This is a genomic window from Blautia sp. MSK.18.38 (genome assembly GCF_024460535.1).
GTDB lineage: Bacteria > Bacillota > Clostridia > Lachnospirales > Lachnospiraceae > Blautia_A > Blautia_A fusiformis.
In genome coordinates this window covers 57,672-115,342 of record NZ_JANFYP010000009.1, presented here as the reverse complement: position 1 = coordinate 115,342, position 57,671 = coordinate 57,672, and the positions used below count along the sequence as shown (strand labels likewise).

The following is a 57,671-nucleotide window of genomic DNA, read 5'->3' as shown; positions in this document are numbered from 1 at the left end:
ATCGCTTTAGCTTCTTTCTGCCGTTCTTCGGTAGCATTACAAATAGTGTTTAAAATATTTAAAATATTTAAAACATTATTATCATAACTCTTTTTGCGGAGAATTTCAACTAATTCTTGAAATTTGTTGTAATTAAATGTCGTCTGGGACACTACACATACTTCTTTTTCCGGAGAAATATTGAATTTCTCAGCATCCTCAGCATTTCTGATCACTGTATATGGTCCCTGACACCATCCGCAGATCCCCTGTACTTCCGGATGGCCCGGATCACCGATGATCACAATATGGGCACCTCTGGAGCTTTCTCTCTCAACGATCTTGTGGATCTTCAGCACAAAAGGACAGGTAACATCTACATATCCGAGACCATATTTTTTGATCGTGTTATAAACTCTGCGGCCTACTCCATGGGAACGGATCACAACAGTGCCGCCCTTCAGGCTGCCAAGATCCTTCTCACAGATCACAGCCACACCTTTTTTTTCGAGATCTGAGACAACCTCCTCATTATGGATGATCGGGCCCAGTGTGTAGATCGGTGCTGCATCGGAACCGATCAGCTCATAAACACGGTCAACTGCTCTTTGTACGCCGAAACAGAAGCCGGCAGTTTCTGCAACTTTTACGTTCATCCATTCACCCTTTTTCTGTATACGGAAAGGATACTCGCAACCACTTCGTCAATTCCCATCTCAGATGAATCAACAAGAACAGCATCCTCTGCTTTTTTAAGCGGAGAAACCGCGCGGTTCATATCTCTCTCATCTCTGTCAACAATATCTTTCAGGATCTCATCCATATCGCAGGCTTCACCCTTCTCTGTAAGCTCCAGGTATCGTCTGCTGGCACGGGTCTTTGCACTTGCAGTCAGAAAGATCTTCACTTCCGCATTGGGAAGAATGGTGGTTCCGATATCTCTTCCGTCCATAACTACATTATTCTCGGCTGCAAGATTGCGCTGCAGCTTCAGAAGATGTGCACGCACCTCCGGATTTGCAGAGCTTACAGATGCCATATTTCCTACCTCTTCCTTACGGAGGAACGCAGTTACATTCTTTCCGTTCAGGATCACCTGCTGCTCACCGTTCTCATAACGGATAGAGATATCCGCATCGTGACAGGCTTCAGAGATTTTTTCGTCACCGCTGATCCCTTTTTCCAGAAGATAAAGTGCCATAGCACGATACATTGCCCCTGTATCTACATAAATAAAGGACAGCTCCTTTGCCACTTTTTTTGCAATTGTGCTTTTTCCTGCACCTGCCGGTCCGTCAATTGCAATATTAATACCCATAATCGTTGCTCCTTCCTCTTTTCTGTTATTCTATCGCCTGAGCTGCCGCATACGCTGTAGACCATGCGATCTGAAGATTATAGCCACCGGTCACTGCATCCAGATCCAGTACTTCACCTGTAAAATACAGATTTTTTATTTTTTTGGATTCCATTGTGGATGGCTGTATCTCTTTTACTGACACACCGCCTCTTGTGATGATTGCTTCCTTAAACTCTCCCATTCCCGTGATCGTAAACGGAAAAGCCTTGATCAGACGGCCAAAAGCCTGACGCTCTTCCCTGGAGATCTCATGTACCGGTTTTTCCCCGGGGATACCGCCAATTTCGATCATGATCGGAGTCAGAGAAGACGGAAAAAGAACACCGATCACATTTTTAAACTGCTTGTTATGATTTGCATCAAATTCACGCAGGATTCGGGCGTCAAGCTGTTCTGCATCAAGCGCCGGCTTCAGATCCAGGAAAGCCTCCAAAGGCTCCTTTTCCAGCTTTTTGCCGATCTGGGCACTGGCGGAAAGGATCAGCGGTCCTGTCACTCCGAAATGAGTAAACATCATCTCGCCGAAATCTTTATAGAGAACTTTTTTGCCGGATTTTACTGTAAGCTCCACATTCCGAAGGGAAAGGCCCTGAAGTTTGGAAACATAATCTTCTTTTGCCACCAGTGGTACCAGTGATGGTGACTGGGAAACAACTTTATGTCCCGTTTCAGCAGCAAAACGATATCCATCTCCTGTGGAACCTGTGGACGGGTAGGAAAGCCCTCCTGTGGCAACTACCACAGTATCCGCTTCAAAAAAGGTACCGTCCGAAAGTAATGCACCGGTAACTTTTTCATCCTGTGTACAAACTTCCTTTACCTCTGTATGAAGATGGATCTGCGCTCCGGCTTTTTTCAGTTCCCGCTCAAGCGCACGGATAATATCTGATGAATGATCCGATACCGGAAAAACCCGGTTTCCACGCTCTGTTTTCAGCGGCACTCCTGCCTCCTCAAAAAATTCCATCACATCTCTGCTTCCATAGGTGTAGAAAGCACTGTAAAGAAATTTGCGGTTTGACATCACTGCCGGAAAAAGTTCTTCGGTATCGGAATCATTGGTGACGTTGCACCGTCCCTTTCCGGTGATGAAAAGCTTTTTTCCGAGTTTCTCATTTTTTTCCAGTATGTGAACCTGGTGTCCTCTGCGCGCAGCATATACACCGCAGAGCATTCCGGCGGCACCGCCGCCTATGATCGCAACTTTGGACATTACCTGTTATCCTGCCTTTTTTATCTTTTTTATGCACAAAGGAGCCTGCATACAGCAAGCTCCTTTTCCTGTTTTGAAATGCATCTGCATTTCTATGTGTGCTTTATACCGGGTATGCGCCGTTCTTGGTATCTGCTACAGTCTCATCAACTTTTGTCTTCTGAGCCTGGCGATATTTAAAGAAGTCCATGGCAACCTGCGGGAACAGTGCATATGTGAGAACATCCTCATCCTGCTCCTTGTACTGTGCCATCTCGCTCTCAAGCTTATCAAGCTCATCCTCCAGAAGATCTGCCGGACGGCATGTGATCGGTTCAATATCTCCGATACATTTTTTCTGTACTTCCGGATTGAACGGTCTGGCTGTTGCGCCATACTTACCACTTAACACGTCTTTTGTCTCTTTTGTGACAACCTTGTAACGCTCGCCCATGATCACGTTAAATACAGCCTGTGTACCAACGATCTGAGAGGACGGTGTAACAAGCGGTGGCTCACCAAGGTCTTTACGTACACGCGGAACTTCCTCAAGTACTTCGTAGAATTTATCCTCGGCATGCTGCTCTTTCAGCTGTGATGTCAGGTTGGAAAGCATTCCGCCTGGTACCTGATACAGAAGAGTCTTGATGTTTACACCAAGGTTCTTCGGATTGAGAAGACCTGTATCAAGAGCCTCATCACGCATCGGGCGGAAGTAGTCAGCGATCTCAGCGAGAAGCTGCTGATCAAATCCTGTATCATATGGTGTTCCCTTGAAGGTCTCAACCATAACCTCTGTTGCCGGCTGGGATGTTCCAAGAGCAAACGGAGACATTGCTGTGTCGATGATATCAACACCTGCCTCTACTGCCTTCATATATGTCATGGAAGCAACACCGGATGTATAGTGAGAATGAAGATCGATCGGGATCTTAACAGTCTCTTTGAGAGCCTGAACAAGCTCTGTAGCTTTGTACGGAACAAGAAGTCCTGCCATATCTTTGATACAGATGGAATCTGCACCCATATCCTCGATACGTTTTGCAAGATCTGTCCAGTAATCAAGTGTGTAAGCATCACCAAGTGTGTAAGCCATTGCAACCTGTGCATGTGCTTTCTCCTTGTTTGCTGCTTTTACAGCTGTCTGAAGGTTACGAAGGTCATTCATACAGTCAAAGATACGGATGATATCGATACCGTTAGCTGCGGATTTCTGTACAAAATACTCTACTACATCATCTGCATATGGACGATATCCAAGGATGTTCTGTCCACGGAACAGCATCTGAAGCTTTGTGTTTTTGAAACCGTCACGAAGTTTACGAAGTCTTTCCCACGGATCCTCTTTCAGGAAACGTAAGGAAGCATCGAAAGTAGCACCGCCCCAGCACTCTACTGCATAGTAGCCGACTTTGTCAAGCTTCTCAATGATCGGAAGCATCTGCTCTGTGCTCATACGTGTAGCGATCAGGGACTGATGAGCGTCACGCAGGATCGTTTCCACAACTTTCACAGGTTTTTTCTCTATTTCTGCCATAATTATTCTCCTTACAAATTTTTATAAGACAATGGGTTAGACACCAAAGATCGCCATGAATGTACCGGCAGCAACCGCTGTACCGATAACACCAGCAACGTTCGGTCCCATCGCATGCATCAGCAGGAAGTTTGTAGGATCTGCCTCAGCACCAACCTTCTGGGATACACGGGCTGCCATAGGAACGGCAGAAACACCGGCTGATCCGATCAGAGGATTGATCTTTCCGTGAGTAACCTTGCAGAGAAGCTTACCAAGCATAACACCACCAAAAGTACCGCAGGCAAAGGCAACAAGACCAAGAACTACGATCTTCAGTGTATCTACGTTCAGGAACGCCTCAGCACTTGTGGAAGCACCTACAGATGTTCCGAGAAGGATTACTACGATGTACATAAGAGCGTTGGAAGCTGTTTCAGAAAGCTGTTTAACAACTCCGGACTCACGGAACAGGTTTCCGAGCATCAGCATACCAACAAGGGGAGCTGTTGTCGGAAGGATCAGGCAAACAACGATTGTGATAACGATCGGGAAAAGGATCTTCTCAAGTTTTGTAACAGGACGGAGCTGCGCCATTTTGATCTTACGCTCTTTCTCTGTTGTGAATGCCTTCATGATCGGAGGCTGGATGATCGGTACCAGGGACATATAGGAATATGCTGCCACTGCGATCGGTCCCATAAGAGAAGACTGTCCAAGCTTACCTGCAAGGAAAATGGAAGTCGGGCCGTCAGCACCACCAATGATAGAGATCGCTGCTGCTGCTTTACCATTAAATCCAAGGAAAATTGCAAGGAAGTATGCAAGGTAAATACCAAGCTGTGCAGCTGCTCCCATCAGGAAGCTGATCGGGTTTGCGATCAGCGGACCGAAGTCTGTCATCGCACCGACACCCAGGAAGATCAGTGAAGGAAGAATACTCCACTCATCCATTAAGTAAAAATAATGAAGAAGTCCGCCAACGCCATTGGATGAATCCTCAATGCTCAGCATAATGTCCGGATAAATATTTACCAGAAGCATACCAAAAGCGATCGGAACCAACAGCAGCGGCTCAAAACCATGTTTAATGGCAAGATATAAGAACACACATGCCACTGCGATCATCAGGTAGTTTCCCCAGGTAAGGTTGAAAAATGCTGTCTGATGGATCAGGTTTGACAGGGTATTTGTTACATAAGACATTTGTCTACCTCCTGTTTAGTTCATTGTTGCAAGAGTATCTCCATTTTCAACGGCAGCACCCTCTGCAACATCGATGCTGGCGATTGTTCCGTCCTGAGGAGCAACAACCGGGATCTCCATCTTCATGGACTCAACGATCACTACGCTGTCACCAGCTTTTACGCTCTGTCCAACAGATGCAACGATTTTTACAACTTTTCCAGGAACGGCTGCGGAAACTTTAACAGAACCTGCGCCTGCTGCCGGAGCTGCTGCCTTAGGAGCTGCTGCCGGAGCTGCCTTAGGAGCCGGAGCTGCTGCTTTTGGTGCTGCTGCAACTGGAGCTGCTGCGTTTCCGTTCTCTTCTACAGTAACTTCATATGCTGTTCCGTTAACAGTAATTGTATAACTCTTCATTTTAAAATCCTCCTAAATAATGATTATCTTTTTCTGCGGTTGACTTTGCGGATGGAACGTACTACGAATCCGTCTGTGCTTGTTTTGCCTTCAGAAGCAGCGATAGCTGCAGCGATCACGGCAATAAGCTCACCATCATCTGTCACATTCTCAACAGCAGGCTCAGCAACTGGTGCTGCAACCGGAGCCGGTGCTGCGGCTGCCGGAGCCGGTTTGCTCTCTTTTTTCTTTCCTTCCACAAGTCCGGGAATATATTTGAAAAGAGAGATCACGAAGATCAGGAATACCAGGATCACAAATACTGTTCCGAGACCCATCACTGTATTCATCGCTGCCTTCTCCATGTTCTGTGCCAGTGTATAATTCACATCAACTGTAAGAGAAGTCGGGGTTCCTGATTTATCAAATACATAAGTGAAATTCGCTTTGTTTTTCTCGAAGGATACCGGAACAACAACGGTATACTGATCATCGGAATACTCCACTGTGATATCTTTCTCATCAATATCACCTTTTTTCTCACCAAGCTCTTCTCTGGAGCCGTCCCATGCACTTGCAGCACTCTGTGTGAAAGCATCCTCTGATTCCAGATATCCCTGGATATCATCCTCGGACATTGCGATGATCGCATCCGTCAGGCCCTTGGTTGTTGTGACAAGCTGACTCTTTACAGAATCGTCAATCTCATCAGCAGCCCATGCAGTAGCTGTGCATCCGATCAGAAGTGCAGCTACGCAAAGAAGTGCCATGCAGACAGAAGAGATCTTTTTATAAAACTGTCTCATACGCTCACCTCACTTAGACTGTTCCATGCTTTTTGGATGGACGGTCTTCCCTTTTTGTGAACAGCATCTCAAAAGCACCGATTACATATTTTCTTGTATCTTCTGCTTTGATCACAGTATCCACATATCCTCTTGCTGCTGCAGATGCGATACCGTTCTGGAGTTCTTTGTACTCAGTTGCCTTCTCATTCAGTGTAGAAGCGTCAGCTCCCTCATACATGATCTTTGCTGCAAGGGAAGCATCCATCATACCGATCTCAGCTGTATCCCATGCATAAACCATATCTGCTCCGACAGATTTGCTGTTCATGGCAACGTATGCAGTTCCGTATGCTTTACCAATTACAACATTTACCTTCGGTACAGTCGCAGATGCAAAAGCATGTACCATCTCACCTACAGATTTAGCCATCATCTTCTCATTGCAGAGTGTAGCTTTAAATCCTGTTACATTAGTAAGAGTAAGTACCGGAATCTCAAAAGCATCACAGAATTTTACGAAGTCTGCTGCTTTTCTTGCACCTCTTGCAGAAAGAGTTCCGTCGGAAATCTCTGTCTTATTGCCATCAGCATCGTAAGATTCGCTTCTGTTTGCAACAGCGCCAACGGTAGCTCCGTTCAGACGAAGGAAGCCTGTTACGACATCCTGGCCGTAAGCTGCCTTTGTTTCAAAAAACTCACCATTATCAGCGATTCTTGAAAGCGCAATAGCTGTGTCGCCTGTGCAGCCTGCAATATCATCACATACTCTGTTCAGGTCATCTGTGCATTCCTTGAAGCTGTCATTATCTTCATTATTCTCCGGAAGCATGCTGACCAGTGTACGGATCTGTCCAAGAATCTCCTCTTCTGTTCCGATGCCGTCAACAAGTCCTGTCTCCTCACTCTGGAACTGTGCGGAAGCTGAATCGCATTTTTCCACTCTGTTTCCTTCCAGTGCATTTGGAGTGTTTACAAACAGTCTGCCCTTCTTCTCCTCTACAAATGTAAAGTCTGTAAGAGCCGGTACAACTGCCATTCCACCGCCGCATGTTCCGAAAACAGCAGTGATCTGTGGAATAACACCGGATGCCAGTGTCTGTTTCAGATAGATCTCACCAAATGCCTCAAGTGCATCGGTAGCCTCCTGAAGACGAAGTCCCGCACAGTCTACAAGACCGATAACAGGTGCTCCAACTTTCAGAGCGAGATCATAAATTTTGGCGATCTTTTTGGCATGCATCTCACCAACTGTTCCGTTCAGTACAGATGCATCCTGGCTGTATACATACACCAGACTGCCGTCAATCACACCATATCCGGTGATCACACCGTCTGAAGGTGCTTTTTTTTCAGTCATGTTGAAATCTGTAGCTCTGGCTGTGACAGCCTGTCCGATCTCAACAAAACTGTTGGCGTCAAGCAGGGAATCGATCCTTGCAGCCGCTACGCTTTGTGTCGCATTACTCATTATACTATGCCCTCCATTTTTTTATTAATATAACCAAAAATTCAGCCGAGTATAATTGTACCTTTTTTTTGCAGAAAATTCAATACTTTTCGTCACGAACGTTAAAAAATTAACCCCTGACATATGCCAGGGGTCGCTAAATTAATGGAAATAATCCTTAAATACTTTATCCACATACCATTTATAGGTAATTCTGTCGATTTTGTCATCGGCGGTTGCAAGGCAGGAAAGGAGTTCTTTTCCGTTGAGCTTTGCATGGAGTGTACCGATCTTCTGGTTTTTCTGTATTGGTGCCGGTAGCTTATCCGGAAGCTCCGTTTCCCATGTGATCGTTTCTGTTTTTTTCAGAAGATATCTTTTCTCACGATCTTTTTCAGAAAGTACTGCGTGTATTTTCAGCATAACCTGTTTGGGAGGATATCCGGAACGATCGGACTTTTGCGGATATGGATCTTCTTTTCCCGGTGCTGCTTCTGTTACCGGGATCTCAGGCAGCTGCGGAAGCTCCGGCAGCATCACATACTGATAATTTTCCCTGCCATAGGAAAGGAGCTTCTTAGTATCGCTCCATTTATAATTTTTATTTCCGGGCCATCCGCATCCCAGAAGAGCCACGATAAATAATCGCTCGTCCTGTCGGACTGCGCAGACATAACAATATCCGGCATTTCCTGTAAATCCTGTTTTTCCGGAGATCACTCCTGTTTCCATATCCAGGAAAGCATTGGTATTATGTACCGAATAATGCTTTTTTCCTGAGATATCCGTGAAAGTATAATCTCTAGTCTGGGTAATATGGACAAATGTTGCATTTTTTATTGCATACGCCATGATCAAGGCAAGATCCCGGGCTGTTGTATGATGGATACCGCCTTCATCTTCTCCATCCAGACCATTGGGTGTAACAAAATGTGTGTCCTTACATCCCAGCTCTTTTGCTTTTTCATTCATCTTCTCTGCAAAACCTTCTACGGAGCCACCGATATGTTCCGCGATGGCCACTGCGGAATCATTATGGCTTTTCAGCATCAGTGAATAGAGAAGATCCTCCAGATAAAACTGCTGGCCTTCCCGCATGCCAAGACGTGTCTGTGGCTGAGATGCCGCATTCCCGGAAACCTGTACGTAATCATCTCCCTTTGCCAGCTCCAGAGCAAGAATACAGGTCATTACCTTTGTGGTGCTGGCATTCGGCCGTCCTTTGTATGCTTCTTTTCCGTACAGCACACGGCCGTTCTCCCCATCCATAAGAACTGCAGAAAGTGCATATAGATTTTCGTCATCTGCCGCCTTTACCGGAAAGATCTGACAAATAATAAGGACCGCTGTCATCAGCACGACAGCGGCCGTACACCGTTTGCTCATAATGCATCACCCCGTACACGGTTCATATAACTGTTTACAGTAACTGTTATATTTAATTTTATGCGGGGATAGCATCCGGATATCACTTGTATCTGTTGTCTGCCGGGATCGATCATCCGTTAAAGGTCAGGTCCCATCTGTCAGAAAGATGCCCTGGCCTGACTGCCAGTGCAGCAAGCTCTTCCAGCATATCCGGTGCCTTGGCAAGTGCCTCTTCCATCAGACTGTCCAGCTTAAGAAGCTCCTCCTTACAGTCGATCTCCGGCTCCGGGCTCATAAAAAATTCGGTAATAAACGCAGATATCTTTTTTCCTGCGGGGGAAAGGGCATGTTCCGAAAGGCGTCTCTTCCTTCCTCCATCATCACATACCAAAATACAGGTGAATATCTTCATCATTTTCAATGACAGATAAATGTTCCAGGTACGGATCGCCGGCAATACCTGGTGGATCGTCCATGCACTGAGAAAACTGGCACGGATCCCATGAGACGGATAAAAACGCAATGGATCTTTGCCGGTTTCATACATCAGCATACGATCAAATTCCTTCTCAAAGAGCGTATGTGAGACTTTCCCCTCGGCAGCTACCTGATTGACGTAAGGATGACAGGTAGAATCCAGGATATAATGACATCCGAACCCCAGCAGATAAGCCATCAGTGCAGGATTTTTTTCCTCCCGGACCTTCGCCATGCCCTTTTCAAAGAATTCTCTTGCTTTCCTTCCATGCATCTGCACTCCGTACTGTGTCACCGGATTTTTGGATATAAAATAATAAAACAGGATATCCGGACCATGCTGTCCGATCCGGTACAGATTTCCGTTGCTTCGGATCAGATGCTGTAATTTTGCGGAAAGTTTCCGGTAAACCCTTTTTCCAAAAAGATCATGTGCGTATGTTGTGGGCATTTTCGTCACTCCTCTTCTGTTTTCTGATCTGTCCGGCAGGTCCCGTAAACCGGCATCTGTCCGTGTTATTTGTTATACGTCCAGCTTCAGCTGGATCTCTTCCTCTGCTTCCGCCTTGAAATCCTCCAGCTGGACCGGATCCATTTCCGGAAGGTCTTCCAGCCCCTGGACACCAAAGCAGCGCAGAAATTCTTCAGTGGTTCCCAGGAGGATCGGGCGACCCGGAGCATCCAGACGTCCAAGTTCTCTCACCAGATCATAATCCATCAGCTTATTGATGGCATGATCACATTTTACCCCTCGGATCTTTTCGATCTCTGCTTTTGTAACGGGCTGTTTGTAGGCAATGATCGAAAGGGTTTCAAGCATAACGTCTGTCAGCGTGGGTTTCTTTGGCTGCGCTGCGATCCGGATAAGAGAATCATAGTATTCTTTTTTTGTACAAAGCTGAAAGGAGTTTTCGAGCTCTATGATCTGGATCCCCCGCTCTTCTTCCTGATAACGGATCATCATATTTCGGATGATATTTTCCGTTGTTGTCGGATCCTGACGGATCGCTCTGGCAATACGGGGTAATTCCACTGCTTCTCCCATTGCAAACAGGATGGCTTCGATTTCTCCTTCAATTCGTTTGATTTCCACTTATTGTCCTCATTCCTACTATATTATTCATCTGCGAACTCTGTCAGATTCTTCCATGTGTCCGGATCCGTGATAACTTCCACATGAATATCATCAAAAAGATCTTCCTGTTCTGCATGAACATGTCCCATTTTCATCAATTCCAGAATTGCCAGAAATGTCACGATCAGCTGTATTTTGGAATGCTGGTTTTCCATCAGCCTGCGAAAGCTGAATTTTCGGTGAGTTTTTGCATATTCCTTCATTTCCAGCAATTTATCGGAAAGTGATATTTCCTCTTTTTCGATCCTTCCGAATTTACTTCGGATTGGGTCGATCTTATTTTCCTGTCTGCGGATCAAAGCCTGATAGATCGCACTCATCCGCTCCAGTGTCAGACCCCGGAGAAGTTCCTGGGGATCAGACGGTGGAGTATACTGCAGCACTTCTTCCGGAAGATCCTGTTTTCGGTAATAAACCCCTGCCGCATCTCCAAGCCTGTCCCGTAATTCATAGGACATATATTTGTACATTTTATATTCCAGCAGCTTCTGCACAAGCTCTGCTCTGGGGTCCTCCTCTTCTCCTTCCTCATTCACTTCTTTCGGAAGAAGCATTTTACATTTGATATCCAGAAGAGTGGCTGCCATGACAAGAAATTCACTCATGATCCCCAGATCTTCTTTTTCCATGGAATGCAGATATTCCATATACTGATCTGTGATCTCCACAATAGGAATATCATAGATATCGATCTTGTTTTTGTCGATCAGGTGAAGCAGAAGATCCAGAGGGCCTTCAAATACATTCAGCTTAACAGATAATGCCATAGGGTTTCCTCATTTCATTTTTTCGGAAGGTTTTATATCGATCACCAGCAGTTCCCTTGGATTATGGATCCGAAGGGGGATGGTATGTTCTCCAAGTCCAGCACTGACGATCATATGCTGATCCCCTTTGTGAAAGTCTCCACAGCAAAACGGTGGAAGGAACAGATATTGAGGAGATGAAAGGCCGTAATGTTCACTGAGGCGGACAACGCCTCCGTGATAGTGTCCGGACAGGATCAGATCCGCGCCCCATTCAAAATAGGTTTTTCCGTATTTTGGATTATGTGCCAGCAGGATCTGCATCCCTTTATCTTCAGGTTTTCCGATCAGTTCTTCCATCACTTCTTTTTTCAGCTTCGGTGATCTCGGCTTGTGATAATATTCGATGGGAAGCTCCAGGCCCCAGAAACAGAAACGCTCTCCCTTCAGGACCATAGCTTCATGTCCGTTCCTTAAAATATGCACACCAGCTTTTTTCAGTGCCTTTTCATATTTCGCATAATATGGCCGATATTCTTCGGAAAGGAACATTTTATATTCATGATTACCAAGTGCATAATACACGGGAAAATCCCCTGCAAGCTCTGTCAGCAGCTTACATGCAGTTACCAGAGTATCCGTTTCTGTACGTACAGCCATGTCGCCGGCAGAAAGTATCACGTCCGGAGCAAGCTTTCGGATCGTCTCTGTCAGCCGTATATTGTCTTTTCCGTAGGATATTCCGTGAAGATCCGCAAGAAGGATCATCCGCACGCCCTGTGGAGCATGGATCTTGTCCATATGGATCTCATATTGTTTGATTCTGAATTTTTTCATATTATTTTCCAAATCCGCAGTTTGGGAAAGTACAAACCGGACAGTTCAGACAAAGTCCGCCCTCTCCCAGCCTGGCGATCTCCTCTGCCTTGATCTCATCATCCGCCATTACTCTGGGCAGGATCAGATCAAATACCGTTCTTTTTGCGTACATGACGCAGCCCGGAAGTCCAAGTACCGGTATGGATCTTCCGTTCCTCTCAAGATATGCCACAAGCAGCATAGCTCCCGGAAGTACAGGTGCTCCATAGGTTACGATCTTTGCTCCGGTATTCCGGATCCCGCCCGGAGTACGATCATCGGGATCCACACTCATTCCGCCGGTACAGATGATCAGATCTGCTCCTGCATCTGCGAAAGAAAGAATTGCCTTTGTGATCTCTTCCTTATCATCTCCCGGCATCACCTGGCCTGTCACTTCTGTCGGAAACCCGGAAAGCTTTTCCCGGAGTACCGGTGTGAAGGTATCCTGGATCAGTCCTTTTTTGATCTCACTTCCGGTTGTGACGATCCCTACTTTTTTCTGCTGGTAAGGGAGAATGTCAAAGATCGGAAGATTTCCTGCTGCCTTCTCTGCTGCATCCATTTTCTCTTTCTCGATCACAAGCGGAATGATCCTGGTTCCTGCAACCTTATCACCTTTTTTTATCGGAAAATCGCCATGTCTGGAAGCAATCATCATTTCTCCCAGAGAATTCACAGCCACAAGTGCATCACGACGTATTTTCAGAATACCATCGATCTTTGATACCACCTCGATCTTACCTTCTTTGATCTCAGTTCCATGTACTTTGGAAGAATTTCCAGCACAGATTTTGTAAAGGATCTCTGCAGCTTCATTTTCGTGAAGAATCCCCGTTTTTTTCTCCCACACAAAAAGGTGTTCTTTTCCTACAGAGAGCAACAGTGGTATATCCTCTTCTTTCACTACATGCCCCTTTTTGAAAAGAACGCCTTTTTTCTCATCTTTTATGATCTGCGTGATATCATGGCACAGAATGTGTCCCACTGCATCTTCTGTTCTGATCTCTTTCATCCAAAATCCCTTCCCTGTTCTGCTATTTCTTCAATCCGTTGTATTATACATCCAGTCTGCCCTTTTTGTCAAAATATGTTGCAGGCATCACAAAAGAAATGCCTGACAGGTTCTTTCCAGCCAGTCATGGTATCCGGCCTTTTTTATTGTTTCCCCGTACAGGATATCCAGACTACCGATCTTTTTCCCATCCTGATAGTATTCCTGTGCCCCTGCTTTCTGCCCTTTTTTCACCGGCGCACTTTGTTCTTTGGGGAGGATCAACTTTTTCTTAACATTGTCAGGTTTCGTTCCATCTGTGCTGATATATCGGAATTTCCCTCTATATACAAGCGGAACCTGCTCTTTGACTCCTTTGCGGAGCTTCATAGGTTTCAGTGGCTCCAGAGCATCATCCAGATACAATGTGCATTTAGAAAAGCCGTAATTTAAAAGAGCTGCTGCATCCCGGAATCTTGTTTTCGGGTCCGGTGCGGCCATCACTGAGGCGATCAGTGTGATCCCGTTTCGTTCTGCCACAGCACTGAGACAGTATTTTGCAATACTGGTGCTGCCCGTTTTAAGTCCCATACACCCCTCATAGCTGCGCAGCAGTTTATTTGTGTTGGTCAGTGTAAATTTCGAGGATCCTTTTCTGGTAACGTGTGTGATATCCTCCATCCAGACAGATGAATATGTAAGAACTTCCGGATATCTGCTGATGAGCTCCCTGCTCATAAGTGCAATGTCATAGGGAGTTGTATAATGCTCCTGTGATTCCGTCAGCCCGCAGCAATCCACAAAATGGGTATTTTTCATTCCAAGATCCTTCGCCCTCTCGTTCATCCTCTCCACAAAGGCTTGTTCTGTTCCCGCAACATGCTCCGCCATAGCTACGCTGGCATCATTTCCGGAAGCGATCACAATACATTTGATCATGGTTTCTGCAGTCTGCTTTTCTCCTTCTTCCAGAAATACCTGAGACCCTCCCATGGATCTGGCATAAGCACTGGTGGTAATGCTATCCTCCAGATGCAGGGTTCCCTCACGGATAGCATCAAAGATCAGGATCAATGTCATGATCTTTGTAATACTGGCCGGGCTTCTTCGAGTGTCAGGATCCCTGGAATAGATCACGGTACCGGTTTCTTTTTCCATAAGGACTGCACCCGGCGCTTCGATCAGCTGCTGTGCTTTTCCACTATCTTCCGTTTCTCCCCTGACACTAATGGGTGTCAGAGCCAGGCATAAGACTAAAATACAGATCAAAAGACTTTCCGGAACACTTCTGTTCATAAGCTCACTCCTGCCGCAAACATCTCTGTTCTATTGTAAAAGCTTTCCTGAAAGATTATTCCTGAAATTCTGAAAAAGCATAGATTCCGGTCCGTATTCCTATATCTTTCACTCTGCATCGCTTTGCTTTTTCAGTTCTTCGTCATACAGCTTAACACCTGTTTCACAATTTCCAGCAGCATATTTTCTTGCATAATTCGCTGCATCGATCGCCTCAGATGCATTGTTACATTCTCTGGTGATCAGATAGATCCCAGTGCGGACACAGAGCTCCATATCCGGATATTTCTCTTTCATCTGCCGTAAGAACTCCTGATTGGTCTTTAAAACAGATGTTTCCGGATCAACATCCATATCACATGGAGTGAAAAGGATAAAATGATCAGAGATCGCCCTGGTAAAATATACATCCATATCTGTTTTTAGAACGCTTATCACATACTCGGAAAACTGCCGCAGGATCTGATCTCCCACACGATATCCGTATTTTGCATTAATACGTTTAAATTTTTCAAAATCGGTATATATCACTGCATGTCCCGGCCCGTAACCTCCGATCAGCATTTTCTCCACATTTTCGCGAAATCTTGAAAAAGAAGACAATCCGGTAAGCTGATCCCGTCCGGATTCTGCAGCAATGCTACGATAAGCACTGTTAAATGCTTGGTTCTTGGCATAATGCGCAGAAATGATCTTGGTCACTTCTCCCAATAGCTTACGATCTTCTCTGGACCAGAGCCTTTTTTCCTGGCAGGTCACGTATGCAATGGCCCCTGTATAGCTTCCCTCACAGTACATGGCAGCACAGACTACGGTTTTTGCTCCGCACTGTAACACATTCTTTCTTCTCTGTTCCGAATATTCAGCCAGATCATTCTCCTGAATCACCACAGTACCATATTCATCATTGTGGCGAAACAATGTGATAAAATCACTTTTTGAAAAATGTATCTCATCTATCAAAAGCCTGTATTCTTCTTCCGAAACCCATTGAAAAACCCTGTTTATTTTCTGCTCTGCCACCTTGGTATGCAGGACTGTGATCCGGTTAAGCCGGAATTTCAGACCGATCACTTTCATCAGAAGTTCAATCGCTGCCTGAAAGCTGCTCATTTTTTCAAATATTTCAAATGCAGTAGAAACAATATCATTATGAAGATATCTGGCATCTATCTCAACACCCTCGTATAATTCCTGCTTTTCCTCTGTCTTATCCTCAAAACGTCTCAGATTATCACAGAAAGCATAGCGGTTTTTTCCATTTTTCTTTGCCTGGTAAAGTGCCCAGTCTGCATTTTCAAAGAGCTGCTGATATGTATATCCGGAAACATTTTCCGGAAGAAAGCAGATCCCCACACTGCAGGTTGCCAGATACGTGGTTCCCGGAAATTTAAGTTTCTGCACTTCCCGTATCAGTTTTCCTGCCTTTTTCATGATCGCTGCATGGCTGATATCCTTCAAAAGGATCACAAATTCATCGCCACCCAGACGCATGATCACATCATTAATGTCGAACAAAGCCACAAACAGCTCCGCAAAACGTTTCAGGACTTCATCACCGAACATATGTCCGTAAGTATCATTTACATTTTTAAAATAATCTACATCAAGCACCATCATCCCACATCCTGCATAGGGATTTCTGGATGCAAGGTATTCATCGATCAGTTCTTTTCCGAAAAAGCGGTTATACACTCCGGTCAGAGGATCTTTCTGGGCACGTTCCTCAAGAAATTCTTCCTGCAGCTTCTCCCTGGTGATATCTCTGGAGCTTCCTATGAAATAATGATATCCGGTATTTTTATCCTGTGCTATAAATCCCCGTACTGTCAGAAGACTCGCATTACCGTCTTTATTGATACACCGCACTTCTATCGTCCCGCCTTCCCGGGATATCAGAAAATCCGTCAGGTACTTCCAGTCGTCTTTATAAACATTGCTGTATTTCTGTCCACTGGTCTTAAAATCCGTAATATTTTTTACAGGTCTCAGGTATTCATCCAAACGTTCATATATGTCCGTTTCCTGACAGTACTGAAAAAGCTTCAGTGTAGTATTTCGATAAATGCAAGCGTATTTTTCCAATGTATCCCGAATATCAAAAACGGGATTTTTTTCGTCTGTTTTCATCATCGACCTCCCAGAGAGTTCTTGAGTTCACAGTATTTGTAAAAAAGTATACCATATCTTTGGATATATATGTAGTTTTTTTATTTCTTTTTACAGTTTGTTTTTTACTATATAAAATACGCTGCGGAGGGCAGGATTACTCCTGCCCTCCTGTCTTTTTTTCAGGAAAATGATACGGGTATGGTATTTTTTATGCTGTCATTATGGGAATATCGATCATATCTGGATTTCTCATTTACAAAAGTCAGCGATGCATTTTTGTTTTGCATTGTCAGAGCAGCCGTACCGGAAGCAATCTTCCGGGGATCTGTACCATATGCAGGTGCAGCGCCTTTTATGATGCGGACATTCTCTGTATTTGCCCGTACATCTTTCAGATAGTAGCGTAGTACCGGTTTTTCCCAGACCGTATACTGCCCCAGCGGGATATTCCTGAGAGTGACCGATAATGTTGCATAGCCATTTTTATCGGTTTCATAGCTTCCTCTGGTAAAGGTCACATAATCCTCATATCTGTGAGGATTTCCGGATAGATCCGTACCTTCTGCCACAAAGGAAAAGGTTGGATTTCCATGAGCCCAGGTAATATCCTCCTCTTTGATCTTTTTTATGATGGTGATATTTCCAAGCGGAAGTGTTACCGGAGTATTCTCTGCTTTCAGATCCACAGTATCCGTATCTGTATTTTCTTTTTTCTGGAAGATTACCTCCTTTTCGTATTTGCCAGTATAGTTTTCCGGATTTTTTGTTTCCACTACTTTGAACCTTCCCTGATTGTCATCTGTGAGCACCAGCTCTTCCGTAGAGTACCATCCGTTTTCTATGTCAAACTTCAGGATGCTCTGCCCGCCCAGGTTATTCTGGTAAGTCTGCTTCCCTCTATTCCACTGAAGCACGGTAAATTCCGCATCTTCCAGAACTTCCCCGGTATAGATATCTGTTTTTCTCAGACGGATCACCCCTTTATATTCCTTTTCCTTTTCATTGACAACTTCAAAGGAAAGGCGTGCATCCTTGTCTGTGATATTCACCTCTTCTTCCCAGCTTCCTGTATATCCGGGCGGAGTCTTTGTTTCCGCGATCTTATATTTTCCCTCATTATCCGAAGTCTTCAAAAGTTCACCACTTACATAAAGTTCACTGGAGATGTCATAATCCAGAAGAGTTCCTTTTTCTTTATAGGCTTTTTTGGCTGCACTGTATTCATAAAGTGTAAATTCCGCACCTTTCAGGATCTCACCGGTTTTCGCATCGATCTTACGAACTTCAATCCTTCGTTTTTCAGTCTGGTAGTTCACTGCTTCAAACAGAAATTCCTGCTTTTCTCCCGGCTTATCCAGCGTAAAATTCTTCTGCCAGTTTCCGGTGTAATTGGGAGGAGATTTTGTCTCACGCACACGGAATTTTCCCTGATTGTCTTCGGTATAATTAAATTTCCCGGAGTTATAGGTACGCTTCTGTCCATCATAAGTCAGTTTTTTTAAGGTTACGTAGGCTTTGCTTTTTTTACTCCACTGATACAGGGTGAATTCAGCTCCTGCCAGTGGATCGCCGGTATTTCCGTCTTTCTTTCTGATGGATACTGTTCCGCTGATATCCATGATATCCGTTACGCTGACGGTTGTCGTCTTTCCGCCGGTTACTGTAACATTTTTGATAGCGGTGTTCAGTTTATAGCCTGCAGCGGCTTTCGTTTCTTTCACATAGTATTTTCCCGGAACCAGTTTTGAAAAAAGGATCTCTCCACTGGCGTTTGTTGTTCCGGTTGAAACCTTCTGATCCTTACTGTACATAGTCCGGTATCCGGAGGTCAGAGCTTCTGCTGCAAACAGTCCGTACTGCGCTCCCTGGATCAGTTTTCCCGTGTTGGGTTCCTTCTTGACCAGCTTTGCATTGCCGTAAACCGAAGGCTTTACTGAAAACGAAAGGCTTCCTCTTGTTCCCTGGTATACGTAAGCACCAAAATCCTGTACTCCATCTTTTCCTGCCTGGGCACTTCCGTCAACCAGGATATAGGAAACCGGCTGAAGCAGCATTTTACAGGAAAACTTCTTTGTCGCAGATGCATTTAACGGAAAGATCAGAAAAAAATATGCCCCATCCTTAAGGCTCAGGCTTGTCCCCGACATCATTTTGGGATTGGTTTTCTGTGAATTATAATCCGCTGCGCTCGTCCAGTAGGCCAGCTGCCATTTTTCTGCGGCTCCTCTTGTTATGGTGATCCCGTTCCCTGCTTTTGCTCCATCTGTTACTTTCATAAGAGTACTCATCTGAAATCCGTCCTTCATACTATCCGGAACAAAGGGAAAACCTGCAGGTCTGCTTCGAAATACACTTAACGGGATCGTCTTTCCGGATGCTGCTGCCCAGGAACCGTCTTCGGAAACATAAACGGCAGCTTTGTTTCTTGCAGGGATCGTCAATGTCTGGATCTTATCGATCAGGCGGTTTATCCCTGTATGTTCTACTTCTGCTGCTGTGGCATATCCACAGTCATTAAAATATACCTTTGACAGCGCAATATGCGTAAATACATAACGGTTCTGCCATTTTGACCAGTCTATGTGACTGCAGGAGGGGTCGTATCCGGTTCCCAGATCCCCCGGTCCTCCGTAACCAAAGTACAAAAGCTTCTGAATCACAGAATTAGTCAGTGCTTTTACTGCCTCATTCTTCAGCGTCATACTGTCCAGTCCATCCTGAGTTGCTTTCAGGCAATAGAGAGGCGAAACCTTTTCCTCTCCTGTATCATCAATATAATGTACAGAACGATACGTACATCCCATACGGGTTTTATTTCCGGAACCAAGAAAATCATTGGCAGCTGTCCAGATCTCATCGCAGTAAACCCTGGTCCAGCTGTCCAGATAATACTGGGACGGGGAAAGTGCTGTAGCTGCGATAGCATCCTCTCCTTCTGAGATTACTTCCGCACTGCCAGTTTCCCGGAACTCCCCGGGAAGTGCTGCAGAAAGAGCAATGATCTCTCCGTTTTCGATATCCTGGATCAGTTCCTGATCCTCTTCACTTTCTCCTGTAAGGATTTCCGCGTTTTCTTCCGTGAATACAGTAAATCCCGGATCCTCTGTCTGCTCCGGTATCTCTGTCAGAGCTATATTTTCTCCTTCTTTTGAAGCAGCTTCTGGTTCTTCTTCCGGTTCGATCAGCTCATCACTATCCGTATTTTCAGTATTATCTTTACTTTCTTCAAAAGCTTCCTCCACCGTTTCCGGTTCAGGCAAGGCTGTCGGAACCGGCATCTCAGCCTCCCCAGGCTGATCTGTTACCGGAATATCCGGGGCCTCCTCTTCTTCCTCCGGTTCTGTCTGTTCCTGCTGCGGATCTGCTGATACCGAACTCATATCTGCTGCAGGACTGGCCGAAACCACAAGAGAAGAAGCTGTGATCATCAATGCCAGCCATGCACCGATCATTCTTCTTTTCAATTTTTTCGTCCTCCTTTCCATAGCGTCAGACTGCAGGTAAGCAGCGCCATACCAGCCATCAGTGCAAACAGGATCACAGGAGATTCATCTCCTGTCTTCACTGGTGTTGTCCTTACCGAAGAACTGTTATTTCCGGAAGCTCTTTCTGTGCTTTCTTTCCTGCCATTCCGGCGTGGAACAGGGCTAGTATCCACCGTCTCCTGATCCTCCTCCACAGAAAAGATCCATTTCACATCTGCTGCCCGCAAAGCATATAGATTATCCAGCTCTGCCGGAACCGTAACCTCAAATCTCATGTTTCCTTTTTCTCCGCTGGAAAATTCCCCCAGGGACACGGCTTTATTGAGAGACGCAGCCAGAAGATCCCCGGAATACAGCCTTTTATCATTCATGGTGATCACCAGCTTCAGATTTTTCAGAAATTCCTGATCCTTTACCGATTTACATTCCGGTGATGTGCGGAAGAATATCTCTGCAGCATGCTCCGTTGTGTTACGGATCTCTACAGAATCATGAAAAACATCTCCCGGCATTGCCGTGGAAAATCCGGAAAAAAAGTCTTCCGGAGCCGCGATCAGTTTGTGCGCATTTCCTTCAAACTCCACCTTCAGATCCACCGGACTTTTTTTCTGAACCACAAGACCATCGGTATCGTGGATACATCTTAAGATCTTCTGATTTCCCCAGGGTGACATGGCACGGAAATCCGGTGCAAAATTTGCCGCCTGGACAGCATCCGCCACGATGGTGATCCCCAGCTTCTTATCCTGGTAGGATTCATCCCATTGAGATGGTACAGTCACACCGGTAAAAATATCCACGCTATCTCCCTGTTCCAGCTTCCTGGTATAATAAAAATACTCTCCCTTCCGGATCCATCTCGGTGACATTCCTGTAAGATTCCTGTCATCCAGACCATCCAAACCTTCCAGATCATCTGTATAAGAGATCTTCACCCTTACCCAGCAGGGCTCTGAGCGATTGGTGATCCTTGGGATCTTGGATATTTCATCTCCCGGAAGAACGATCCGGCGATCTTGATATTTCATTTCTCGGCCGTCCTTTTTTTCCAGTTCTTGAAGAGAAATATTGATATCTCCCACTGATATGTGATTGGTCACTGTCACGGAATCTGAAAATCTGGCATAAGCAGCCGTGCACGCCAGGATACTGCCTGCCACAGCAGCACCTGCCAGCAGGGCTTTAAGGTGTTTTTTCAAGCATTCCCCCTCCTTTCTGCCTGAGCAGAAACCGGATCTGAAAAATACCTCCACGCACTTTCATAATCTGAAAATCCTTCTGCCTGTACAGCTTCCTCATAAACATTGATCTCAAAATCCTTAATGCTGTCCCTGTAAGTATCATCGATCTTTTGGGGATCGATCTGAAATCCGGTACACAGAGGAGCTGTTTTTTCACCCTCGGATATTTTTTTCCGGTAGTAATAATAGCCGTCCTGACTGTTATACACCCAGTTTGCCGTATCCAGACCTGTTAATTTCACGCCTCTGCCGATATCGTCATTGGAGTAGGAAAGGGACATCCTCACATAGCAGTCTGCCTGGAACCCTTTCACACTGCCGGAAAAATTTCCGATCCGGATCTCTTTTCTGTAGGATGGACCATTCTCCATAGGCGTAGGTGTAGGATCCGGAAAATCTTCCTCGATCTCCGTTGTCACATACCCTACTGCAGCAGAATTTATCTTTTTTTCGAAGTCTGAAAAATACGCCGCAGTCCCTGTTGCGCACAGGAGCCCTGTTATCAGGAGAAGGAAAAAGGGTCTTTTTAATTTATTCATTTCGTGACACCACCGGCCTGTCCTTTATTCTGATTTACATATTTCTGGTAAGCAGCAGTTGCCTGCTCCAGAACCGTAGTCTTGTCATCCCCGGTATTGGTAGCCTGGATCGCATAAGCCCGTACCGGCATATCGATCTGCTGTGTATCTAGCTGACCTTCGATGATATTGGCAAAGGTTACTGTATCAAAAAGAGTTGTTGTCTTTGTTCCCGGCTTCAGGATGTGGTTATATGCATAGGTGTAAACCATATTCTGCCCCACTTCGGTCCGCTCCAGCTGTGTCCAGTCCTTGTTTTTGGTGAAGCTGAACAGCTCTGTTTTTGCAAGTGCATTTCTGGTGCCATCCTTGGCTACCGTGATCACATTTCGAACCGGAACAGAAACTTCCAGATAGACAAATGCTTCATTTACTCCTTTATTTGCTACATAGGGATCCTTCCGGATCACCTGAGTAGGAACCAGATCTGTATTGTCCTCCGGTTTCCAGTTAGGCTCATCCAGGTCGATATCCACTTTTCCTACGGTAAAGCTGTTGGTTGCCGTTTCAAAATCCGTAAGATATGCAGCTGTTCCTCCGGCTGCCAGTGCAGTGATCACAGCAGCAAGTGCAATTCCTTTTACCAGTTTTCTGTTTTTCATCATGATTAAATTCCTCCCTGTATTTTTTTCTTTTTTGGGGTATATGCCAGATCAAAGAGTACTGACAGACATGCCGCTATGCAAACTGCGGCAAAAGGGATCCGGGCTTTCAGAAAATGGATCACGTAGCCCAGATAAGGCAGGTGAAAGACTACCCGCCCGATGATCTGTGACGCCTCTGCGGGAACAGGATCTTCTGTCTTGTTGGCGTCACCTTTTGTGATAAAGATATCCTTTTCTTTTTTAACCACTCTGTGGGTGACAACGGTATCTCCGTTATGAAAAGTAATGATATCTCCCTTTTTCGGAGAAAACTCTCCTTCCTTTGTAAAAACCACAGCTCCGGTTGGGATCTCAGGTTCCATGGATCCGGAATAGACCACATAGGGCCGGATCCCGAAAAGTCCGGGAATAAGAAGCACCAATGCCATCACCAGCATCAGTCCCAGAACTGTGTTGCCGATACATCGAAAAAATATTTTCATTCCTGTATTCTGTTCTACATACGATATTTGATGATCACTTCCCTCTGCAGGGAAAGAAACAGTGTTCGGATATCAGGAAAATTCCGGCGGAGACCTGCCCCACATAAATTGAGCCATAAAAAAGTCCTCCCTGTATAGCAGTTAATATGGCAATTCGCAACATGCTCCCATCACTTAAACTCACAGATTTTGAAGTGAGGACAAGCATGATCAAAATAATAATACAGCAAAAATACTGAATGGAAATTATTCGAGCAGATATGCTCAGATGTGCAGTTCCTCTCATTACTTACAGAGGTGAAAGATTCCTGCGACATTTGTTAAAAAAGATTTGTTTCAGATGATATTATTATAGGGTCCACAGATCCGGAAGTCAATCAAATTCGTCCGACAGGATTCGACACTGGTTTCTCAGCGGGTATGTCTGTCACCCTATTTTTCATAAGCTGACAGACCCTGCATCCGTGCAACGCCAGATTTTTTTACAGCTGTACCAGAGAGTAAATATATTCCAATGGAAGCAGCATCAGATCACGGATTTCCCGTTCTTCCTCTTCTTTATTTCCGGAATTTACCGGCAATTCGATCCGGAAAGCCGGCTGGCGGATCATTTCTCCGTAATACTGTTCCGGCCTGCCTGTGCTCCTTCGCCCGTTCTGCGCTTCTCGTTCTATTGCAAGCTGCTCCAGCTTTCCCCTGGTACATTTTTTTAAGTGACGTGCAAGACGGTAGCATCTCTGACCAGTGGAAAAATTCTGATCCCGCCGATAATAAACCACCTTTTTTCCATATCCGCAGAAAACCAGCAGGCCACGTCCTCCGTATTCCTGAAAGATCCGGATCAGTGCACGTGTCTCATTTTCACTGGCAGGCTGCTGATGGATCTTTTTTCTGCTGCAGAAGGTAGTAGGAAAATTCCTTGCAGTATCCATTCCTCTTGCATTTCCCTCGAATTCATCGCAGGGAACATCCTGCATTTTCAGCATCTGACGGAAAATGGGATTTCGCACAGTATTGTAGCCCTTCCGGCAGATCTCATATCCATCCGGATTGACCACCGGTATGATACAAAGCCTGGTCTGATCCAGGAGCTTTTTTACCTCATAAAGCTCGTCCACGGTCCAGTTGCATTCATATATTCTGCAAAGCTCCAGTGCCATCCTGGTAAGCCTGTCCGTCATCTGTCCATCCGTTCCGGAAAAACCGGCCACACAGAAAATACAGGCATCTCCCTGTCCGATCTCCAGCATAGGGATCATCCGGTCATCGTGGCTTTTTCCGATTACCCGAAACTGTGTAAAGCTGCTGTAACGCCTGGCTGCCTCCCACAGTGAATAATAAATTGCTTCGTAGGTTTTATCCTGTACTGTATCCATGATGTTCCCTTCCTTCCATCTTTATACATGTTCATTATTATGTATATTATGCGAAAGGGCATAAAAAAAGAACCGGTTTAACACCGATTCCTTTTGTTTACAAAATAATTCAGGATACCGCCGCCGATGATGATCACCAGCGCAACTGCAACCACTCTTTTCGCTGCTTCCTGAGGAAGCTGGCCCTTGGAGCCAATGGAAGCCTCATAAAAGGTCAGTGTATAATCGATCTCATGAGGAGCACCCATGGCCAGTGTATCTGCAATCACTTCCATCTTATCATCCAGGACAGTTACCGGGACAGTAAAAACAGAATTTCTGCCTTCCTCGCTCTCATTGAGATATTTTTCCCCATCTACGATCATATAATCATAGTTGGAGCTGCTCCACTGGAGCCGTGCATACATCTTCCCCTCTTTTACCAGCATCAATGTGGGGGAAGAAACGCTGGCTTTTCCGCTTCCGCCTTCCAGCTCCACCTGTATGGAATATTCTCCGTCCTCCAGATCTGTCTTCACTGCGTTCTCTCCACCTGCAGCCAGAACCTGTATCGGGCATAGCAACAGCATAGTCAGAAGAAGCAGCATTATTGTTCTCATCCTGTGTTTCATGGTTTTCTCTCCGTTTTTTATTTTTCCTTCGTATCACTATAGCACAACGCTCCTTTTCTGTAAAGAACATCTCAGAATTGTTGAAATGTCTCTTCTTTTCCAGTATAATAGAGTGAAATTTGCATACAAACGAAAGGAAATGAACAGAGATGATCGAAACAAAAAATCTCACAAAAAAATTCGACAGTTTTACTGCTGTGGATTCTCTGGATCTTCGCATAGAAACCGGCGAATTTTTCGGTCTGCTGGGACCCAACGGTGCCGGAAAGACCACCACGATCAGTCTGCTTTCCACTCTGCTCCTGCCCACAGAGGGCGAAATCCTCATTGATGGGCAGACACTTGGACGCAACCGACCGGATCTGAAGCGCAAGATCAGCGTGATCACGCAGGAATATTCCATGCGCCAGGATATGAACATGGACGAGATCATGGAATATCAGGGCCGTCTTTATTTCATGCCACGAAAAGAGATTAAACGGAAAACTGAAGAGCTTCTGGATTTCTGCGGACTTCTTCCCTTCCGCAAGCGGACTGTAAGGAAGCTTTCCGGTGGTATGAAACGAAAGCTTATGGTATGCCGGGCACTTCTCACAAGTCCGGAGATCCTTCTTCTGGACGAGCCCACTGCAGGCATGGACGCGCTATCCAGACGACAGATGTGGAATCTTCTCCGTCAGCTGAACGGAAAAAATCTGACCATTCTTCTGACAACCCACTATATGGAAGAGGCACAGTCTCTCTGCAACCGGGTAGCACTTATGGATCACGGAAAGCTGGAGGAGATCAATACTCCATCGGGCCTGATCGACGGCCTGGGCAAATACACCGTAGATCAGGAAACACCGGAAGGGGCAAAAAGCCACTACTTCCACAGTCGGGAAGAGGCCATCTCTTTTCTGTCCTCTCTGGACGGACAGTGCACCCTTCGCGAGACAACTCTGGAGGATGTTTTTGTGGAGCGCGCAGGCAGGCATCTGATGCAGCGATAAGCCGGCGTCAGCCACAGTTATTTTATAATTTAACAGAATGGACGATGAATTATCATGGGAATACTTACTATTTTATGGGAAAAATGGGTGGAGTTCCGAAGGGATTTCTATAAGATCACGCTGGCGGCCATGATCGCACCGCTGATGTATCTGATCGTTTTTGGAATGGGGATCCAGACCTCCTCACACGGAGAGCCTTATCTGAATTTCCTGATCCCTGGTGTAGTTTCACTGACTACAATGAACGGAAGCTTTAATGCTATCGCACAGAATCTGAATGTACAGCGTCTTTACGAGAAAGCCTTTGACCAGGTTATGATATCTCCGACACCTCTGTGGCAGTTTATTGCCGGACAGATCATCGGAGGCAGTCTCCGCGGGCTTTATGCAGGAGGAATCATCCTTCTTCTGACCATGCCGATCGGAACCGGTCTTGTGTTCAACGGATGGTCATTGCTGGTGATGTTCCTCAACGGTGCTGTATTTTCAGCCATCGGTGTTGTGGTTTCTTTCCTTGCCAAAAACCATGCGGATGTACCTCGTTTTTCCAACTATATCATTATGCCAATGGCTTTTTTGTGCAACACCTTCTTCTCTACAGAGAAGATCCCGGGTTTTCTTGGGAATTTTGTAGCTGCTCTTCCACTGTCACAGACCAGTCATCTGATCCGTACCATTGCTTCCGGCGGTGGAGTCAATTACCTCAGTGTCCTGATCCTGACAGTCTATCTAATTGCATTCAGCATTGCAGCTTCCTGGTTTATCTATAAGAAGAAAAATCTGTAAATTTATCTTTACAAAAAATCACCGGCTTTCCTGTTCTTTCGGAAAACCGGTGATTTTTTTATTTGTTATGCTATTTTGGCTATTGTGCGTTTAGATGTCCTTTTTTCTTCTTCTCACGATCACATATCCACCTGCAAGAAGGGATGCCACTGCCAGTGCGGACATGGTTCCGATCGGTGAGTTATCGGCTGTTGATACTGCATTCTTAGATCTGGTTCCGTTGCCTCCGTTGGAGGATGTTGCAGATGCCTCTCCTGTTATGGTTGCATCCGGATCAGAACCTGTCTGGCCGCCGGTACCATATGTACCGTCTGCTCCCGGAGTTCCGGTAGGTGTCAGTTTTGCAGATCTAAACTGATATACTGCGGATTCAATGGTGTCTGTCTCCTGCCACTGACCACCCGTGTAGATGTATTTCTGGAAGAATACGTACAGGTTGTATGTAGCGTCTTTGTTGATTCCCTTGCCGGAACCAATCTTCCATGCTGTATGCATCTGGCTCTGGGTTGGGTTTGCAGCTGTACTCCAGTAAACCGGAACCCACTTCACATCACCCTCATTTGGATCCTGATTGGTTGTTCCTGCACCGATCACAGTAAATTCATAGAACTGATTCGGATAGAACTGAATTGCCTCATCCAGTCCCTGTACTACGCTCTCTTTTACATTTGGGATGTATGCATCCGGTGTGTCAGTCGGAGTTGGATCTGCAACTTTCGGTCTGGAATCTTCTTTAAATGCTATTTTCAATGGATTCGTCAAAACACCATTTTTATCTTTGATCTGGATATAAAGATCAATTGGGTTGTCAGAATCTAAATCCTCAAGACCGATATTAAATTTCTTATCAGCAGTAAATGTTATCTGTTTTCCGGTAGATGTAAGATCTTTCGGAGTGGCAGATGTGCCATCACTGTTACGAGAAACCCATTTATAATAACAGGTACCGCTCTTATTCGAAATAAGGGTAACATTCGCAGATGTATGGTTGATCCATGAAAAGCCAACCCATCTGACATTTGCCGGACGCTTAGCTTCATCCAATGTAATCTTCTTTGGTGTACTTACAGTTCCGTCAGTTCCTTTGATACTCACATAAACATCAATCGCATTGTTTGCATCCAAATCTTTCAAACTGATCGTGAAATCCTTATTTGCGGAAACCTTTGTTCCTTTGCTCATTTTATCAACTGTCGGAGCTTTGGAACCACGTTTTACCCATTCATAATAGTACACACCTGCTTTATCAGAACGCATAGTTACAGTCGCAGATGTATGACCTTTCCATTTGTAGCTTACGTTGGAAATCTTCGCAGGTGTTTTAGCTGTTTCTTTCAAAGTAACAGTTGCAATCTTGGTCACTGCTGTCTTTGATCCATCTTTTGCTACTACCTGCACATAGAGATCAATCGCATCACCTTCCAGATTTTTCAGATCAATCTTACAATCTTTTTTTGCGGTGACCGCAATCTTGCTGTCTTTAGTTGTAATGGAAGGTTTATCCGCTCCCTTTGCCACCCATTTGTAATAGCATGTACCACTCTTATCAGACTGAAGAACTACTTCTGCAGTTGTTGCTGTTTTACTTTCTGCGCTGATTTTTGTAACCTTTGGTGCTGCCGGTTTCGGATCAACTGGATTCTGTGCCTGTGTTACTGCAATATCCTTCTTTACACCTTCACCAACAATGGCGTTACCACTTTCACTTTCTTTTACCCATACATAAAGGTCAATAGTCTTGTCTGTGACCTTGGTAAGTTTCAGGGAAGTAGTTTCTCCTGCCTTAACCGTTCCACCTTCTGTAGCTGTCTCGATGGTCGGAGCTTCCGCACCTTTTGCAACATATTTATAGTAATATGTACCTGCTTTATCAGATGTGAAGGTTACAGAAACAGTATTTGCTTCTTTACTTGTAGGATTATCAATATTAATCGTTGGAATGTTGGAAACAAGCAGACCTGTAGCTGTATTTATTCCATAACTCTGGTCGCCTTCATAGCTCATCGCCTTAATTGCCTTTGCAAATGCATCCGCAGCTAAAGATTCAGGCTTCTGGAAAACTGTATAGTCAACTGCCGGATTCTCTACGGAATATCCAACATTCTGGTTCTCAAATGCACCAGCAATGATGATACTTCCAGCACTCTGATCCTGCTGTCCTAATACGATATTGGATTTTACGCTCTTTTCTGCGCTTGTATAGTTCTCGATGATCTTTGGTTCGTCATCAGACGCACCCTCACCTTTTTCAAGTGAAACTGTACCTGTGCTGTAAACAGCTCCGCCTGTAGATACATTATCTTTGATCTCTCCACCTGTAATTACAAGTTTACCGCTGTTTTTAACTGCCGCACCTGCTGCAGTAGAAACATTCTTGGAAAGGGTAACACCTGTCGTCATCACAAATTTAGCGCCAGCTTCTACGGAAACAATCGATCCATCGGCTGCAGTTTCATCGTCTTTCTTACCTTCAACAGAAAGTTTACCGATTTCTGAGGAGCCGTCACCTTCATTCTGTGTCATGGACAAAATACTTCCTGCACTTACTTTGAACATATCTCCTGCAACACTTCCACGTCCAACTACAGTTGTAGCATTTGTTGCACCAAAAATTGCAATATTTTTATTGGCAGGAACGGTAATAGTATCTGTGAGATTAAACGATGCACTGATCAGAATCTTATAAGCAGATGTATATAGATCACTATCATCAATAGATCCTGCAAAATCAGGTGCATTATTAATCGCTGCCTGAAGTTCTGCCGCAGTAGTAACCGTTGCATCTGCCGCAGTAGTTTGCTGCTCCTGCTGCGCCTCTTCCGCCTGAGCCTGAGCTGCTGCCTGGGCCTCTGCTTCCGCCTGAGCCTGGGCTGCTGCCTGGGCCTCTGCTTCCGCCTGGGCCTGGGCTGCTGCCTGTGCTTCTGCCTCTGCCTGAGCCTGAGCCGCTGCCTGGGCTTCTGCCTCTGCCTGGGAGTCGGCTTCACTCTGTGACTGGTCATCCACAGCTGCTCCGTCATCTGGTGTTTCTGTATTCTCGTCTGCAGTCGTTGCTTCTGCCTCTGTTACCGCTCCGGTATCTTCAGCGGCAAACGCTGCGGCAGGTGCCATTCCAACAGTCATGGAACCTGCAAGCAGGACTGCAAAAAGCTGCTTTTTTTTCATTTATAAGTCCTCCTGTTATGAGTTAGTCTTTTTAAATCCAATTACAAAGAAGTATAGCACAACACTTCAAAAAAGTAAAGCGGACCAAAGAATCCGCTTTACTGTATCTGTCTTACGGACGTACCTGTCCATTACCATAAATGATATACTTGGTGGTGGTCAGTGCAAGGAGTCCCATTGGGCCTCTTGCATGGAGCTTCTGGGTGCTGATCCCGATCTCCGCACCGAATCCAAATTCGTTTCCATCGGTGAATCTGGTAGAAGCGTTCACATAAACTGCTGCTGCATCTACCTCATCCAGAAATTTCTGGGCATGGGTATAATCATTGGTAATGATGGCCTCCGAATGCTTTGTATTATATTTATTGATATGTGCAATGGCTTCCTCCACGGAATCCACTACCTTTACAGAAAGGATATAGTCAAGATATTCCGTTCCCCAGTCCTCTTCTGTTGCAGGAACTGCTCCCGGCATCAGAGCCTTTGCTGCTTCATCTGCACGGACCTCCACATGCTTCTCCTTAAGGCGTCCGGCCAGTACCGGCAGAAAATCGTCCTTCACCTTACGGTTTACAAGAAGGGACTCGCATGCATTGCATACGCCCACACGCTGGGTCTTTGCATTGATCACAATATCCGCTGCCATCTGAAGATCTGCAGTCTCGTCCACATAGATATGGCAGTTTCCGGTTCCGGTCTCGATGACAGGGATCGTACTCTGGTTTACCACTGCTTTGATCAGTCCTCTTCCGCCACGTGGGATCAATACATCCACATACCGGTTCAGCTTCATAAATTCCGCAGCCGTTTCTCTGGAGGTATCCTGGATCAGCTGGATAGCATCCTCGGTAATGCCGCAGGCCTTCAATGCCTCACGGATACAGTTGACAATGGCAGTATTGGAATGGATTGCGTCGCTTCCACCCTTCAGAATCACGACATTTCCGGTTTTGAAGCAGAGACCGAATGCATCTGAGGTAACATTGGGACGCGCTTCGTAAATGATGCCGATCACACCTAAGGGAACACGTTTCTGTCCGATCAGAAGTCCGTTGGGACGTTTTTTCATACCGGTAACTTCCCCGATGGGATCTTCAAGACCGGTAAGCTGACGAAGTCCGTCTGCCATTCCTTCGATCCGCTCCGGTGTCAGCATCAAACGGTCGATCAGTCCTTCCGGCATCTGATTCTTTTTGCCGTTTTCCACATCCAGGGCATTGGCCTTCAGGATCTCATCGGTATGAGCGACAAGAGCCTTTGCCACAGCTTCCAGGGTTTTATTTTTGTCATTTGTGGAAAGATTTCGAAGGACTGTCTCCGCATCTTTCGCATTCTGTCCCAGTTTTTCAAGCATTTCATTCATTTCCAAATATTCCTGCCTTTCTTTCTGTCTTTACAGCAATATCTTACTGTGCATCGCGGTATATATTCTCTTCCGTCACAATGACCTGCGGACGGATATCCGTAGGCTCTGTGGGAACCTCCGGAAGGATCTGGAAGGAAAATCCTACTGCAACGCGGCAGACCTCCGGATGTTTTTCCAGAAAACGGTCATAAAAACCGCCGCCATAGCCTACCCGGTTGCAATTTATGTCAAAAGCCACCCCTGGCATGACCATCATGGCTTCTTCCCAGGAAACCGTTTCTCCGTCTTCCTTTGGCTCAGGGATCCCGAAGTAGCCGGATTCCAGCTGACTGAAATCGGTCAGTCTGTAAAATACCATATCCTTTCCGAAAACCTTTGGCACTGCCACTTCCTTGCCGTCTTTCCAGGCCTGCTCGATGATGTAGCGTGTGATCACTTCATGGTTATAATCTGCGTATGCCATGATCCGTTCTGCATTCCGGTATTCCGGAAGCTGTGTCAGGGCCTCTGTGATCCGGAGACTGTTTTCCCGGATCCAGGCATTGGTATGTTCTTTTCTGACTTTGAAGATCTTTTTTCTAATTTCCTTTTTTTCTTCCATATTTTTCTCCAAGATTGGTGATGCTGCCATCCTTTTCTTTGATATCGATATTATTCAGATGCGCACGGAGATTTCCTTTCACTGCATCCAGATATTCTCTCCGAAGCTTCGCCTGTTCCACCTTTTCTTCCTCGGTAAGACCTACACTTTTCTGTTTATGTGCCAGTGCGTTGATCCTGTCGATCTTGATATTGTCCATCATAATGTTATTCTCCTTAAAGCAGTTTTTCGATATAATCAATGAGGAAGAATTCTTCCTTCTTGTTTCCTACAAATAATGTTCCACAGCTCCTGCCTTCCACGATCCTGTGGATGTTGTGGAAGTCGTTTCCGTTGGCAATGACCATGTCGGCCCCTGCCGCAGTGGCGATGATCGCAGCGGTAAGCTTGGTCGCCATTCCGCCGGTACCCACATTGCTTCCTGTGGAGGATTTGCCAAGCTTACGCATATTGTCATCCATATTTTCTACAATGTCGATAAACTGTGCATCCGGATTGGAATTGGGATCGTCTGTAAAAAGACCATCAATATCGGACATGAGGATCAGAAGATCCGCATCGATCAGTGCAGCAACCACAGAGGAAAGGGTATCGTTGTCTCCGAATTTTACCAGGTTCTGGAATTCGTAGGAGGATACCGAGTCGTTCTCATTTACAATGGGGATCACCTTTTCTGCCAGAAGCTGCTGGAAAGTATTCTGGGCATTCCTGCGGTTGGTATTGTTGACCATGGTATTCTTGGTCATCAGGATCTGTGCCACCATCTGATTGTATTCCCCGAAAAGCTTCTGATAAATGGTCATCAGCCTGGCCTGTCCCACAGCTGCACAGGCCTGCTTTTTCTCAAGCTCTGCCGGCTTTCCCTTCATACCCAGTGCAGCTGCACCTACCGCAATGGCTCCGGAGGATACCAGCACTACGTCTTTCCCCTGGTTATGAAGGTCGCTGAGTTCTCTGGCCAGGATCTCCAGCTTACGGAAATCCAGTCTTCCTGTTTCTGCGTGGATCAGTGATGATGATCCGATCTTGATAACGATGCGTTTCTTGTCTTTCAGTCGTTCCCTGTAATTTGCGTTCATGTTTTTTGTTTCTCCTGATACCTGTATATTAGTCTTACTGATAAGTAACGGAATCGATCCTGTCATTCTGTACGATCTCCACCCAGGTAGTACCCGGATTCAGGCGGATCTCCTGTTCATTTCCGTCGTAATAATGCGTGATCCCCCAGGGAGAATCCTTCTCCCAGCGGATATCGATGGCTCTGCCTCTGGTAATAAACTTGCCCTCTCCGCCGGAAATGGCATCAATATTCAGATAGCCGTTTCCATCGTAGGCCGGGCAGGATGAATACTGAAGGATGATATTGTCGCAGGTAAGCGGTTCATTATCCAACTGATCCACATGTTCCTTGCCAAACTGGAATCTCTTATATTCCTTTGTCTCTTCATCGTATTCATACCACGGATGATTGTCAGTAAAATTATCCAGCTTCACAAGGCTGGCTGTGATCCCATCCGGTACAGTCTCTGTACCATCTTCTGCAAAAAGATAATGTCCGGTATATTCTTCTTTATATTCCTGGCTGTATCCCATGGCATCTATGCCTGCCTGAAGGTGACTGGCATCTGTGTAGGCATTGTGAGGTGCCTTCCTGTCTGTTGTGCGGAAAAAAGCCAGCTTGCCGATCTGGATCCCGTTGAGGTTATCGATCACATGCTGCTCCAGATAAGGCAGTGCATAGGCAGCCTGTCCGTAGTGGGCATAGATCGCATTAAATTCGTTGGCATAAAAGAGATAATAGTCACGGCAGCTGCGAACGGAACCGATTCGTTCCAACTCATCGTAATCTTCGAGAATACCCATAAGACGGGTAATATTACCTTCCACCGGCGCTTCGTAAACAACACCGGCATGTCCGATACCACTCTGGGGAGCTCCGACACTGTTGTTGCCCATCATCACGGCAACCGGTCTTCTCCGTCCAATGCTCTCCGGAACATTTTCGCCGGTAAGATAGCTCTTTACCTGGGTTTCTTCCTGCTTTTCCTCATTGGGGACAAAGCCTACCAGATCCTGCCCTGCTCCAAAAGCGGGAACAGTCTGGGCAATGCAGATGCATGCAGCTGTGATACCTGCCAGGATACCTGTCTTTTTCATTCTCATATATTACCTCCTTTTCTTAAAGCGGAAGAGTTTTCCGCTTAGCTTTTCCGTGGGACAGCCCGCAGTCATTCCGGAGCTAGCGGTTGATCCCCAGCGCCTTCAGTGCCGCTGCCTGCTTGGCTTCCATGACCTTTGCCTCATCCTCTGTCATATGATCATAGCCCAGAAGATGCAGCATACTGTGTGCCACCAGGAAACAGAATTCCCTTGTCACACTATGTCCGTATTCCTCTGCCTGGGCAAAAACCTTAGGCACGGAGATCATGATATCTCCAAGAAGGAGTTCATCACTGTCCAGATCAAAATAGGACTCATCCTCTTCCACAACGGAATAATCCGCCGGTGTCTCAAAGGGGATCATAGGAAATGACAGCACATCCGTAGGAGCCTGGATATTCCGGAATTCCGTATTTACCCTCTTGATCTCCTCGTTGTCTGTCAGGACAAGATTGACCTGTCCGTCATAGGGACATTTTTCCATTTCAAGAACCTTGTCCGCAACCTGGGATGCAAGGGCAGCATAGTCAATGCCCAGCTCCTGATCTGTCTCATATTCGATATTTATGGTCATCTTCTGTACTCCTTATTTTTTACAGCATACCTGTCATCCTTCCTGGATTTGGCAGGCTTCTGTTTTTTTTCATAATCGTCATAGGCCTGTACGATCTGCTGTACAAGTGGATGACGTACAACATCCTTGCTGGTCAGCTGACAGAATCCGATGTCATCGATCTTCTTCAGCACCTTCATCGCTACATCCAGACCAGACGTGGCATCCCTGGGAAGATCCTTCTGGGATGCATCTCCTGTGATGATCACCTTGGAACCGAAGCCGATCCTGGTCAGGAACATCTTCATCTGGGCAGGTGTGGTATTCTGCGCCTCATCCAGGATGATGAAGGCATTATCCAGTGTACGTCCTCTCATATAGGCAAGAGGGGCAACCTCGATGAGCCCCTTCTCCATGTTTTTGGCAAAGCTGTCTGCGCCCATGATCTGATACAATGCATCATAAAGAGGACGCAGATAGGGATCGACCTTGCTCTGGAGATCGCCAGGAAGGAATCCCAGCTTCTCGCCTGCCTCAATGGCCGGTCTGGTAAGAATGATCCTGGAAACCTCCTCATTGCGAAAAGCAGTTACTGCCATAGCCATGGCAAGATAGGTTTTGCCGGTTCCGGCAGGTCCCACGCCGAACACGATCATCTTCTTACGGATCTGTTCCACATAGTCCTTCTGTCCGAGAGTCTTGGGCTTGATGGGTCTGCCCTGTATGGTATTACAGATAAAATCCTTGTCGATCTCCTCCATCACGGAGCCGATCTTCTCCATGGCAAGGGAAAGTGCGTAATTCACATTCTGCTGTGTGATGGTATTGCCTCTGCCCGCAAGTGTGTTCAGTTCCTCCACGATCGCCCTGGCCTGTGTGGCTCCCTCCTGGCTTCCCAGGATCTTAAGAGAACCGTCACGGAAGATCATGGTTACGTTCAGAGTACGTTCGATCAGCTTCAGATGCTCGTCAAACTGTCCGAAAATATTCGCCTGGCGGTCTGCCGGCACATCCACATATAATTCGATAATGCTGCTAGCCATCCTCTGGTGTCCTTTCTTTTGGCTGCGTCTTTTTTTCTGTGGGGGCTTCTCTTCCGGTCCGTTCAATGACGGTAAGAGTGCCTCTGCTGACGCAGTCCTGGTGATTTATTTCTATTTTAACATTATTTTCAGATATTTGAACCCCTTTTTCTATTAATTTTTCTTCATAGACATAAAGCCTTTGTATGGCCTGTTTTTTTGCGGCATCCTCTGTCAGCTGCTCTTTCTGTACTTCGTACTTTCCGATCGCAGCGATCCCCAGGGTAACAGGAGAACGAAAAATCCCGATACTGAAAAGAGGTTCCCGGCTGACGAGGCGTTCCTCATTTTGTTTCAGAGGAGAGGAAAAGTCCAGAAACCAGTTTCCCAGCTGAAAAAAAAGCCTTGTTTTCTTTTTATCGGACCACACCTTTTTCTCCATGTCCAACGGAAAGGTATCGTAATAGGCAATGGTATGTCGGATGTAAATATCCGCATCTGCCTGAACATATGCATAGCGGATGACCTCCTGGCTGTCATCGGTGATGTCCACGATCCCGGAAACCAGTTCCTGGCCTTTTTTTATTTCATCCCCGGCCCTGACAAGAGGAGTTCCCTGCCGTGTGACCATGGAATCGATCACACCGTCCAGGGTTGAAAACAGACTGCAGGATTTTTCTTCCGGCTCTGCTTTTTCTCCGGCAGTTCCCTCCCGGATCTCAAAACGCAGGCCCGTTCCCGAAAATCCGGCAGACACCCAGGTGATCTCCGGAAATTCTCTTCGCAGGGAAGCTGCAAGTGCACTGCAGCTGATCTTCTTTCTGGATACTCCGAAACAGACCCCCTGCTCTTTCAGAAAGCTCATCAGCTGGGGTGTGGGATTTAAAATATTTCCCCGGATCTCAACGTTCCACACTCTGCCTGACAGAAAAAAAAGAAGGCAGAAAACTGCCAGAAACCCCGCGGGGATCATTTTTCTTCTTTTACAGAAAAGCAGAAAAAACAAAGGTCCTCTTTTTTTCAGGATGTGGATATGTACCCCTGTTTTTCTCCGCAATGGCGAAATCTGCAGAAAATCCACTACCTTCATGGTGAGCTGAAGCTCTGTTTCGCCGGTACGGATGATCCTTTTCAGATCCATTTCCCTGCCTCTGCACAGATTCACAAACCGCTGGCACTGCTGCCCCTTAACCGAAACCCGCACAAAACCTGGAATCATTACTTATTTCCCTCCTCCAGCGTGATGCTTTCGATCTGCCCGCGGATACAAAGTTCAAGGGGTGTGTAGCAGGGTATCACAAGGTGTTTCCCACGGATCACAAGTCTGCCGGAGGAGGTGAGTACCAGGATCTCTTCCCTTGTATAGCTCTGGATATTCCGGTAATTTTCGATCACTGCCCGGCGTTTTCCCGTAAGTATCACCTGCACCTCCCGAAATGCCGGTTCCCCGGGAAGCTCCAGAAAAGCTGACATTTTTCTCATTAAAAAAATCCTCCGGCTTTTATCATTAATCTATGCCGGAGGATTTCTTCTTATGTATCTTTCGCTGTATCTGCTTTTTGTCTTTTATCTGCGGATCAGCACCATGGAAAACCAGAGAATGGTATTTCCACCCAGATTATATTCCATAGCTTCCTTTTCTACGATCTCACTGACTACCACGCCATAGCTTTCCAGACATGGATGCATATGCTCCGGAAAACGGCATGGTTTTCCGTCCAGATAGGCACAGCGTTCACAGAAGTCACAGGATTCCGTGGAAAGCGTAAAGGTCTCATAGCCCTCTCCCTCCAGAAAATCACGTACCTTCTCTGTAAGCGCTTCGTGTTCCATTCTTGTGGAAAGCATCTCCTTCATGTTCATGATATCCGATACCTCCGCAACGCTGGAAAAGAAAACTGCTTTCGGATAGCTCCGGATCTTCTTTTCGCATTCTGACAGTTCTCCCACTGCCGGAGGACAGGCCCATGTGCTCCCATAACGTTCACATTCCTGTTTACAGATCGTACGCACACGTGACTGTACTTTAATATCCCCGGTATCCAGCACACGATACTCAAAAATGGGATACTGGGAAATAAACTCATCAAATTTTTCTTTTATACTGTTCATACCTTTAAGATCTCCTGTTCTCCAAAAAGGCTCATAACTGCTGCCTCATAGTCACCAAAATGCTGGGATTTTTTGATCTTTTTCAGATATCTGGCATAATTGGTAAAGCCTGGTGCCATATAACTCCACAATTCCTTCATGCGGAAAAGTACATTTCGTTCTCCGGAAAGATATTCCTGATAATCCCGGTAAAGACGGTCATGGAACTGTCGCAGCTTTTTCCGGTATTCTTCCCGATGATCCTCTCCGTCTTCTTTTTGCATAATGGCATCCAGAAGATAGGGCCTTGCGATCAGGCCTCTTCCGTACATGACGCTGTCTGCATCCGGAAATTTCTCCCGGATTTCCTGATAAGCCTCCACTGAAAAAATATCCCCGTTATATCCCAAGGGAACCTTCAGCTTTTCCCTTGCCTCCTCATACAGTCCATATCTGGGAACTCCCTTATAATGATCCTTCAGAAGGCGTGGATGGATGATCAGCTCCTTCAGCGGATATCTGCCGTAGATCTCAAGAAGCCGTTCCCAGTCTTCCTCATAATCCGTTCCCACTCTCGTTTTTATGGAAATCTCCATCCCGGTCTTTTCGAAGATCTCATCCAGAAAACGTTCCAGCTTATCCGGCTCGCCCAGGAAACCGGCACCCTTTCCCTTGGCTGTGACAGTTCCCGAGGGGCATCCCAGATTGAGATTTACTTCCCTGTGTCCGTATTCATCCCGGAAGATATGGGCTGTTTTCACAAAATCCTCCGCATTGTTGGTCAGGATCTGGGGGATCACCGGAAGATCTCCGTTGGTTTCCGGTGATACCTCTTTGATCTCCTTGCTGCTGAGACGTTTATTGGGCTTGGCAGTGATGAAGGGAGTAAAGTATTTATCCATGGGATAAAAACAGTCATGATATGCATTCCGGTAGACCCAGTTGGTTACGCCCTCCATAGGTGCCAGATAATTCTTCATTGTTTATCCTCCTTCATCCGGAAATAGATCTGCTTTCTCCCTCCGCTTCCTGTGGGGATCCTGCCTGTCTCATAATTTCCCAGAGATTTGATAAAGGGGGTCAGCTTGGAATATCCGTAATTACGCACATCAAAATCCGGAAGTCGTTTCCCAAGCTGGTCGCCCAGCTGTCCGGAGGAAAGCCATCCCTCTTCGTCAGAAAATTTCTCGATGATGGCATTAATGGCCTTGCGCACCCGCTTGAGATCTTTGTTCTTCCTGGAGCCGGAGCTGCTCTGTTTGCTGCTGTTTCCGGATTTTTTAGCTTCTGCTGCAGTAGCCAGATCTTCCTTCTTCTCTTCCTCCTGCTGGTTGCGGTAGAGAAGATCCAGATATTTAAACTGGTTGCATGCGGAAATAAACGGCTTCGGCGTCTTCTCCTCCCCCATACCCAGGACCAGCATTCCGGATTCCCGGAGCCTTGCTGCCAGACGGGTGAAATCGCTGTCCGAAGAAACAATACAATATCCATCCACATTTCCGGAATACAGAATATCCATGGCATCAATGATCATCGCTGAATCGGTGGCGTTTTTTCCGGTGGTATAGCTGTACTGCTGGATAGGGATGATGGAATCCTCCAGGAGGACATTTTTCCAGGAGGAAAGCCGTGCACTGGTCCAGTCTCCATAGATCCGTTTGTAGGTGGCTATGCCGATGTTTGCCACTTCATCCACGATGATCTTGATGTATTTGTCTGATACATTATCTGCATCGATCAGTATTGCAATTCTTAATTCGTTGTCCATAAATCCAACCTTTTCTGTTTAATCTGTGCCGTCTCCGATGCGGATTAATGCTCCAGCATGATCTTGAGGATCTCTCTGTCTGTTTCCTTCATACCGTCTTTTCCGATCTGTCCCACACAGCTGATGGTCTCTGCGGTTTCTTCCTGGAGAATTCCTGTATAAGGTGCATAAGACTGCCCGTTCATGGCAAGATGATGCGCCAGAAAGGCTGCGTCAAGACAGGCTGCGATCTTGGCAGCACAGGAAATCTTGGCCCCATCACAGATGATTCCCGGAATATTGGCAAGGGTATTCTCGATCGTTTTTTTGATCAGGGAAATATCTCCGCCTACCATATAGGTAATGGCAGCTCCGGCTGCACAGGAGGCCGATACCGCACCGCAGAAGGCAGACAGCTTCCCTATATATTGCTTCTGATAAACTGTGAGGAGATTGGAAAACACCAGAGCCCTGTAGAGGCTGTAATCCGGTAGCTCCATCTCTCTTGCATAGACGATCAGCGGAACAGAGCATGCAATTCCCTGATTTCCGCTTCCGGAATTGATGACAACCGGCATATCACAGCCACCCATACGTGCCTCAGAAGCCGCTGCAGTAAGACTTCTCATTCTGGTGAGCATATCGTGAGAATAATTTTCACGGATCACGCGCCCGATACCCAGGCCGTATTTTCCGGTCATTCCCTCATGAGCAATGGCCATATTGCTTCTGATCTGCGCATCCAGAAGCTCCTTTACATCGGAAAGCTCTACGGTATCTGCAAATTCCCGAATATCCTCCAGATTTAACAGGCCGCGGTCCGTCTCTTCCTTTTCTTCCACTGCTTTATCTGCATCAAGGAGGATCTCTCCGTTTTTGCTGATCCTGGTCACGTTAATATGATCGTATTTGATCTCTAGGCTGACGGCATCTTCACCGGCATACATTTCGATGATAATGTGAAGGACTACCGGCGTGTCCAGAAGCTCCACCTTACAGATATCTGCCTCCAGAAGTTCCCGGCAGCGTGCCCTGCCCTTTTCATCGACTTTGGAAAGAACTTCCATATTCAGTGAGGCATCTCCTGCCACCGCCCCAAGGATCACACCTGCAGGAATCCCCTTTAAGCCTCCTGAATTGGGAATGATCACACAACGCACATTTTTGATGATATTTCCGGAACATTTTGCTACGATACGCTCCGGCTCTTTCCCAAGGATCTCTCTTGCTCTTGCCGCACCATAGGCCAGAGCGATCGGTTCTGTACATCCCATAGCCGGGATCATCTCCTCACGGAGGATCGCCAGATAGTTTTTATATATATTTTTGTCCACTTTTTTATTTACCTTCCCGTATTTTATGATTATTTCTTTTCCTGATATTTATGACATGCTACCATATGTCCCGGCTCCACCTGACGAAGTGCCGGGGTTTCCTGTCTGCAGCGTTCCTCACACCACGGACAGCGGTTATGGAAGCGGCAGCCCCCGATAGATCTGGACTGTACTCCGGTATCCGTAACGATCTGATCCAGAGTTTTGACTCTCGGGTCCGGAACCGGAATCGAGGAGATCAGCATTTTTGTATAAGGATGCAGCGGATTGGAATAGAGCTTATCTGCATCTGCGATCTCCATGAGATTTCCAAGATAAAGCACCCCGATCTCATCACAGATCTTCTGGACCACCTGCAGCTGATGGCTGATGAACAGATAGGTCAGCCCGTATTTTTCCTGAAGATCCTGAAGCATCTGGACGATCTGGGCCTGCAGGGAAACATCCAGCGCAGAAATGGGCTCATCGCAGACTACAAATTCCGGCTGTACGGAAAGTGCTCTTGCAATGGAAATCCTCTGACGCTGTCCGCCGGAAAACTCATGAGGATACTTCAAAAGATCCTGCTCTTTGAGGCCAACCACGCGGATCAGTTCTTTTGCACGCTCCTTACGTTCTTTCTGCGTGTACATTTTATGGATCGCCATAGGCTCACAGATGATATCCTGCACTGTATGGCTTGAGTCCAGAGAGGAATAGGGATCCTGAAAAACGGACTGCATTTTTTTGCGGTATGGAAGCAGTTCTTTTTCCCCCATGGCTCCGATCTCTGTTCCTTCATAAAAAATCTCACCGCCTGTGGGTTTATGATAACGTAGGATTGCCTTTCCGATGGTAGATTTTCCGCTTCCGGATTCTCCTACCAGACCGAAGGTTTTCCCCTTTTCAATCGAAAAGCTTACCTGATCCACAGCCTTCAGTATGCCCGGCTTAAAGGACAGAAGCTTCGGAGATTTCTGTTTAAAATATACTTTCAGATCTTTTACTTCAATTAAGGGTTTGCTCATCTCTTCTCCTCCCTTCTGTGACAAAATATCCTGTGTCCCTCTGAAGCCTCATAATATTTCGGAAGACAGGCTTCACAGGTTTTGTCCGCATATTTACAGCGATTCAGGAAGGGACACAGATCACCGTTTCCGTCCGAAAGATCTCTCTCCAGAAACTGTTCAAAGGTACCTCCCACCCGCGGCATGCTTGCGATCAGTGCCTGTGTATAGGGATGTCCCGGATGAAGAAAGATTTCTTCTACAGTTCCCTCTTCCACCACGTAGCCACCACACATGACAGCTACCCGTTTACAGGTCTGCGCTACAACGCCCAGATCATGGGTGATCAGGATGATGCTCATATTGTTTTTTTTCTGAAGTTCCAGAAGTAGATGAAGGATCTGCGCCTGGATCGTAACGTCCAGGGCTGTGGTCGGCTCATCTGCGATCAGGATCTTCGGATCACTGCTCATGGCCATGGCGATCATCACACGCTGGCGCATACCACCGGAAAGCTCGTGGGGATAGCTATTCATAGCCTTTTCCGGGTCTGTGATGCCAACGGCTGTGAGGAGCTCCAGCACCCGGGCCTTTGCTTCTTTTTTGTTCATATTGGTATGGCGTCGGATCAGCTCTACCATCTTATTGCCAACAGTGTAAACCGGATTCAGTGCGGAAAGAGAATCCTGAAAGATCATGGCGATCTCACCACCGCGGATCTCACGGAGCGCTGCTTCATTTTTCTTCAGGATATCTTCTCCCCGGAACAGGATCTCACCACCCATGATCTTACAGTTGGATGGTCCGAGACGGAGAATGGATTTGGTGGTCACGCTTTTTCCGCTTCCGGACTCTCCTACGATCCCGAAAAAATCCCCCTCACCGATGGCAAAACCTGCACCTTTTACTGCCTGTGTCTCTCCAAGGTCTGTAAAGAAAGACACCTTCAGATCTTTTACTTCCAGTAATTTTTCCATATGTAAATGTCCTCCTTACTTGGGCTCGAATACTTTTCTTAATACTTCTCCCAGATAATTGAAGCTGACGACCGTGATCAGGATCAGGATTCCGGGGAAAATAGCCAGATACGGTGCCTGCTGGATATAGCGCTGTGCATTGCTCAGCATACTTCCCCAGGAAGCCGTAGGCGGCTGGATACCCAGGCCGAAAAAGCTCAGTGCAGATTCCATCAGGATGGCATTGGCAATGTTCATGGTTGCAGCCACGATAATGGTAGGCATGATGTTAGGCAGGATATGATGTACAATGGTGGAGAATTTCTTCTGTCCGGAGATCTTTGCATAGATGACATACTCTCTCTCGTTCAGGGAAATAGTCTCGCCACGGACGATCCTGGCAATATTCATCCAGGTCAGAAAGCCGATGATCAGGACAATGTTCTGAAGTCCCGGTTTCAGAAAGGCATTCATAACGATCATGATCAGGAATGTCGGAAGGCTCATCAGTGCATCCACCAGACGCATCAGCACCGCATCCACCGTTCCTCCCACAAAACCGCTGATGGAACCGATGATCACACCAAGGGCTGTCGAAAGCACCATGGAAAGGAAGCCCACCAGAAGGGATGCTCTTCCTCCGTAAATACAGCGGGCCAGATAATCCCGTCCCATATCATCCGTACCGAAAAGATGCGCCATGGAAGGAGCATTCAGTCTCTCTGTGGCGCTGATGGCATTGGGATCTACCGGATACAAAAAGGCAAAAATGGAGATCAGTGCCAGCAGGATGATCGCTGCTGCACCTACCACTGCAAGTTTATTTGTCTTAAAACCAAGTTTGATATTTTTCCAGATATTTTCTCTCATGTCCCTTTACCTCCTAACATCCTGCTTTGCGGATCCTCGGATCAAAGACAGCATACAGGATATCTGCCAGAAGATTTCCGAGCACCACGAGAAGCGCGGTAAACATGGTGATTCCCATGATCAGGGGATAATCATACTGCATAACAGCGGTCACTGCCAGCTGACCGATTCCCGGCCATGCAAAAACCTGCTCGGTGATAATGGCACCGGAAACCAGAGACTGCAGGCTCATTCCGAGAACTGTGATCATAGGAAGCATGGCATTTTTCAGTACATGCCGGAAAAGGATTCCAGACTCTTTCATTCCGTAAGCCTTCTGCACCATAACATAATCGGAGGACATTTCCGTAATGGTACTGCTTCTTAAATACCGGATGTACTGTGACGCATTTGCAAAGGTCAGAACTGCGCAAGGCATGACCATATGCAGGATCAGATCTCCTAAGGAACGGTTGCCGTCTGAATGCATACCGATACTTGGCAGGATATGGAGATGCACACTGAAGAGATAGATCAGCATGATACCGAACCAGAACGTAGGAATGGAGATACCTACATAACAGAACATGCTGGTGATCTTATCCAGAACACCATTTTTATTCTTTCCGGAATACAGGCCCAGTACAATGGCAATGAGAAAACCAAGCAGCATGCTGGTTCCCATTAGGATCACGGTTGCAGGAAGCCTCTCCAGCATCTGTGTCAGGACCGGTCGGTTATTCATCAGGGAATTTCCGAAATTCCCGTGAAGGATCCTTCCCAGCCACAGAAAGTACTGCTCATAGACAGGCTTTGTAAGTCCCAGGCTTTCTCTCAGGTTCTGGATATATTCTTCACTCATATTTGGTTCCACATAAGTCAGGACAGGATCTCCGGGCGCTGCTTTTGTCAGTGCAAAGCAGAGAACAGAGACAATAAACAGTGTCAGAATACACTGTATCAGACGGTTTACGATCTTCTTCAAAATGTACCTCCTTTATTTTCCCCGAAAACAGGAAATCGGCTGGCGCAAAAACGCGTCAGCCTCTTTCTGTTTCCGGTATTCATCCGCTATAAAATTATTTATTTCTCCAATGTGTAGATCTTGGAATAATCATAATAAATAGTTTTTAACAGACATTCATCAAAGCCTCCGAAATCTTTACTTACCGCATAGAAACCATTGGAATAAGCGATCGGATAGATATACATGTTATCATTGATCGTATTCTGGATCTCCTTATAAATCTCGCCACGTTTTGTCTCATCTGCAGTGCTGTTGCCCTCTTCCCACAATGCATCCAGATCTGTATCCTTGATCCTGGAATAGTTGGAACGGCTGACGGAAGAACTCATGTCTGCATAAAGGCTCGGCTCTTCTCCCAGAGTGTAGAAGCTCAGTACCAGATCATAATCTGTGCACTCAGGATCCTTTGTCTTATTCTTGAAGGTAGACTCATCTGTAGGAAGAAGATTGATGGTGATTCCTACATTGGCAAGGGCAGACTGTACATACAGAGCCTCACTCTCCATTGTCTTATCTGTGGAGATATACATCAGGTTCAGAGAAAGACTTGTCTTTCCTGCTTCGGAAAGGAGCTCCTGTGCTTTAGCCGGATCATTGTCGTAGGTATTGTCCGGTTTTGTATAGTAGAGTGTATCCGGTGTAAAAATAGAATCTGCAGGCTCTGCATAATCCTCGGAAAGGAAAGCAAACTGACAGAACTCCTCTTTATTCAGTGCGTATGCGATCGCCTGACGTACCTTTACATCCTGAAGATCTTCGTTCAGCTCATTCATGAACATGGCGTTGACACGTCCGGAATTATAGGTATTGATGTTTACGTTATCGTAAGCACTGACGGTATCGTAATCATCTGCGCTGATCAGACGTGCATCCAGATCTCCGCTTGCAAGTGCCGCATTGGCGGAGCTGGAATCCTTTACGATCTTGAAGGTGATGGAATCCAGATTTACATCATCAAAATAGTCATCGAATTTTGTTACTTTATAATACTCTCCGGATTTGTATTCCTCGAACTTAAAAGGACCACTTCCCACCGGTTCATTGTTGAGATCACTTTCTCCGATATTCTCCACGCCGTCATAAATATGCTTCGGAATACAGTAAACCTGGCTCAGTCCACCAAGAAATCCTGCGGAAGATGATCCAAGGGAAATCTTGACTGTAAGGTCATCAACCTTCTCTGCCTCTACTGCCTTGTCATTAACGTATCCGTAAGAAGAATACGGAACATTCTGCTTCTCATCTACCAGCACCTGCATGGTGAATACCACATCATCGGCTGTGATCGGCTGACCGTCATGCCATTTCAGTCCGTCTTTGAGCTTCAGTGTGAATTCGCTGGCATCATCATTGGCTGTTACACTTTCGCAAAGTCCGTTTCCGTAATACATCTCTCCGTTCACGATCTCAAAAAACGGGCTGTACAGTGCCTGCATCATATCGAAGCTTGTCTGATCCACAACATAAAGCGGATTGATGTTCTGCGGATCTGCTGTTTCTGCAATGGTAATATTTCCGCCTTCCGCCTTGGTTCCTTCTGTTTCTGCTGCAAAAGCAGTCATTCCTGACATAACAGTTGTTCCTGCCACTGCAGCTACCAGAAGCGCTGCCAGTACTTTTTTTCTCATTTCCTGTTCCTCCTGTGTTTCAGTGAGTATACCTCTTTTCCCACCAGTTTAATATGATATAAGCAAGATAATACTATACCATATTACCTTTGTCAAGCTGTCCCTGGCTCTTCAGAGATTTTTTTACTGCATTTCGTTAAAGCTTGTATTTATTCTACATACAGATCACACAGGCGTCAAGATAAATTTTCTGTATCTTGCCTCTGATCTATATATATTTCCTTAATTCGTCATATTTTTGATCCAGTGTCCGTAATTGCACTTCAAAAATGCAGGCACGCATTTAAAGATCTGATCTGCATTCAGGCAGCATACCACCACTGCCGGAGATGCCTTGACCACAAATGCCATAAACATGGACAGAGGGATCACGATCCCCCAGGTACTGATCAGGTCCACCTTCATGGAATAAGCGATGCTTCCGCTTCCCCGGATGATACCACCGTTTGTCGGCATCTGATAGGACATTCCTACCATTACTACACTTAAGTCATTACCGAAAGCCCGAAGGCAACCCCTGCAATTTCCACACAGCGCAGTGTAGCAAGCAGGATCTGCGTCACCGCAAAGAAAAAGTAAGTAAACCGGATGATCGCCAGATAGGAAAGACCGGCTTCGATAATCGCCTGATCTGTTGTAAAAAGCCCCAGCAGCTGTGTTGGAAAAAGACTGGCCAGGATAAACAGCACAAGGGCAATAAAAAAGCCTGTGCTCATGGCCCAGGCACCGATCTTCCTTACCGGCTCTGTCTCTTTCTTTCCCCAGTACTGACTTCCGAATATGACAAGTCCGTCTCCCAGCGCCATAAGCAGCTGCTGAAAGACGAACTGTACCTGGTTTACGGTGGTCACACCGGATAATGCAGTTTCGCTAAAGGCTCCAAGCATAATGTTGTCCGCAAGATTGACACTTAAGGTCACTACATTCTGCAGCACCAGCATGGAGCATAATTTCAGAAAATTACGATAAAAACTCTTCATCAGTCTTTTACGATGGCAATGATATCATCTGCGTTGATCACCAGATATTTCTCACCCTCATATTTGATCTCGGTTCCTGTGTATTTTCCGTAGATCACACGGTCGCCCGGCTTTACCTGTACCGGTACTTCTTTACCGTCTACGACCTTACCGCCACCTACTGCGATAACCTCTGCCTGCTGGGTTTTCTCCTTGGAGCTGTCCGGAAGTACGATGCCGGATGCGGTTTTGTCTTCTGTCTCAAAATATTTTACGATAACTCTGTCTGCAACTGGTTTTAATGCCATATTCATTTCCTTCTTTCTGTGATTATTAGCACTCTTGAGCTTCGAGTGCTACTCTTTTTTTATCATACTACATATCCGAAAATTGTCAAGATATTTGCAGATATGTAGTATGATATTATTTATGATAGGGCTCTCCGCTGATGATACGATAGCTGCGGTAGATCTGTTCCAGAAGGATCACACGCATCAGCTGATGAGGAAATGTCATCTTCGAAAAGCTTAAAGCATAGTCTGATCTCTTCAGTACTTCTTTTCCAAGACCGATAGAGCCGCCGATCACAAACTGGATATGGCTGGTCCCACGTATTCCCAGCTCGTTGATCTTCCGTGCGAAGTTCTCAGAGGTCAGCTGTTCGCCTCCGATCTCCAGAGTGATCACAAACGCATCATCCCGGATATATTTAAGAAGACGCTCCCCTTCCTTGTTCCGAATGGCATCTTCTACTGTTTCGCTGGCATTATCCGGTGTTTTTTCGTCGGACACTTCTATGATCTCCAGCTTGCAGTAACGCCCAAGGCGCTTGGAATACTCCGCAATGGCATCCCGCAGATATTTTTCCTTGATCTTCCCTACTGTCAGGATACTTATTTTCATCCGCCGTTCTCCTCCAGATAATTCTCAAATTCTTCTGCTGACATCAAAACCTTCCTTGGCTTGGTTCCTTCCTCCGGACCTACCACTCCTGCGTCACAAAGCTGATCCATGATCCTTGCCGCACGGTTAAATCCGATTTTGAACATACGCTGGAGCATACCGATGGAGGCCTTTTCCTTCTCAATGATAAATTTACCGGCTTCTGTAAAATAGACATCTCTGTCACCGCCGCCGGCTCCTCCCGGGACACCGGCTGTATTGACCTGCTTCTCGATGGAGGTATCATAAACAGCACCCTGGTTTTTGTCAGAAACATATTCTACGACTGCACTGACCTCCTCATCTGAAACAAAAGCACCCTGCAGTCTGGCCGGCTTCTGATACCCCTGAGGATAAAACAGCATATCGCCCTTGCCAAGAAGCTTCTCGGCACCGTTCATATCCAGGATCGTTCTGGAATCCACACCGGAAGATACGGAAAATGCGATCCTGGACGGCATATTGGCCTTGATCAGACCTGTGATGACATTGACCGATGGCCTCTGGGTAGCAATGATCAGATGTATACCTGCTGCACGTGCCAGCTGGGCCAGACGGCAGATCGCATCCTCAACTTCTCCCGGCGCAACCATCATAAGATCCGCAAGCTCGTCCACGATGATCACGATCTGCGGCATCTTCTCAGGTGCCTTTTCTCCCTCCGGGACCCGCATATTGGCAACCTTTTTATTATATTCTCCAAGATTACGTACCCCATATTCCGCAAAGGCATTGTAACGGCTGGTCATCTCGGAAACAGCCCAGTTCAACGCACCGGCCGCTTTCTTCGGATCTGTGACCACCGGAATGAACAGGTGCGGGATCCCGTTATATACACTGAGCTCCACCACCTTCGGATCGATCATGATCAGACGCACCTCATCCGGTGTAGCCTTATAAAGGATGCTGATGATCAGCGTATTGATGCAGACGGATTTTCCGGAGCCGGTTGCTCCGGCGATAAGAAGATGCGGCATCTTGGCAATATCTGCCACTACCGGTTTTCCGGCAATATCCTTACCTGCTGCAAAGGACAGCTTGGATTTTGCATTTTTAAACTCCTCTGACTGAAGAAGATCCCGCAGCATGACCGCGCTGTTCTCCTTGTTCGGGACCTCGATCCCCACGGCTGCCTTTCCCGGTATCGGTGCTTCGATACGGATATCCGGTGTAGCAAGATTCAGCTTGATATCATCGGAAAGACCAACGATCTTGCTGACCTTCACACCCATTTCCGGCTGCAGCTCATAGCGGGTAACGGTAGGTCCGCAGCTCACATTAGTAATGGTTACATTAACACCGAAATTATGCAGGGTTTCCTGAAGCTTCTGTGCTGTTTTGCGCAGATGTGCATCGGAATCTCCCTGAGATCTGCCATCTCCGCGCTTCAGAAGCTTCAGCGGCGGATACTGATATGGTTTCTTCTCCGGAGCTTCCCCCTGGCTGATCTCATGCTGGATATTTCTGATCCCATGCTCGATCTCTGTCTGAGATGACTTCGGGTTTCTGGAGGGCTGATGGGATGCCTTCTGTTCAGCTTCCGGCTGAGGATCCTCCTTTATCTCAGCGGGAGCGGCTGCCTTTCCTGTTTCCCGGGAAGCTTTTACTGCTGTCTCAGTTTTTGACGGCAGGACCTGCTGCATCTCGGGAATATCCACATCCTCGTAGCCGGCATAAGCATCCTCCTCTTCGGCTTCCTGCATTTCTCTTTCGAAATCCGGCTCCTCCAACTCTTCCCGGGCCGGCTGCGGCTGTGAACGATGGATCTGGAATTCCAGCGGCTGAGCATGCTCCTCCGGCTTCTCATCAGGCCCTGGATCCTCTTCTGTCAGATCTGTATCTGCCGGAAGTACAGCCTTTTGTTCATCGAGGAAAGAAGGAAGATTAAATTCTCCCTCCCGGTTCGCCTTCACCGCAGCCTGTCTTTCTTTCTGCGATCTTCTTGTTTTTTTCTTTTGTTTTTTTGAGATATTTTCCGGATCTTTCTCTGTAAGGGCAAGTTCTTCTTCCTCCAGCTCTTCTTCCAGCCGGCGGATCTTCTCCGCTCTTTTTTCCGCACGGATCTTTCTGCGAAGCTCCTTCTGCTTTTCTCTGTCCGGCTGTCCCTCAAGATAAGCTTCTCTGCCCTCTCTTGCTGCATCTGTAAAAAAGTCCAGGATCTTATTCATAAATCCGAAGAAGGATCTCTGTGTTATGATGATGAGAGACACAAGAAGCACCAGAACGATGATCACAGTTCCGCCCACAACGCCAAAAGCGGATGCTGTGGAAATACATACTGCACCACCGAATACTCCACCGCCGGTACGGTATTCCGAACTCAGTGAATAATAATCCGAAAACGTGGTGCTTGGCGTATAACCCTCTGTGATCAGCTGAAGAAAACCGCAGAGGAACACAAAAAATACCACGCCCGCCAGTACCTTTTTGTAGGCAAGGCGGTTGGTATTGTTCACGATCAGGAACGTAACTCCGGCAAAAAGCAGGATCGGGAAAATATATGCACAAAGTCCCATGATGCCAAAGCATACGGCACTGATGGCATTTCCTACGATCCCTCCCATACCAAATGCACTGATCATCAGGATCAGGCAGGCCGCAAACATCACAAGGATCAGAATCTCTGTCTGAAAGCGGTTACCGACAGGCTGCTGCTTCGCCGCAGGTTTTCTTTTTCTTTTTTTTGTCGTTTTTGAAGCTGCCATTGTCAGACTCCTCCCAGTTGATATCAAATATAATTCGCTGCCAGAATAAGGATTCCGGCTGCAAAAGAATAAAATGCAAAATAACGCAGTCTGACCTGATTCGAAAGCTTAAGCATAAAACGGATCACCAGATAGCCTGTGATCCCGGCCACGATCATTCCAAGAACATAAGTAAATCCCTGGCCAACAGTCATATGAACAGAAGTGAACTCTCCCATCTCCACAAAAAAAGCTCCCAACACAGCCGGAATGCTCATCAGCAGCGAATATTTCACTGCAAACTTTCTTCCGAGGCCGCAGAAAAGTCCTGCACTCATGGTAAGTCCAAGCCTGGAAAGTCCCGGAAACACAGAAAGACCCTGGCAGATACCCATCCACATAGCATCTCCGAAGCTGGTTTCTTTTGTTCCCTTGCTGCCATTGATATTACTGTAGTCCACAACAAGGAGGATCACACCTGTAAGAAGGATTCCAATCCCGGAAAACATGTGTGAGGATGCGCTTCGCACAACAAGTCGTTTGCACTGATATCCGATCAGGACTGTAGGAATAGTGGATACCATGATCAGGGCAGTAAGCTTCCGGTAAGTTCCGCTTATGATCTTTGCGTAGGTAAGCTCTTTCCCAGTCCTACGGTTATAGAGAAAAATATTGGCATTTCCGATCAGATCCAGTATCATTCCGATCAGCTCGATCCCGATCTTCTTGATGTCCTTCAGAAAAACAAGGATCAGAGCTATCATAGTTCCCAGATGGAGCATCACTTCAAAAAGCACACCGGAGCCTCTGGTACCGCCCAAAAGATCCTGCACTCCACAGAGATGTCCGAAGCTGCTCACCGGCAGAAATTCGGTGATTCCCTGAATGATTCCCAATATAATCGCATGTATCACTGACATAATGATATTTCCTTTTCTTAAATTTTTTCCAACACATTATAGCATAACTGAGTAAAACTTACAATCTTCACTTGGCAAAAACTTCAAACAAATGTTCTTTTTTTGATCTGCAAGAAAAAAAATCCTCCGACTGCATCAGAAAACACAGTCGGAGGATCTGTTTATAAACAGACTTTCTGCTTATTTATTTTTCAGATATTCGTCGATACCTTTTGCACCAGCTTTACCTGCACCCATGGCAAGGATTACGGTAGCTGCACCTGTAACGGCGTCACCACCGGCATATACGCCGTCCTTGGATGTCTTACCGGTTTCTTCCTCGGCAACGATACATCTTCTCTTGTTGATGTCAAGGCCCTTGGTTGTGGAAGAGATCAGCGGGTTCGGTGAAGTACCAAGAGACATGATGACAGTATCTACATCCATATCATACTCGGAACCAGGAATCTCTACCGGACGTCTTCTTCCGGATGCATCCGGCTCACCAAGCTCCATCTTGACAACCTTCATACCGTTTACGTGGCCGTTCTCATCAACGAGGATCTCCTTCGGATTTGTAAGAAGATCAAAGATGATACCCTCTTCCTTAGCGTGATGAACTTCCTCTGCTCGTGCAGGAAGCTCTGCCTCACTTCTTCTGTATACGATATGTACCTCAGCACCAAGTCTCAGCGCTGTTCTTGCAGCATCCATGGCAACGTTACCACCGCCGACAACTGCAACCTTTTTGCCTGCTGCGATCGGTGTATCATAGGAATCATCGAATGCTTTCATGAGGTTGCTTCTTGTCAGGTACTCGTTTGCAGAGAATACACCGCTTGCATTCTCACCCGGGATACCCATGAACATCGGAAGTCCTGCACCGGAACCGATGAATACAGCCTCAAAGCCCTCATCCTCGATCAGCTGATCGATGGTAGTGGATTTACCGATGACAACGTTTGTCTCGAATTTAACGCCAAGCTCTTTGACCTTCTCGATCTCTTTCTTAACAACCTTCTGCTTCGGAAGACGGAACTCCGGAATACCGTAAACAAGAACACCGCCAAGCTCATGAAGAGCCTCGAATACAGTGACATCGTATCCTGCCTTTGCAAGGTCACCTGCACAGGTAAGTCCGGATGGACCGGAACCAATCACTGCAACCTTATGTCCGTTCTTAACCTCTGCTCCTGCAGGTTTGATATCATGCTCCAGAGCATAGTCTGCAACGAATCTCTCCAGCTTACCGATAGAAACAGCCTCGCCCTTCTTACCGCGGATACACTGTCCCTCACACTGGGATTCCTGCGGACATACACGACCACAGATAGCCGGAAGTGCGGAAGATAAACCGATCACCTTGTAAGCCTCTTCCATGTTGCCTTCTTTGATGTGCTCGATAAATCCCGGAATATTGATGGATACCGGACATCCCTCTACACATTTCGGTTTCTTACAGCCAAGGCATCTCTGTGCCTCTTCCATTGCTTCTTCCTGATTATATCCAAGACATACTTCCTCGAAGTTTGTCGCACGTACCTTCGGATCCTGCTCTCTTACAGGAACTTTTTTTAACATTTTTGCATCTGCCATTAGTTGTCACCTCCGCAATGTCCGCATCCACCGTGGTGGGTATCGCCTTCCTGAAGCTTCAGTAATGCACGGCCCTCCTGGGTCTTATACATCTGGCTTCTCTTCATAGCCTGATCGAAATCAACGAGATGTCCGTCGAACTCCGGTCCGTCTACGCAGGCAAATTTGATCTCATCACCGACCTGGAGACGACAAGCGCCGCACATACCGGTTCCGTCAACCATGATCGGGTTCATGCTGACAATTGTGTGGATACCAAGCTTCTTGGTAAGAAGACAGACAAATTTCATCATGATCATCGGTCCGATTGCTACACAGACGTCATAATGCTTGCCCTCGTTTGTCACAAGATCTTCAAGAGTCTTTGTTACCATACCGGAACGGCCATAGGAACCGTCATCTGTTGTAACATAAAGATTGGAAACAGCGCCAAGCTCTTTCTCAAGGATAACCATATCCTTAGTCTTGGAACCAAGGATAACATCCGCTGTGATGCCGTGCTCATGGAGCCATTTAACCTGCGGATAAACAGGTGCGGTACCGACACCACCGGCTACGAATACCATTTTTTTCTTCTTAAGTTCTTCGATATCCTCATGGACGAACTCAGACGGACATCCCAGAGGTCCTACGAAATCACGGAATGAATCTCCCGCCTTCAGTGCGGACATCTTAATGGTAGATGCTCCGATCTCCTGGAATACGATGGTAACTGTACCGGCCTCGCGATCGTAATCGCAGATGGTAAGCGGGATCCTTTCTCCCTTTTCGTCAAGTTTCACAATGATAAATTGTCCTGGCAGACAGTGGCTTGCCACACGTGGTGCATGCACAACCATAAGATGGATCTTAGCTGCCAGCGTTTCAGCTTTTAAAACCTTATACATGGTCTTCCTCCTCGCGCAAATTATAAACCTTTATTAATAATACGCTAAAAATCAGCATATGACAAGAGTAGATTTACAATTTCTGTCAAATTTCTTTACCACAGCACAGCGCAACTATGTTAGTCTTATGCAACTAATATCATCAAAAGCCACATACAAAACTGGTTATTTCTGTGTTTTTTTCCTTTCGATAAGGGTATACAATCGGTCCAGTGCCTCCCGGATCCCTCCTACTTCATCGATGAGTCCTTCCTTTACCGCTTCCTCACCCTCCAGCATAGTCCCCACATCTTTTACAAGCTGGGAGGTATCCAGCATCAGCTCCTCCATCCGCTCTGCCGTGATATGTGAATGTCCGGATACAAAGGCAATGATCCGGTCCTGGATCTTTTCCATATTGCGGTAGGACTGCGCCACGCCGATGAACATTCCGTTCTGACGAACCGGATGGACCACCATGGTAGCACTTGGCACGATAAAGGAATAATCTGCTGATACCGCCATGGGTACACCTATGGAATGTCCCCCGCCCAGCACCAGGGAAACCGTAGGGATACTCAGAGACGCGATCATCTCCGCAATGGCAAGCCCTGCCTCCACATCTCCTCCTACCGTATTTAAAAGGATCAGAAGCCCCTCGATCTCCTCATCGTCCTCAATGAGAGCCAGCTTTGGCAGTACATGCTCATACTTGGTTGTTTTGCTGTGAGACGGCGCGGATTCATGACCTTCGATTTCCCCGATCACCGTCAGAAGCTCCACTTTATGCTTCCGGGAATTTCCATCGAGCACTGCCTGCCCGGTTTCCCGGATCTGTTCGTTCTGGCTCGCTTCCCGGTCCAGTTCCTTCTGTTTTCTCTCTTCGCTCTGTTTTTCCATAAAAAAATACCTCCGGAATCTGAAATTCTGGAGGTATTATATGCAAAATATTACTTTCTATTCAGAGATCATTCGTCCCAGTTTGTCCATACGTCAGTAACGTCGTCGTCATCATCAAGAAGATCCAGTGTTCTGTGAAGATCTTTGATAGCCTGATCATCCGTCAGCTCCACATAGGTCTGCGGGATCATGGCGATCTGTGCTTCTACAAGCGGGATTCCGGCTTTCTCAAGAGCCTCACGTACAGCACTGAAATCGTCCGGTGCTGTGATGATCTCAAAGCTGTCCTCTTCCTCGTTGAAGTCCTCAGCACCTGCATCCAGAGCTGTCATCATCAGCTCGTCCGCATCCATCTCGCCGCACTCATCCTCAAGTTCTTCCTTGTCGATGATGATCTGACCCTTCTGGTCGAACATAAAGGATACGCATCCCTGTGTTCCGATGCTTCCGTTACCCTTGGTAAACGCGTTACGTACATTACCTGCAGTACGGTTCTTGTTATCTGTAAGAGTCTCTACGATAATAGCAACACCGTTCGGACCATATCCCTCATATACAGCCTTCTCGTAGCTGTCTGCAGAATCCGCACCTGCTGCCTTCTTGATTCCACGATCGATCGTATCGTTCGGCATGTTGTTCGCTTTTGCTTTTGCGATGACATCACGAAGCTTGCTGTTGTTTGCAGGATCCGGGCCGCCGGCCTTTACTGCCATAACGATCTCACGGCCGATGACTGTGAAGATCTTACCCTTCTTGGCATCATTTTTCTCTTTCTTATGTTTGATGTTGGCAAATTTTGAATGTCCTGACATGGTATCTTCCTCTCCTTGTTACCGTATATTTTCTTTCGTGCCCTGCTCATTTTGGGTACCGTTTTACATAATTGCAACTCGGTTTAATATAGCACTTATGAAAGATTTCGTCAAGAATCAGAAAACAAACCGGTCAAAATTCCTCATGTTCCCCTAAAAAGTCAGTTCCAGACTGATCTCAAGCGCATGATTCACCTTATCAAGCATAGCACTGTCCAGATGACACACCTTATCCTTCAGACGCCGCTTGTCGATGGTGCGGAGCTGTTCCAGAAGGATCACGGAATCCTTTTCGATCCCGTAGGCGGATGCATCGATCTCAATATGTGTCGGCAGTTTTGCCTTATTCATTTTTGATGTAATTGCCGCACAGATCACTGTGGGACTGTGACGGTTACCCACATCGTTCTGGATGATCAGCACCGGACGGATGCCGCCCTGTTCACTGCCCACTACAGGTCTTAAGTCCGCGTAAAAAATATCCCCTCTTTTTATAACCACACAATTCACACTCCGATTCTGGTCCGGCTTATTTGCAAGCCGTATTCCTTTTTACAGATAAGTATTTCCACAATTTCTTTGTGTATACCATGCGTGGTACTTTTTTACCGGCCTTATGTCTGACCCGGCGTTTTCCAGATCCGGGTATTTACGGATCTACTGGAAAAAGCTCTCCTCTTCTCCGCATTCCTTACCGTCTTTGATATAAACCCGCGGAACACGTTTACTGATCCCACAGACAAATTCATAGGAAAATCTTCCGGAAAGATCTCCCAGTGTCTCCACACTGATAAATTCCTCTCCATCTCTTCCCATCAGAGTGACCTCGTCCCCGGCCTTCACCTCCGGGATATCTGTGACATCAACCATAAACTGATCCATGCAGACCCGTCCGAGGATCGGAGCTTTTTTGCCCCGGATCAGGACCCAGCCCTTATTGGAAAGCTGTCTCGGATAGCCATCTGCATAACCTACGGGGATCGTTGCCATTCTGGTAAAGCGTTCTGTAACAAACGTTCCTCCATAGCTTACCGCTGTTCCACGTTCCACATTTTTCACATAAGATACATGACTTTTCAGCTCCATTGCAGGTGTCAGCTTCACAATATCACGTTCTACCTCCTCTGACGGATAAATACCGTAAATGGTGATGCCGGCACGAACGACATTGAGATTTGCTTCCGGAACACGGATGATACCTGCACTGTTGGAGCAGTGACGTACCGGAATATGAACGCCTCTTTTTTCCAGAAGCTCTGCAAAACGGAGATAACGGTCCAGCTGCACCAGTGCAGGAGAACGGTCGGTCTCATCCGCCCTGGCAAAATGGGTAAACATTCCCTCGATCACCAGATTCGGGATTTTTGAGATTTTTTCGATCTTTATCGCATTTTCCGGAATATCCGCATATCCGATCCTTGTCATTCCCGTATCCAGAGCCAGATGAATATGTACATTTTTTCCAATGCGTGCACCTGCTTTTGCATATTCTGCCGCTGTATTTAGATCTGATATGGTGATCCGGA

Annotated in this window: 56 protein-coding genes (2 of these 56 cut by a window edge); 2 read left to right on the top strand and 54 right to left on the bottom strand. The window is 46.4% G+C overall.

Features of this window, described 5'->3' with window-relative positions; all coding sequences use genetic code 11:
* The 23 genes from ispH to NE638_RS07600 all read right to left on the bottom strand — a co-directional run.
* Positions 1-635, bottom strand: partial view of a 4-hydroxy-3-methylbut-2-enyl diphosphate reductase gene (gene ispH / locus NE638_RS07710; protein WP_138277486.1) — the 5' portion only. Its footprint begins 232 nt before the window's first position; only the first 635 of its 867 coding nucleotides appear in the window; the start codon lies at positions 633-635; its stop codon lies off the left edge, out of view.
* Entirely contained in the window at positions 632-1,297 is a 666-nt protein-coding gene (gene cmk / locus NE638_RS07705; RefSeq protein ID WP_173745984.1) for a (d)CMP kinase, read from the bottom strand. Before cmk ends, ispH begins: the two co-directional genes overlap by 4 nt.
* Before the next feature lie 25 nt (positions 1,298-1,322).
* Positions 1,323-2,552 (bottom strand): NAD(P)/FAD-dependent oxidoreductase, encoded by a 1,230-nt coding sequence (locus tag NE638_RS07700; protein WP_173745983.1) that lies wholly within the window; start codon positions 2,550-2,552, stop codon positions 1,323-1,325.
* A gap of 103 nt (positions 2,553-2,655) precedes the next feature.
* Entirely contained in the window at positions 2,656-4,068 is a 1,413-nt protein-coding gene (locus NE638_RS07695; RefSeq protein ID WP_015524872.1) for an oxaloacetate decarboxylase subunit alpha, read from the bottom strand.
* A gap of 36 nt (positions 4,069-4,104) precedes the next feature.
* Positions 4,105-5,253, bottom strand: a complete 1,149-nt coding sequence (locus tag NE638_RS07690; protein WP_015524871.1) for a sodium ion-translocating decarboxylase subunit beta — start codon at positions 5,251-5,253, stop codon at positions 4,105-4,107.
* Positions 5,254-5,268: 15 nt separating this feature from the next.
* Positions 5,269-5,649: a biotin/lipoyl-containing protein gene (locus NE638_RS07685; RefSeq protein WP_015524870.1), complete on the bottom strand. Its 381-nt coding sequence runs from the start codon at positions 5,647-5,649 to the stop codon at positions 5,269-5,271.
* Positions 5,650-5,672: 23 nt separating this feature from the next.
* On the bottom strand, positions 5,673-6,434 hold the full coding sequence (locus NE638_RS07680) for an OadG family transporter subunit (protein ID WP_173745982.1): 762 nt from the start codon (positions 6,432-6,434) through the stop codon (positions 5,673-5,675).
* A gap of 13 nt (positions 6,435-6,447) precedes the next feature.
* On the bottom strand, positions 6,448-7,884 hold the full coding sequence (locus NE638_RS07675; RefSeq protein WP_173745981.1) for an acyl-CoA carboxylase subunit beta: 1,437 nt from the start codon (positions 7,882-7,884) through the stop codon (positions 6,448-6,450).
* A gap of 141 nt (positions 7,885-8,025) precedes the next feature.
* A complete protein-coding gene (locus tag NE638_RS07670) occupies positions 8,026-9,249 on the bottom strand; it encodes a D-alanyl-D-alanine carboxypeptidase family protein (RefSeq protein ID WP_173745980.1) in 1,224 nt (407 codons plus the stop codon).
* A 112-nt stretch (positions 9,250-9,361) separates the two neighbouring features.
* The gene (locus NE638_RS07665) at positions 9,362-10,159 is read right to left on the bottom strand and encodes a zinc dependent phospholipase C family protein (protein WP_059085668.1); all 798 of its coding nucleotides are present in this window, start codon (positions 10,157-10,159) and stop codon (positions 9,362-9,364) included.
* Between the two features lie 72 nt (positions 10,160-10,231).
* Positions 10,232-10,801, bottom strand: coding sequence for an SMC-Scp complex subunit ScpB (scpB, locus tag NE638_RS07660; RefSeq protein ID WP_022426764.1), 570 nt, complete (start codon positions 10,799-10,801; stop codon positions 10,232-10,234).
* 23 nt (positions 10,802-10,824) lie between these two features.
* A complete protein-coding gene (locus NE638_RS07655; RefSeq protein WP_059085667.1) occupies positions 10,825-11,610 on the bottom strand; it encodes a segregation and condensation protein A in 786 nt (261 codons plus the stop codon).
* A gap of 9 nt (positions 11,611-11,619) precedes the next feature.
* On the bottom strand, positions 11,620-12,426 hold the full coding sequence (locus tag NE638_RS07650) for a metallophosphoesterase (RefSeq protein WP_059085666.1): 807 nt from the start codon (positions 12,424-12,426) through the stop codon (positions 11,620-11,622).
* A gap of 1 nt (position 12,427) precedes the next feature.
* On the bottom strand, positions 12,428-13,462 hold the full coding sequence (locus tag NE638_RS07645; RefSeq protein WP_059085665.1) for a molybdopterin-binding protein: 1,035 nt from the start codon (positions 13,460-13,462) through the stop codon (positions 12,428-12,430).
* A gap of 87 nt (positions 13,463-13,549) precedes the next feature.
* Entirely contained in the window at positions 13,550-14,737 is a 1,188-nt protein-coding gene (locus NE638_RS07640) for a D-alanyl-D-alanine carboxypeptidase family protein (RefSeq protein WP_118608836.1), read from the bottom strand.
* Between the two features lie 108 nt (positions 14,738-14,845).
* The gene (locus tag NE638_RS07635) at positions 14,846-16,867 is read right to left on the bottom strand and encodes a GGDEF domain-containing protein (RefSeq protein ID WP_173745979.1); all 2,022 of its coding nucleotides are present in this window, start codon (positions 16,865-16,867) and stop codon (positions 14,846-14,848) included.
* Between the two features lie 161 nt (positions 16,868-17,028).
* Positions 17,029-20,313, bottom strand: a complete 3,285-nt coding sequence (locus tag NE638_RS07630) for a SpaA isopeptide-forming pilin-related protein (protein WP_173745978.1) — start codon at positions 20,311-20,313, stop codon at positions 17,029-17,031.
* Entirely contained in the window at positions 20,310-21,533 is a 1,224-nt protein-coding gene (locus NE638_RS07625) for a hypothetical protein (protein WP_129974895.1), read from the bottom strand. Before NE638_RS07625 ends, NE638_RS07630 begins: the two co-directional genes overlap by 4 nt.
* Positions 21,530-22,114 carry a hypothetical protein gene (locus NE638_RS07620; protein WP_129974893.1) on the bottom strand — a complete coding sequence of 195 codons (585 nt, stop codon included), beginning with the start codon at positions 22,112-22,114 and terminating at the stop codon, positions 21,530-21,532. Before NE638_RS07620 ends, NE638_RS07625 begins: the two co-directional genes overlap by 4 nt.
* Positions 22,111-22,758 carry a TasA family protein gene (locus NE638_RS07615; protein ID WP_015524856.1) on the bottom strand — a complete coding sequence of 216 codons (648 nt, stop codon included), beginning with the start codon at positions 22,756-22,758 and terminating at the stop codon, positions 22,111-22,113. Before NE638_RS07615 ends, NE638_RS07620 begins: the two co-directional genes overlap by 4 nt.
* Positions 22,759-22,760: 2 nt before the next feature.
* Entirely contained in the window at positions 22,761-23,240 is a 480-nt protein-coding gene (locus NE638_RS07610) for a signal peptidase I (protein ID WP_021650528.1), read from the bottom strand.
* A gap of 482 nt (positions 23,241-23,722) precedes the next feature.
* Entirely contained in the window at positions 23,723-24,616 is an 894-nt protein-coding gene (locus tag NE638_RS07605) for a M14 family zinc carboxypeptidase (protein ID WP_015524854.1), read from the bottom strand.
* 77 nt (positions 24,617-24,693) lie between these two features.
* Positions 24,694-25,227: a hypothetical protein gene (locus NE638_RS07600; protein WP_242981989.1), complete on the bottom strand. Its 534-nt coding sequence runs from the start codon at positions 25,225-25,227 to the stop codon at positions 24,694-24,696.
* A gap of 149 nt (positions 25,228-25,376) precedes the next feature.
* Between NE638_RS07600 and NE638_RS07595 the strand changes: the two genes are divergently transcribed.
* Together NE638_RS07595 and NE638_RS07590 are read left to right on the top strand one after the other, a co-directional pair.
* Positions 25,377-26,219, top strand: coding sequence for an ABC transporter ATP-binding protein (locus tag NE638_RS07595; RefSeq protein WP_021650530.1), 843 nt, complete (start codon positions 25,377-25,379; stop codon positions 26,217-26,219).
* 54 nt (positions 26,220-26,273) lie between these two features.
* Positions 26,274-27,005: an ABC transporter permease gene (locus NE638_RS07590; protein ID WP_021650531.1), complete on the top strand. Its 732-nt coding sequence runs from the start codon at positions 26,274-26,276 to the stop codon at positions 27,003-27,005.
* A gap of 90 nt (positions 27,006-27,095) precedes the next feature.
* Here NE638_RS07590 and NE638_RS07585 read toward each other — a convergent pair whose 3' ends face one another.
* The 31 genes from NE638_RS07585 to alr form a co-directional block, all read right to left on the bottom strand.
* Complete coding sequence (locus NE638_RS07585) at positions 27,096-30,167, bottom strand: hypothetical protein (RefSeq protein WP_180212099.1); 3,072 nt, start codon at positions 30,165-30,167, stop codon at positions 27,096-27,098.
* Between the two features lie 112 nt (positions 30,168-30,279).
* Positions 30,280-31,530 (bottom strand): glutamate-5-semialdehyde dehydrogenase, encoded by a 1,251-nt coding sequence (locus NE638_RS07580; protein ID WP_118623909.1) that lies wholly within the window; start codon positions 31,528-31,530, stop codon positions 30,280-30,282.
* Positions 31,531-31,573: 43 nt separating this feature from the next.
* The gene (locus NE638_RS07575; protein ID WP_161208421.1) at positions 31,574-32,134 is read right to left on the bottom strand and encodes a 5-formyltetrahydrofolate cyclo-ligase; all 561 of its coding nucleotides are present in this window, start codon (positions 32,132-32,134) and stop codon (positions 31,574-31,576) included.
* Positions 32,112-32,333 carry a DUF896 domain-containing protein gene (locus tag NE638_RS07570; RefSeq protein ID WP_044960849.1) on the bottom strand — a complete coding sequence of 74 codons (222 nt, stop codon included), beginning with the start codon at positions 32,331-32,333 and terminating at the stop codon, positions 32,112-32,114. The genes NE638_RS07575 and NE638_RS07570 overlap by 23 nt, the downstream gene beginning before the upstream one ends.
* A gap of 16 nt (positions 32,334-32,349) precedes the next feature.
* A complete protein-coding gene (gene proB, locus NE638_RS07565) occupies positions 32,350-33,213 on the bottom strand; it encodes a glutamate 5-kinase (RefSeq protein ID WP_044960851.1) in 864 nt (287 codons plus the stop codon).
* Positions 33,214-33,247: 34 nt separating this feature from the next.
* Positions 33,248-34,297 carry a DUF3048 domain-containing protein gene (locus NE638_RS07560; protein ID WP_022426777.1) on the bottom strand — a complete coding sequence of 350 codons (1,050 nt, stop codon included), beginning with the start codon at positions 34,295-34,297 and terminating at the stop codon, positions 33,248-33,250.
* A gap of 76 nt (positions 34,298-34,373) precedes the next feature.
* Positions 34,374-34,868, bottom strand: a complete 495-nt coding sequence (gene ybeY, locus NE638_RS07555; protein ID WP_118608831.1) for an rRNA maturation RNase YbeY — start codon at positions 34,866-34,868, stop codon at positions 34,374-34,376.
* Entirely contained in the window at positions 34,865-35,890 is a 1,026-nt protein-coding gene (locus NE638_RS07550) for a PhoH family protein (RefSeq protein ID WP_022426778.1), read from the bottom strand. The genes ybeY and NE638_RS07550 overlap by 4 nt, the downstream gene beginning before the upstream one ends.
* Positions 35,883-37,088 (bottom strand): sporulation protein YqfD, encoded by a 1,206-nt coding sequence (locus NE638_RS07545; RefSeq protein WP_173745977.1) that lies wholly within the window; start codon positions 37,086-37,088, stop codon positions 35,883-35,885. Before NE638_RS07545 ends, NE638_RS07550 begins: the two co-directional genes overlap by 8 nt.
* A complete protein-coding gene (locus NE638_RS07540; RefSeq protein ID WP_022426780.1) occupies positions 37,088-37,351 on the bottom strand; it encodes a YabP/YqfC family sporulation protein in 264 nt (87 codons plus the stop codon). Before NE638_RS07540 ends, NE638_RS07545 begins: the two co-directional genes overlap by 1 nt.
* A gap of 84 nt (positions 37,352-37,435) precedes the next feature.
* The gene (locus NE638_RS07535) at positions 37,436-37,981 is read right to left on the bottom strand and encodes a DUF2284 domain-containing protein (protein ID WP_015524841.1); all 546 of its coding nucleotides are present in this window, start codon (positions 37,979-37,981) and stop codon (positions 37,436-37,438) included.
* Positions 37,978-38,940, bottom strand: a complete 963-nt coding sequence (locus tag NE638_RS07530; protein WP_021650541.1) for a tRNA dihydrouridine synthase — start codon at positions 38,938-38,940, stop codon at positions 37,978-37,980. The genes NE638_RS07535 and NE638_RS07530 overlap by 4 nt, the downstream gene beginning before the upstream one ends.
* A complete protein-coding gene (locus NE638_RS07525) occupies positions 38,937-39,728 on the bottom strand; it encodes an NYN domain-containing protein (protein WP_118368851.1) in 792 nt (263 codons plus the stop codon). Before NE638_RS07525 ends, NE638_RS07530 begins: the two co-directional genes overlap by 4 nt.
* 44 nt (positions 39,729-39,772) lie before the next feature.
* Positions 39,773-40,993 carry an L-cysteine desulfidase family protein gene (locus NE638_RS07520; protein WP_044960854.1) on the bottom strand — a complete coding sequence of 407 codons (1,221 nt, stop codon included), beginning with the start codon at positions 40,991-40,993 and terminating at the stop codon, positions 39,773-39,775.
* 77 nt (positions 40,994-41,070) lie between these two features.
* Positions 41,071-42,048 (bottom strand): ABC transporter ATP-binding protein, encoded by a 978-nt coding sequence (locus tag NE638_RS07515; protein WP_173745976.1) that lies wholly within the window; start codon positions 42,046-42,048, stop codon positions 41,071-41,073.
* On the bottom strand, positions 42,045-43,004 hold the full coding sequence (locus NE638_RS07510; RefSeq protein ID WP_173741292.1) for an ABC transporter ATP-binding protein: 960 nt from the start codon (positions 43,002-43,004) through the stop codon (positions 42,045-42,047). The genes NE638_RS07515 and NE638_RS07510 overlap by 4 nt, the downstream gene beginning before the upstream one ends.
* 15 nt (positions 43,005-43,019) lie before the next feature.
* The gene (locus NE638_RS07505) at positions 43,020-43,853 is read right to left on the bottom strand and encodes an ABC transporter permease (protein ID WP_021650546.1); all 834 of its coding nucleotides are present in this window, start codon (positions 43,851-43,853) and stop codon (positions 43,020-43,022) included.
* A gap of 13 nt (positions 43,854-43,866) precedes the next feature.
* Positions 43,867-44,817, bottom strand: a complete 951-nt coding sequence (locus NE638_RS07500) for an ABC transporter permease (protein WP_021650547.1) — start codon at positions 44,815-44,817, stop codon at positions 43,867-43,869.
* Positions 44,818-44,915: 98 nt separating this feature from the next.
* Positions 44,916-46,487, bottom strand: coding sequence for an ABC transporter substrate-binding protein (locus NE638_RS07495; RefSeq protein WP_118608825.1), 1,572 nt, complete (start codon positions 46,485-46,487; stop codon positions 44,916-44,918).
* 222 nt (positions 46,488-46,709) lie between these two features.
* Positions 46,710-46,964 carry a hypothetical protein gene (locus NE638_RS18040; protein WP_021650549.1) on the bottom strand — a complete coding sequence of 85 codons (255 nt, stop codon included), beginning with the start codon at positions 46,962-46,964 and terminating at the stop codon, positions 46,710-46,712.
* Positions 46,965-46,972: 8 nt separating this feature from the next.
* Entirely contained in the window at positions 46,973-47,467 is a 495-nt protein-coding gene (locus tag NE638_RS07490) for an MATE family efflux transporter (protein ID WP_330603397.1), read from the bottom strand.
* Complete coding sequence (gene groES / locus NE638_RS07485; protein ID WP_044960825.1) at positions 47,467-47,754, bottom strand: co-chaperone GroES; 288 nt, start codon at positions 47,752-47,754, stop codon at positions 47,467-47,469. The genes NE638_RS07490 and groES overlap by 1 nt, the downstream gene beginning before the upstream one ends.
* 115 nt (positions 47,755-47,869) lie before the next feature.
* Positions 47,870-48,349 (bottom strand): 23S rRNA (pseudouridine(1915)-N(3))-methyltransferase RlmH, encoded by a 480-nt coding sequence (gene rlmH / locus NE638_RS07480; RefSeq protein WP_021650552.1) that lies wholly within the window; start codon positions 48,347-48,349, stop codon positions 47,870-47,872.
* A complete protein-coding gene (locus tag NE638_RS07475) occupies positions 48,346-51,093 on the bottom strand; it encodes an FtsK/SpoIIIE family DNA translocase (protein WP_161208429.1) in 2,748 nt (915 codons plus the stop codon). The genes rlmH and NE638_RS07475 overlap by 4 nt, the downstream gene beginning before the upstream one ends.
* Positions 51,094-51,116: 23 nt before the next feature.
* The gene (locus NE638_RS07470; RefSeq protein WP_173745975.1) at positions 51,117-51,992 is read right to left on the bottom strand and encodes an undecaprenyl-diphosphate phosphatase; all 876 of its coding nucleotides are present in this window, start codon (positions 51,990-51,992) and stop codon (positions 51,117-51,119) included.
* A 180-nt stretch (positions 51,993-52,172) separates the two neighbouring features.
* On the bottom strand, positions 52,173-53,567 hold the full coding sequence (gene gltA / locus NE638_RS07465; RefSeq protein WP_021650554.1) for an NADPH-dependent glutamate synthase: 1,395 nt from the start codon (positions 53,565-53,567) through the stop codon (positions 52,173-52,175).
* A complete protein-coding gene (locus NE638_RS07460; protein ID WP_015524825.1) occupies positions 53,567-54,454 on the bottom strand; it encodes a sulfide/dihydroorotate dehydrogenase-like FAD/NAD-binding protein in 888 nt (295 codons plus the stop codon). Before NE638_RS07460 ends, gltA begins: the two co-directional genes overlap by 1 nt.
* Positions 54,455-54,619: 165 nt before the next feature.
* Positions 54,620-55,333 carry a ClpP family protease gene (locus NE638_RS07455; protein ID WP_015524824.1) on the bottom strand — a complete coding sequence of 238 codons (714 nt, stop codon included), beginning with the start codon at positions 55,331-55,333 and terminating at the stop codon, positions 54,620-54,622.
* Between the two features lie 68 nt (positions 55,334-55,401).
* Positions 55,402-56,145: a YebC/PmpR family DNA-binding transcriptional regulator gene (locus NE638_RS07450; protein WP_015524823.1), complete on the bottom strand. Its 744-nt coding sequence runs from the start codon at positions 56,143-56,145 to the stop codon at positions 55,402-55,404.
* A gap of 153 nt (positions 56,146-56,298) precedes the next feature.
* A complete protein-coding gene (locus tag NE638_RS07445; RefSeq protein WP_021650556.1) occupies positions 56,299-56,646 on the bottom strand; it encodes a type II toxin-antitoxin system PemK/MazF family toxin in 348 nt (115 codons plus the stop codon).
* Positions 56,647-56,802: 156 nt separating this feature from the next.
* A protein-coding gene (alr, locus tag NE638_RS07440) for an alanine racemase (RefSeq protein ID WP_173745974.1) crosses the window boundary here: on the bottom strand, positions 56,803-57,671 show its 3' portion. 301 nt of this gene lie beyond the right edge of the window; only the last 869 of its 1,170 coding nucleotides appear in the window; its start codon lies beyond the right edge, outside the window — the gene reads right to left on this strand; the stop codon is at positions 56,803-56,805.

What these genes read in the sequence shown, in the direction of transcription:
- NE638_RS07620 (WP_129974893.1), bottom strand. Translation starts at nt 22,114, where the DNA reads ATGAATAAATTAAAAAGACCCTTTTTCCTTCTCCTGATAACAGGGCTC.
- ybeY (WP_118608831.1), bottom strand. Translation starts at nt 34,868, where the DNA reads ATGACCATAAATATCGAATATGAGACAGATCAGGAGCTGGGCATTGAC.
- NE638_RS07495 (WP_118608825.1), bottom strand. Translation starts at nt 46,487, where the DNA reads ATGAGAAAAAAAGTACTGGCAGCGCTTCTGGTAGCTGCAGTGGCAGGA.
- NE638_RS07695 (WP_015524872.1), bottom strand. Translation starts at nt 4,068, where the DNA reads ATGGCAGAAATAGAGAAAAAACCTGTGAAAGTTGTGGAAACGATCCTG.
- NE638_RS07570 (WP_044960849.1), bottom strand. Translation starts at nt 32,333, where the DNA reads ATGGACAATATCAAGATCGACAGGATCAACGCACTGGCACATAAACAG.
- cmk (WP_173745984.1), bottom strand. Translation starts at nt 1,297, where the DNA reads ATGGGTATTAATATTGCAATTGACGGACCGGCAGGTGCAGGAAAAAGC.
- NE638_RS07685 (WP_015524870.1), bottom strand. Translation starts at nt 5,649, where the DNA reads ATGAAGAGTTATACAATTACTGTTAACGGAACAGCATATGAAGTTACT.
- NE638_RS07515 (WP_173745976.1), bottom strand. Translation starts at nt 42,048, where the DNA reads ATGAGCAAACCCTTAATTGAAGTAAAAGATCTGAAAGTATATTTTAAA.
- NE638_RS07645 (WP_059085665.1), bottom strand. Translation starts at nt 13,462, where the DNA reads ATGAAAGAGATCAGAACAGAAGATGCAGTGGGACACATTCTGTGCCAT.
- NE638_RS07490 (WP_330603397.1), bottom strand. Translation starts at nt 47,467, where the DNA reads ATGAAGAGTTTTTATCGTAATTTTCTGAAATTATGCTCCATGCTGGTG.
- NE638_RS07470 (WP_173745975.1), bottom strand. Translation starts at nt 51,992, where the DNA reads ATGTCAGTGATACATGCGATTATATTGGGAATCATTCAGGGAATCACC.
- NE638_RS07650 (WP_059085666.1), bottom strand. Translation starts at nt 12,426, where the DNA reads ATGAAAAAATTCAGAATCAAACAATATGAGATCCATATGGACAAGATC.
- NE638_RS07540 (WP_022426780.1), bottom strand. Translation starts at nt 37,351, where the DNA reads ATGAGAAAAATGTCAGCTTTTCTGGAGCTTCCCGGGGAACCGGCATTT.
- NE638_RS07525 (WP_118368851.1), bottom strand. Translation starts at nt 39,728, where the DNA reads ATGGACAACGAATTAAGAATTGCAATACTGATCGATGCAGATAATGTA.
- NE638_RS07655 (WP_059085667.1), bottom strand. Translation starts at nt 11,610, where the DNA reads ATGGCATTATCTGTTAAGCTGAATGTATTTGAAGGCCCTCTGGATCTT.
- NE638_RS07615 (WP_015524856.1), bottom strand. Translation starts at nt 22,758, where the DNA reads ATGATGAAAAACAGAAAACTGGTAAAAGGAATTGCACTTGCTGCTGTG.
- NE638_RS07475 (WP_161208429.1), bottom strand. Translation starts at nt 51,093, where the DNA reads ATGGCAGCTTCAAAAACGACAAAAAAAAGAAAAAGAAAACCTGCGGCG.
- NE638_RS07585 (WP_180212099.1), bottom strand. Translation starts at nt 30,167, where the DNA reads ATGAAAAAAAAGCAGCTTTTTGCAGTCCTGCTTGCAGGTTCCATGACT.
- rlmH (WP_021650552.1), bottom strand. Translation starts at nt 48,349, where the DNA reads ATGAAAATAAGTATCCTGACAGTAGGGAAGATCAAGGAAAAATATCTG.
- NE638_RS07545 (WP_173745977.1), bottom strand. Translation starts at nt 37,088, where the DNA reads ATGATTCCAGGTTTTGTGCGGGTTTCGGTTAAGGGGCAGCAGTGCCAG.
- NE638_RS07580 (WP_118623909.1), bottom strand. Translation starts at nt 31,530, where the DNA reads ATGAATGAAATGCTTGAAAAACTGGGACAGAATGCGAAAGATGCGGAG.
- NE638_RS07550 (WP_022426778.1), bottom strand. Translation starts at nt 35,890, where the DNA reads ATGGCTAGCAGCATTATCGAATTATATGTGGATGTGCCGGCAGACCGC.
- gltA (WP_021650554.1), bottom strand. Translation starts at nt 53,567, where the DNA reads ATGGCAGATGCAAAAATGTTAAAAAAAGTTCCTGTAAGAGAGCAGGAT.
- NE638_RS07605 (WP_015524854.1), bottom strand. Translation starts at nt 24,616, where the DNA reads ATGGATACAGTACAGGATAAAACCTACGAAGCAATTTATTATTCACTG.
- NE638_RS07600 (WP_242981989.1), bottom strand. Translation starts at nt 25,227, where the DNA reads ATGAAACACAGGATGAGAACAATAATGCTGCTTCTTCTGACTATGCTG.
- NE638_RS07640 (WP_118608836.1), bottom strand. Translation starts at nt 14,737, where the DNA reads ATGAACAGAAGTGTTCCGGAAAGTCTTTTGATCTGTATTTTAGTCTTA.
- proB (WP_044960851.1), bottom strand. Translation starts at nt 33,213, where the DNA reads ATGAACGCAAATTACAGGGAACGACTGAAAGACAAGAAACGCATCGTT.
- NE638_RS07450 (WP_015524823.1), bottom strand. Translation starts at nt 56,145, where the DNA reads ATGTCAGGACATTCAAAATTTGCCAACATCAAACATAAGAAAGAGAAA.
- NE638_RS07665 (WP_059085668.1), bottom strand. Translation starts at nt 10,159, where the DNA reads ATGCCCACAACATACGCACATGATCTTTTTGGAAAAAGGGTTTACCGG.
- NE638_RS07690 (WP_015524871.1), bottom strand. Translation starts at nt 5,253, where the DNA reads ATGTCTTATGTAACAAATACCCTGTCAAACCTGATCCATCAGACAGCA.
- NE638_RS18040 (WP_021650549.1), bottom strand. Translation starts at nt 46,964, where the DNA reads ATGGTAGGAATGTCCTATCAGATGCCGACAAACGGTGGTATCATCCGG.
- groES (WP_044960825.1), bottom strand. Translation starts at nt 47,754, where the DNA reads ATGGCATTAAAACCAGTTGCAGACAGAGTTATCGTAAAATATTTTGAG.
- NE638_RS07560 (WP_022426777.1), bottom strand. Translation starts at nt 34,297, where the DNA reads ATGAGAATGAAAAAGACAGGTATCCTGGCAGGTATCACAGCTGCATGC.
- NE638_RS07535 (WP_015524841.1), bottom strand. Translation starts at nt 37,981, where the DNA reads ATGAACAGTATAAAAGAAAAATTTGATGAGTTTATTTCCCAGTATCCC.
- NE638_RS07455 (WP_015524824.1), bottom strand. Translation starts at nt 55,333, where the DNA reads ATGGAAAAACAGAGCGAAGAGAGAAAACAGAAGGAACTGGACCGGGAA.
- NE638_RS07700 (WP_173745983.1), bottom strand. Translation starts at nt 2,552, where the DNA reads ATGTCCAAAGTTGCGATCATAGGCGGCGGTGCCGCCGGAATGCTCTGC.
- NE638_RS07520 (WP_044960854.1), bottom strand. Translation starts at nt 40,993, where the DNA reads ATGATCCCGGCTATGGGATGTACAGAACCGATCGCTCTGGCCTATGGT.
- NE638_RS07670 (WP_173745980.1), bottom strand. Translation starts at nt 9,249, where the DNA reads ATGAGCAAACGGTGTACGGCCGCTGTCGTGCTGATGACAGCGGTCCTT.
- NE638_RS07530 (WP_021650541.1), bottom strand. Translation starts at nt 38,940, where the DNA reads ATGAAGAATTATCTGGCACCTATGGAGGGCGTAACCAACTGGGTCTAC.
- NE638_RS07680 (WP_173745982.1), bottom strand. Translation starts at nt 6,434, where the DNA reads ATGAGACAGTTTTATAAAAAGATCTCTTCTGTCTGCATGGCACTTCTT.
- NE638_RS07460 (WP_015524825.1), bottom strand. Translation starts at nt 54,454, where the DNA reads ATGTATAAGGTTTTAAAAGCTGAAACGCTGGCAGCTAAGATCCATCTT.
- NE638_RS07505 (WP_021650546.1), bottom strand. Translation starts at nt 43,853, where the DNA reads ATGAGAGAAAATATCTGGAAAAATATCAAACTTGGTTTTAAGACAAAT.
- NE638_RS07595 (WP_021650530.1), top strand. Translation starts at nt 25,377, where the DNA reads ATGATCGAAACAAAAAATCTCACAAAAAAATTCGACAGTTTTACTGCT.
- NE638_RS07635 (WP_173745979.1), bottom strand. Translation starts at nt 16,867, where the DNA reads ATGAAAACAGACGAAAAAAATCCCGTTTTTGATATTCGGGATACATTG.
- NE638_RS07575 (WP_161208421.1), bottom strand. Translation starts at nt 32,134, where the DNA reads ATGGAAGAAAAAAAGGAAATTAGAAAAAAGATCTTCAAAGTCAGAAAA.
- NE638_RS07675 (WP_173745981.1), bottom strand. Translation starts at nt 7,884, where the DNA reads ATGAGTAATGCGACACAAAGCGTAGCGGCTGCAAGGATCGATTCCCTG.
- NE638_RS07610 (WP_021650528.1), bottom strand. Translation starts at nt 23,240, where the DNA reads ATGAAAATATTTTTTCGATGTATCGGCAACACAGTTCTGGGACTGATG.
- NE638_RS07590 (WP_021650531.1), top strand. Translation starts at nt 26,274, where the DNA reads ATGGGAATACTTACTATTTTATGGGAAAAATGGGTGGAGTTCCGAAGG.
- NE638_RS07510 (WP_173741292.1), bottom strand. Translation starts at nt 43,004, where the DNA reads ATGGAAAAATTACTGGAAGTAAAAGATCTGAAGGTGTCTTTCTTTACA.